Source organism: Streptomyces sp. NPDC004667 (assembly GCF_040609475.1).
Classification (GTDB): Bacteria; Actinomycetota; Actinomycetes; order Streptomycetales; family Streptomycetaceae; genus Streptomyces.
Window position 1 is genome coordinate 1 of sequence record NZ_JBEXKC010000030.1, and the last position, 56,848, is coordinate 56,848.

At 71.5% G+C, this 56,848-nt stretch carries 48 protein-coding genes and 2 tRNA genes (1 of these 50 cut by a window edge); 16 read left to right on the forward strand and 34 right to left on the reverse strand.

Annotated elements, in window-relative coordinates:
• From ABZW32_RS18670 to ABZW32_RS18730, 13 genes are all read right to left on the reverse strand, one after another.
• Positions 1-372: hypothetical protein (locus tag ABZW32_RS18670; protein WP_356217219.1), on the reverse strand; the 372-nt coding region annotated here is incomplete at its 3' end.
• Positions 373-605: 233 nt separating this feature from the next.
• Positions 606-1,385, reverse strand: coding sequence for a TIGR03936 family radical SAM-associated protein (locus tag ABZW32_RS18675; protein ID WP_356217220.1), 780 nt, complete (start codon positions 1,383-1,385; stop codon positions 606-608).
• Positions 1,386-1,512: 127 nt separating this feature from the next.
• Positions 1,513-2,658, reverse strand: a complete 1,146-nt coding sequence (locus ABZW32_RS18680) for a hypothetical protein (protein WP_356217221.1) — start codon at positions 2,656-2,658, stop codon at positions 1,513-1,515.
• 103 nt (positions 2,659-2,761) lie between these two features.
• Complete coding sequence (locus ABZW32_RS18685; protein ID WP_356217222.1) at positions 2,762-4,687, reverse strand: TIGR03960 family B12-binding radical SAM protein; 1,926 nt, start codon at positions 4,685-4,687, stop codon at positions 2,762-2,764.
• A 73-nt stretch (positions 4,688-4,760) separates the two neighbouring features.
• A complete protein-coding gene (locus tag ABZW32_RS18690; RefSeq protein WP_356217224.1) occupies positions 4,761-6,311 on the reverse strand; it encodes a CYTH and CHAD domain-containing protein in 1,551 nt (516 codons plus the stop codon).
• Between the two features lie 80 nt (positions 6,312-6,391).
• Positions 6,392-7,591: a rod shape-determining protein RodA gene (rodA, locus tag ABZW32_RS18695; protein WP_356217226.1), complete on the reverse strand. Its 1,200-nt coding sequence runs from the start codon at positions 7,589-7,591 to the stop codon at positions 6,392-6,394.
• Between the two features lie 7 nt (positions 7,592-7,598).
• Positions 7,599-9,776, reverse strand: coding sequence for a penicillin-binding protein 2 (gene mrdA / locus ABZW32_RS18700; RefSeq protein ID WP_356217227.1), 2,178 nt, complete (start codon positions 9,774-9,776; stop codon positions 7,599-7,601).
• Between the two features lie 13 nt (positions 9,777-9,789).
• Positions 9,790-10,512, reverse strand: coding sequence for a rod shape-determining protein MreD (mreD, locus tag ABZW32_RS18705; RefSeq protein WP_356217229.1), 723 nt, complete (start codon positions 10,510-10,512; stop codon positions 9,790-9,792).
• A gap of 12 nt (positions 10,513-10,524) precedes the next feature.
• On the reverse strand, positions 10,525-11,466 hold the full coding sequence (gene mreC, locus ABZW32_RS18710; protein ID WP_356217230.1) for a rod shape-determining protein MreC: 942 nt from the start codon (positions 11,464-11,466) through the stop codon (positions 10,525-10,527).
• Between the two features lie 167 nt (positions 11,467-11,633).
• Positions 11,634-12,653, reverse strand: a complete 1,020-nt coding sequence (locus ABZW32_RS18715; protein ID WP_008738981.1) for a rod shape-determining protein — start codon at positions 12,651-12,653, stop codon at positions 11,634-11,636.
• Positions 12,654-12,972: 319 nt separating this feature from the next.
• Positions 12,973-13,383, reverse strand: a complete 411-nt coding sequence (gene ndk, locus ABZW32_RS18720; RefSeq protein WP_356217232.1) for a nucleoside-diphosphate kinase — start codon at positions 13,381-13,383, stop codon at positions 12,973-12,975.
• 64 nt (positions 13,384-13,447) lie between these two features.
• Complete coding sequence (locus ABZW32_RS18725) at positions 13,448-13,804, reverse strand: DUF4233 domain-containing protein (RefSeq protein WP_356217233.1); 357 nt, start codon at positions 13,802-13,804, stop codon at positions 13,448-13,450.
• Positions 13,805-13,811: 7 nt separating this feature from the next.
• Positions 13,812-15,269, reverse strand: coding sequence for a folylpolyglutamate synthase/dihydrofolate synthase family protein (locus tag ABZW32_RS18730; RefSeq protein ID WP_356217323.1), 1,458 nt, complete (start codon positions 15,267-15,269; stop codon positions 13,812-13,814).
• A gap of 198 nt (positions 15,270-15,467) precedes the next feature.
• On the opposite strand from ABZW32_RS18730, the gene ABZW32_RS18735 reads away from it, so the two are divergent.
• The gene (locus ABZW32_RS18735) at positions 15,468-16,508 is read left to right on the forward strand and encodes a rod shape-determining protein (protein WP_356217235.1); all 1,041 of its coding nucleotides are present in this window, start codon (positions 15,468-15,470) and stop codon (positions 16,506-16,508) included.
• Between the two features lie 24 nt (positions 16,509-16,532).
• Here the strand turns inward: ABZW32_RS18735 and ABZW32_RS18740 are convergent, their stop codons facing one another.
• Positions 16,533-17,681 (reverse strand): histidine kinase, encoded by a 1,149-nt coding sequence (locus tag ABZW32_RS18740; RefSeq protein WP_356217237.1) that lies wholly within the window; start codon positions 17,679-17,681, stop codon positions 16,533-16,535.
• Between the two features lie 196 nt (positions 17,682-17,877).
• A complete protein-coding gene (locus ABZW32_RS18745; RefSeq protein WP_356217239.1) occupies positions 17,878-20,499 on the reverse strand; it encodes a valine--tRNA ligase in 2,622 nt (873 codons plus the stop codon).
• Between the two features lie 99 nt (positions 20,500-20,598).
• Here ABZW32_RS18745 and ABZW32_RS18750 point away from each other — a divergent pair, with 99 nt between their 5' ends.
• Both ABZW32_RS18750 and ABZW32_RS18755 read left to right on the forward strand, forming a co-directional pair.
• Positions 20,599-21,222: a hypothetical protein gene (locus tag ABZW32_RS18750; protein WP_356217241.1), complete on the forward strand. Its 624-nt coding sequence runs from the start codon at positions 20,599-20,601 to the stop codon at positions 21,220-21,222.
• Positions 21,223-21,318: 96 nt separating this feature from the next.
• Entirely contained in the window at positions 21,319-22,299 is a 981-nt protein-coding gene (locus tag ABZW32_RS18755; RefSeq protein ID WP_356217243.1) for a hypothetical protein, read from the forward strand.
• A gap of 54 nt (positions 22,300-22,353) precedes the next feature.
• On the opposite strand, the gene ABZW32_RS18760 is transcribed toward ABZW32_RS18755, so the two are convergent.
• The 6 genes from ABZW32_RS18760 to ABZW32_RS18785 all read right to left on the reverse strand — a co-directional run bounded on the left by ABZW32_RS18760 (position 22,354) and on the right by ABZW32_RS18785 (position 27,542).
• The gene (locus tag ABZW32_RS18760) at positions 22,354-22,626 is read right to left on the reverse strand and encodes a hypothetical protein (protein ID WP_356217245.1); all 273 of its coding nucleotides are present in this window, start codon (positions 22,624-22,626) and stop codon (positions 22,354-22,356) included.
• A 167-nt stretch (positions 22,627-22,793) separates the two neighbouring features.
• Positions 22,794-24,080: an ATP-dependent Clp protease ATP-binding subunit ClpX gene (gene clpX, locus ABZW32_RS18765; RefSeq protein ID WP_030229634.1), complete on the reverse strand. Its 1,287-nt coding sequence runs from the start codon at positions 24,078-24,080 to the stop codon at positions 22,794-22,796.
• Between the two features lie 154 nt (positions 24,081-24,234).
• Positions 24,235-24,915, reverse strand: a complete 681-nt coding sequence (locus ABZW32_RS18770) for an ATP-dependent Clp protease proteolytic subunit (protein WP_030229633.1) — start codon at positions 24,913-24,915, stop codon at positions 24,235-24,237.
• A 74-nt stretch (positions 24,916-24,989) separates the two neighbouring features.
• The gene (locus ABZW32_RS18775) at positions 24,990-25,607 is read right to left on the reverse strand and encodes an ATP-dependent Clp protease proteolytic subunit (protein ID WP_030229632.1); all 618 of its coding nucleotides are present in this window, start codon (positions 25,605-25,607) and stop codon (positions 24,990-24,992) included.
• 288 nt (positions 25,608-25,895) lie between these two features.
• A complete protein-coding gene (tig, locus tag ABZW32_RS18780) occupies positions 25,896-27,287 on the reverse strand; it encodes a trigger factor (RefSeq protein ID WP_356217248.1) in 1,392 nt (463 codons plus the stop codon).
• Between the two features lie 178 nt (positions 27,288-27,465).
• Positions 27,466-27,542: transfer RNA gene (locus ABZW32_RS18785), tRNA-Pro, on the reverse strand.
• Positions 27,543-27,721: 179 nt separating this feature from the next.
• Between ABZW32_RS18785 and ABZW32_RS18790 the strand changes: the two genes are divergently transcribed.
• A tRNA-Gly gene (locus ABZW32_RS18790) sits at positions 27,722-27,792 on the forward strand.
• A gap of 419 nt (positions 27,793-28,211) precedes the next feature.
• On the opposite strand, the gene ABZW32_RS18795 is transcribed toward ABZW32_RS18790, so the two are convergent.
• From ABZW32_RS18795 to ABZW32_RS18805, 3 genes are all read right to left on the reverse strand, one after another.
• Positions 28,212-28,406 (reverse strand): hypothetical protein, encoded by a 195-nt coding sequence (locus tag ABZW32_RS18795; RefSeq protein ID WP_079426944.1) that lies wholly within the window; start codon positions 28,404-28,406, stop codon positions 28,212-28,214.
• A gap of 176 nt (positions 28,407-28,582) precedes the next feature.
• Positions 28,583-29,038 (reverse strand): HD domain-containing protein, encoded by a 456-nt coding sequence (locus tag ABZW32_RS18800; RefSeq protein ID WP_356217250.1) that lies wholly within the window; start codon positions 29,036-29,038, stop codon positions 28,583-28,585.
• Complete coding sequence (locus tag ABZW32_RS18805) at positions 29,035-30,429, reverse strand: pyridoxal-dependent decarboxylase (RefSeq protein ID WP_356217251.1); 1,395 nt, start codon at positions 30,427-30,429, stop codon at positions 29,035-29,037. The genes ABZW32_RS18800 and ABZW32_RS18805 overlap by 4 nt, the downstream gene beginning before the upstream one ends.
• Before the next feature lie 369 nt (positions 30,430-30,798).
• On the opposite strand from ABZW32_RS18805, the gene ABZW32_RS18810 reads away from it, so the two are divergent.
• Positions 30,799-31,401 (forward strand): DUF4232 domain-containing protein, encoded by a 603-nt coding sequence (locus tag ABZW32_RS18810; protein ID WP_356217253.1) that lies wholly within the window; start codon positions 30,799-30,801, stop codon positions 31,399-31,401.
• Between the two features lie 95 nt (positions 31,402-31,496).
• Here the strand turns inward: ABZW32_RS18810 and ABZW32_RS18815 are convergent, their stop codons facing one another.
• Positions 31,497-32,639, reverse strand: coding sequence for a PP2C family protein-serine/threonine phosphatase (locus ABZW32_RS18815; protein WP_356217255.1), 1,143 nt, complete (start codon positions 32,637-32,639; stop codon positions 31,497-31,499).
• A gap of 117 nt (positions 32,640-32,756) precedes the next feature.
• Between ABZW32_RS18815 and ABZW32_RS18820 the strand changes: the two genes are divergently transcribed.
• Positions 32,757-33,995: a GNAT family N-acetyltransferase gene (locus ABZW32_RS18820; protein WP_356217256.1), complete on the forward strand. Its 1,239-nt coding sequence runs from the start codon at positions 32,757-32,759 to the stop codon at positions 33,993-33,995.
• Positions 33,996-34,020: 25 nt separating this feature from the next.
• Here the strand turns inward: ABZW32_RS18820 and ABZW32_RS18825 are convergent, their stop codons facing one another.
• A complete protein-coding gene (locus tag ABZW32_RS18825) occupies positions 34,021-34,827 on the reverse strand; it encodes a DNA-formamidopyrimidine glycosylase family protein (protein WP_356217258.1) in 807 nt (268 codons plus the stop codon).
• 76 nt (positions 34,828-34,903) lie between these two features.
• Entirely contained in the window at positions 34,904-35,392 is a 489-nt protein-coding gene (locus ABZW32_RS18830; RefSeq protein WP_266839030.1) for a ribose-5-phosphate isomerase, read from the reverse strand.
• Positions 35,393-35,610: 218 nt separating this feature from the next.
• On the opposite strand from ABZW32_RS18830, the gene ABZW32_RS18835 reads away from it, so the two are divergent.
• On the forward strand, positions 35,611-37,071 hold the full coding sequence (locus ABZW32_RS18835; RefSeq protein ID WP_356217260.1) for an amino acid permease: 1,461 nt from the start codon (positions 35,611-35,613) through the stop codon (positions 37,069-37,071).
• An 80-nt stretch (positions 37,072-37,151) separates the two neighbouring features.
• Here the strand turns inward: ABZW32_RS18835 and ABZW32_RS18840 are convergent, their stop codons facing one another.
• Positions 37,152-37,736 carry a biotin transporter BioY gene (locus ABZW32_RS18840; protein ID WP_356217262.1) on the reverse strand — a complete coding sequence of 195 codons (585 nt, stop codon included), beginning with the start codon at positions 37,734-37,736 and terminating at the stop codon, positions 37,152-37,154.
• Between the two features lie 284 nt (positions 37,737-38,020).
• Between ABZW32_RS18840 and ABZW32_RS18845 the strand changes: the two genes are divergently transcribed.
• Positions 38,021-39,442, forward strand: coding sequence for an amino acid permease (locus tag ABZW32_RS18845; protein ID WP_356217264.1), 1,422 nt, complete (start codon positions 38,021-38,023; stop codon positions 39,440-39,442).
• 82 nt (positions 39,443-39,524) lie between these two features.
• Here the strand turns inward: ABZW32_RS18845 and ABZW32_RS18850 are convergent, their stop codons facing one another.
• Positions 39,525-40,307, reverse strand: a complete 783-nt coding sequence (locus ABZW32_RS18850) for an SDR family oxidoreductase (protein WP_356217266.1) — start codon at positions 40,305-40,307, stop codon at positions 39,525-39,527.
• 190 nt (positions 40,308-40,497) lie between these two features.
• Between ABZW32_RS18850 and ABZW32_RS18855 the strand changes: the two genes are divergently transcribed.
• Positions 40,498-41,928, forward strand: a complete 1,431-nt coding sequence (locus tag ABZW32_RS18855; RefSeq protein WP_356217268.1) for an amino acid permease — start codon at positions 40,498-40,500, stop codon at positions 41,926-41,928.
• A 184-nt stretch (positions 41,929-42,112) separates the two neighbouring features.
• Complete coding sequence (locus ABZW32_RS18860; RefSeq protein ID WP_030229612.1) at positions 42,113-42,769, forward strand: superoxide dismutase; 657 nt, start codon at positions 42,113-42,115, stop codon at positions 42,767-42,769.
• 128 nt (positions 42,770-42,897) lie between these two features.
• Here the strand turns inward: ABZW32_RS18860 and ABZW32_RS18865 are convergent, their stop codons facing one another.
• Positions 42,898-43,545 (reverse strand): DsbA family protein, encoded by a 648-nt coding sequence (locus ABZW32_RS18865; protein WP_356217270.1) that lies wholly within the window; start codon positions 43,543-43,545, stop codon positions 42,898-42,900.
• A 127-nt stretch (positions 43,546-43,672) separates the two neighbouring features.
• On the opposite strand from ABZW32_RS18865, the gene pepN (ABZW32_RS18870) reads away from it, so the two are divergent.
• Both pepN (ABZW32_RS18870) and ABZW32_RS18875 read left to right on the forward strand, forming a co-directional pair.
• On the forward strand, positions 43,673-46,219 hold the full coding sequence (pepN, locus tag ABZW32_RS18870; protein ID WP_356217272.1) for an aminopeptidase N: 2,547 nt from the start codon (positions 43,673-43,675) through the stop codon (positions 46,217-46,219).
• 213 nt (positions 46,220-46,432) lie between these two features.
• The gene (locus ABZW32_RS18875; protein ID WP_356217273.1) at positions 46,433-47,392 is read left to right on the forward strand and encodes a hypothetical protein; all 960 of its coding nucleotides are present in this window, start codon (positions 46,433-46,435) and stop codon (positions 47,390-47,392) included.
• On the opposite strand, the gene ABZW32_RS18880 is transcribed toward ABZW32_RS18875, so the two are convergent.
• Positions 47,368-48,267 (reverse strand): pyridoxamine 5'-phosphate oxidase family protein, encoded by a 900-nt coding sequence (locus tag ABZW32_RS18880; protein ID WP_356217275.1) that lies wholly within the window; start codon positions 48,265-48,267, stop codon positions 47,368-47,370. The genes ABZW32_RS18875 and ABZW32_RS18880 overlap by 25 nt on opposite strands.
• Before the next feature lie 23 nt (positions 48,268-48,290).
• Positions 48,291-48,752 (reverse strand): VOC family protein, encoded by a 462-nt coding sequence (locus tag ABZW32_RS18885; protein ID WP_356217276.1) that lies wholly within the window; start codon positions 48,750-48,752, stop codon positions 48,291-48,293.
• A gap of 109 nt (positions 48,753-48,861) precedes the next feature.
• Between ABZW32_RS18885 and ABZW32_RS18890 the strand changes: the two genes are divergently transcribed.
• Both ABZW32_RS18890 and ABZW32_RS18895 read left to right on the forward strand, forming a co-directional pair.
• The gene (locus tag ABZW32_RS18890) at positions 48,862-49,431 is read left to right on the forward strand and encodes a CGNR zinc finger domain-containing protein (protein ID WP_356217278.1); all 570 of its coding nucleotides are present in this window, start codon (positions 48,862-48,864) and stop codon (positions 49,429-49,431) included.
• A gap of 274 nt (positions 49,432-49,705) precedes the next feature.
• The gene (locus ABZW32_RS18895) at positions 49,706-53,038 is read left to right on the forward strand and encodes a S8 family serine peptidase (protein ID WP_356217280.1); all 3,333 of its coding nucleotides are present in this window, start codon (positions 49,706-49,708) and stop codon (positions 53,036-53,038) included.
• A gap of 93 nt (positions 53,039-53,131) precedes the next feature.
• Here ABZW32_RS18895 and ABZW32_RS18900 read toward each other — a convergent pair whose 3' ends face one another.
• Positions 53,132-54,631, reverse strand: coding sequence for a M28 family metallopeptidase (locus ABZW32_RS18900; RefSeq protein WP_356217282.1), 1,500 nt, complete (start codon positions 54,629-54,631; stop codon positions 53,132-53,134).
• Positions 54,632-54,890: 259 nt separating this feature from the next.
• On the opposite strand from ABZW32_RS18900, the gene ABZW32_RS18905 reads away from it, so the two are divergent.
• Positions 54,891-55,922: an aspartate-semialdehyde dehydrogenase gene (locus ABZW32_RS18905; protein WP_356217284.1), complete on the forward strand. Its 1,032-nt coding sequence runs from the start codon at positions 54,891-54,893 to the stop codon at positions 55,920-55,922.
• 56 nt (positions 55,923-55,978) lie between these two features.
• Here ABZW32_RS18905 and ABZW32_RS18910 read toward each other — a convergent pair whose 3' ends face one another.
• On the reverse strand, positions 55,979-56,509 hold the full coding sequence (locus ABZW32_RS18910; protein ID WP_356217286.1) for a DUF1203 domain-containing protein: 531 nt from the start codon (positions 56,507-56,509) through the stop codon (positions 55,979-55,981).
• Positions 56,510-56,648: 139 nt separating this feature from the next.
• On the opposite strand from ABZW32_RS18910, the gene pepN (ABZW32_RS18915) reads away from it, so the two are divergent.
• Positions 56,649-56,848 carry the 5' end (the start) of an aminopeptidase N gene (gene pepN, locus ABZW32_RS18915; protein WP_356217287.1) on the forward strand. The gene runs 2,380 nt beyond the window's last position, so 200 of the gene's 2,580 nt are visible here — the first part of the coding sequence; its start codon is at positions 56,649-56,651; its stop codon lies beyond the right edge, outside the window.

Genomic DNA, 56,848 nt, shown 5'->3' on the forward strand with positions numbered 1-56,848 from the left:
GGTGACGGCGCGGGTGGCACGGCGACGGGCACGCGGCGCGGGAGCGGCGGCCGGAGCCTCCTCCACCACGGGAGCGGCCTCGACGGCGGGGGCCTCCACGACGACCGGCTCGGCGGCCGGGGCGGCGGCGGGCGTGGCCGGAGCGGCGACGGCGCGGGTGGCACGACGACGGGCACGCGGCGCGGGAGCGGCGGCCGGAGCCTCCTCCACCACGGGAGCGGCCTCGGCGGCGGGAGCCTCCGGGGCGGCGGCAGCGCCGCCGGGCGGGCCGGCCGGCCGGGAGGCGGCGCGGCGGCGCCTGCGCGGGGGCAGGTTGTCGCTCGGGCTGCCATTGTCGGCGGCGGGGGTGTTCTCGTTTTCGGTGTTGAGCATGCGGGCGGTTCTCCCGTCACGCTCCCGGGCGCCGCGGCTGACATCCGGTCCGGCACGGCTCCGCGCGGAAGCGCGGAGCCGGCCTCCGGGGCGCGTTCGCCACACGGGAGCTGTAGTCCATGGCCGCCGGTTCCGTACGTCTTGTCCGTACGGCCTGGCGGAAGTCTTCAGGTCAGTGCGCTGCCCGACCCAGGTGGCTCCCGAGTGCCAGGGCGGCGCGACGACGACGATCCCTACGCGGCGGGACCTTCCGGCGCCTTCGCGTCGGCGGGCACGGCGGCCGTGGGTGGGGCGGCCGTGACAGCCTCGCGGTCGGGCGCGAGCGGGTCGGTCACCGTGCCGGACTCCTCGTCGAAGAGCCCCTGCGCCAGCCTGGTCACCGCAGCGGGGACCGGCGGCGCCAGGTCGGCCACAGCTCGGAGACCGGACAGGACGTCGTCGGGTCGCACGGCAGGTGTCAAATGCCGAACAACCAGCCGCAGTATCGCACAGGCATTGTCCAGCGGCCTATCAGCCCGGAGGGGAAGAGCTTCCAGGCTGACGACAGCGGCGCGGGTGTCGAAGGTGCGCACGCCGTTCTTGGTGCGGCGCTGCACCTCCACGGTCTCGGCGGTGAGGAACGTCTCCACCGCCCGCTCGGCGTCGGCGGGGTCCACGCCCTCCAGGCGCAGCTCCCACACGGAGGCGGTCAGCCGGTCCGCGAGCCCGGAGGTACGGGCTTCGACGGCGTCGATGATGTCGAGCCCGACCGGCATCGACTCGTCGAGGAGCTCACGGAGCTTCTCGGGGTCGCGGGGCGCGGCGAGCCCGATCTCCAGGTACTCGGCCTCGCTGCCGGTGCCGGTGGGCGCGGCGTTCGCGTACGAGACCCGGGGGTGCGGGGTGAAGCCCGCCGAGTACGCCATGGGCACCTCGGCGCGGCGCAGGGCGCGCTCGAAGGCGCGCTGGAAGTCTCGGTGGCTGGTGAACCGGAGGCGGCCACGCTTGGTGTAGCGCAGTCGGATGCGCTGCACCACCGGTGCGGGAGGCGGGCCTTCGGGCTGTCGCTTGCCCAGTGGTTCTTCTCCTTGTGCGGGGCGTCGCGGCTCGCGCGTCGCCCTGAGTGTCCGTGGGGCCGGGCGGTCACGCCCCGCCTCCGGCTCACCCCTGTCGTTCGTGCAGGGAGATCTCGGGAGCAGGCGCGCTGCCTACGGCTGTCGTACTACCCAGAGTACGCGCCCGTGACCTCACCGGTTCCCGGGGCGGGGCCCCGAACAGGGCGCGCCGCACCTCGGCGCGGGCTTCACGGACGGCGGCGCGGGCGGTGCGCCAGATCTCGCGGGCGGCGTGCCCGACGGGGGTGGCGACCTGGCGGTAGGCCCAGGCGCAGGGCCGCGCGACGCACCCGCGCCACAGCCGCACCAGTCCGCGCCCGAGAGCCCGGCTGATCCGGCCGGCGAGGTGCCACGCGCCGACGAGCAGCCGGCCGAGGGGGGCGAGCAGGTACGCGTACGCTCCCCGGCCGAGCGGTGCCAGCAGGTACCGGTACGCGGCGCCCGCGACCGGCACGAGGACGTACCGCCACAACCAGGCCCACGGCCACACCAGCAGCGCCCTGGACAGCCACGCCACCGCGACCCCGGTGGTACGCGCCAGCCGGGCGCTCCCCCGGCCGGCGGGCACGAGTGCGTACCTCCACAGCCCGACGCACGGCCACACGAACAGCGCCGTCCCCAGCGCCCGGCCGGCCAGGGCGATCCCCCTGGCCAGCGGCGCGAGCAGCCGTCGGTCCACCGTGCGCAGGGCCCGGCGCAGCCCGTCCCCGAGCGGCCGCAGCAGGTGCGTCAGCAGCGCGCCGCCGGCGGGAGCCAGCAGGTGGCGCCACAGCGCCGCCCAGGGCCATACGAACAGCGCCCACCCGGCCAGGGCGAGGCCGCGGCCCAGCGGGCGGAGCACGTACGCGGCCACCGCGCTCCCCAGCCGGGCCAGGCCCCGCCCGGCGGGACCGAGCACGTAGCGCCACAGCCCCGTCCACGGCCAGACGAAGACCAGCATCAGCAGGGTCTTCGCGACCCGGCCGAGCCCGCGCAGCACCGGCCGCACCACGGCGTCGCGGAACCGGCGCCACTCCCGCCCGGCCGGACCGAGGACGTGCCGGTGCAGCAGCCGGGCGACGGCGGCGAGCAGGTCCCAGACCACCCTCACGGGCAGCACCACCAGGACGGCCACGATCTTGACCGGGACCCGCAGGACCCCCACCAGACACCCCTCGCCGGCATACGCGGGCCGGGGCTTGTCCATTTCCATGCCGCTAAGGACACCAGACGGGCCGGACCCGTTGCGCCGCGCGCACATGCGTGTGCCCCCGCCGTTGACGGCGGGGGCACACGGACGCGGCCTCAGGCCGGGGTCACTTCACGACCGACAGCGGCAGCAGCTTCTTGCCGGTGGGGCCGATCTGGATGGACGTGTCCATCTGGGGGCAGACGCCGCAGTCGAAGCACGGGGTCCAGCGGCAGTCCTCGACCTCGGTCTCGTCGAGGGCGTCCTGCCAGTCCTCCCAGAGCCAGTCCTTGTCGAGGCCGGAGTCCAGGTGGTCCCAGGGCAGGACCTCCTCGTAGGTGCGCTCGCGGGTGGTGTACCAGGCGACGTCGACGCCGTAGGAGGGCAGCGTCTCCTCCGCGGCCCGCATCCAGCGGTCGTACGAGAAGTGCTCGCGCCAGCCGTCGAAGCGGCCGCCGGACTCGTACACGGCGCGGATGACGTCGCCGACGCGGCGGTCGCCGCGCGAGAGGAGGCCCTCGACGATGCCGGGCTTGCCGTCGTGGTAGCGGAAGCCGATGGAGCGGCCGTACTTCTTGTCGCCGCGGATCTTGTCGCGGAGCTTGCCGAGACGGGCGTCCGTCTCCTCCGCCGACAGCTGCGGCGCCCACTGGAAGGGGGTGTGCGGCTTCGGCACGAACCCGCCGATGGAGACCGTGCAGCGGATGTCGTTCTGGCCGGAGACCTCGCGGCCCTTGGCGATCACGTTGACCGCCATGTCACCGATCTGGAGGACGTCCTCGTCGGTCTCGGTGGGCAGGCCGCACATGAAGTACAGCTTCACCTGGCGCCAGCCGTTGCCGTAGGCGGTGGAGACCGTGCGGATCAGGTCCTCTTCCGAGACCATCTTGTTGATGACCTTGCGCATGCGCTCGGAGCCGCCCTCGGGGGCGAAGGTCAGGCCGGAGCGGCGACCGTTGCGGGTCAGCTCGTTGGCCAGGTCCACGTTGAAGGCGTCGACGCGGGTCGACGGCAGGGACAGGCCCACCTTGTCGTCCGAGTAGCGGTCGGCGAGGCCCTTGGCGATGTCGGCGATCTCGGTGTGGTCCGCCGAGGAGAGGGAGAGGAGGCCGACCTCCTCGAAGCCGGTCGCCTTGAGGCCCTTCTCCACCATTTCGCCGATGCCGGTGATGCTTCGCTCCCGCACGGGGCGCGTGATCATGCCGGCCTGGCAGAAACGGCAGCCGCGGGTGCAGCCGCGGAAGATCTCCACGGACATGCGCTCGTGGACGGTCTCGGCGAGCGGGACCAGGGGCTGCTTGGGGTAGGGCCACTCGTCGAGGTCCATGACGGTGTGCTTGGACACGCGCCACGGCACGCCGGAGCGGTTCGGCACGACACGGCCGATGCGGCCGTCCTCCAGGTACTCCACGTCGTAGAAGCCCGGCACGTAGACGTTGCCGGTCTTCGCGAGGCGCAGCAGCACTTCCTCGCGTCCGCCCGGACGGCCTTCGGCCTTCCAGGTGCGGATGATCTCGGTCATGTCGAGGACGGCCTGCTCGCCGTCGCCGATGACGGCGCAGTCGATGAACTCCGCGATCGGCTCGGGGTTGAAGGCCGCGTGGCCGCCCGCGAGCACGATGGGGTGGTCGACCGTACGGTTCTTCGACTCCAGCGGGATGCCCGCCAGGTCGAGGGCCGTGAGCATGTTGGTGTAGCCCAGCTCCGTGGAGAAGGACAGGCCGAACACGTCGAAGGCACCGACCGGGCGGTGGCTGTCGACGGTGAACTGCGGCACCTTGTGCTCGCGCATCAGTTCTTCGAGGTCGGGCCAGACCGAGTACGTGCGCTCGGCGAGGACGCCCTCGCGCTCGTTCAGCACCTCGTAGAGGATCATGACGCCCTGGTTGGGCAGCCCCACCTCGTACGCGTCCGGGTACATGAGCGCCCAGCGGACGTCGCACGACTCCCAGGGCTTCACCGTGGAATTGAGCTCACCACCGACGTACTGGATGGGCTTCTGCACATGCGGGAGCAGAGCTTCGAGCTGTGGGAAGACCGACTCGGACATCACGCGACTTTCGTGAAGCGGGCAGGGGGCGACTCTCAAGCGTACCCCGAGGGCCGGACCGCCCCCGCCCACGTGATCACGTCAGGGCGGCTCGCAGCGCGGGGTCGGCGGCCTCGGCCCAGACGGCCGGGAGCTCGCGTTCGCAGCGGGCGGTCACGCCTTCCTCGCGGCCGTACAGGACGCCCCAGGTGAAGGCGGACTCGCCGGCGCCGGCCGCCTGGAGGGCCAGCCGGTGCAGGGCCTCGCGGGCGACTACGCCGTCGCGGTGCTCGCCGAGCAGGGTCTGCACGGTCTTGGCGGCCCTGGCCAGGCGCTGGGCCGGCTTGCCGAGGGCGGGAGCGGCCGCCTCGGCCGCGTAGCGGGCGCGCTTGGCCGCCTTGCGGGCTTCGTGCAGGGCGATGTCGCGTTCCTCACCCGGCTCCAGCTCCAGGGCCGCGCCGACCCGGCGGGCGAGGCGGTCCCAGTCGCGGAGCACGGCCTTCGGCAGGACGCGCGCGGCCGGGCGGGTGGCGCGGGCGCGCAGGGGCGGGTCGGCCAGCAGGGCGTCGAGGGCGTCGAGGAGGGCCAGGTGGCGCGGGCTGTCGAGGGCCGCGACGGCGTGGCGGCGGGTGGCGGAGCGGCGGGCGGCGTTCCAGGTGCGCAGCCGGGACCGGACCGGACCGTGGACCAGGGTGCGCGGGAGCTCCCCGAGGCGGGTGCGCAGCCGTTCCAGCAGGACCTCGCGGTCGCGGTCGGCGCCGAGTTCGGCGGCGAGGTGGCGCAGTTCCCCGCGGAGGGGGTCGGTGGCGGTGCGGTCGACGATCCGGCGGTAGCTGGCGAGCGCGCTGCGCAGCCGGCGGGTGGCGACGCGCATCTGGTGGACGGAGTCGGGCAGGTCGAGGCGGACGGCGGGGTCGAGGGCGACCAGGACGTCGCGCTGTTCGCGCAGGTACGCCAGCAGGTGCGCGCCCGCCGTGCCCTCGGGGGGGCCTTCGGGGGCAGCGGCGGGCTCCGGGGCGGCGCCGGTCTCGGCGAGGGCGCGGGCGAGCTTGGAGGGGGCGTCGCTGACGCGGAGTCCGGCCTTGCGGAAGCGCTTCTCGACGGCGTCGAGGAGGGCGGGGTCCACGCCGTCGGCGAGTTCCACCTCGACCTCGGTCCAGGTGGCGACGGCCGTGCCCCGCTCGGCGCGCACGGTGTCGGTGCTCAGCTCGGCGAGGAGGTCGCCCCGGGCGTCGAGGAGGTGGCTCACGGCGCGTTCGGAGCCCAGCCTGACCTGCGGTTCGAGCCCGAGGCCGCGGACGCGGGAGCGGACGAGGGCGGTGAGGGCCCGGGGCGGGGCGTCGGCGAGGGGGGCGCGGATCTCGTCGCGGACTCCGGGGGCGACGGGCAGTTTCAGGTGCCAGCCGGCGTCCTGGCCGCCGGTGCGGCGCCGCAGGGTGAGCCCGGCTGCGGCGAGGCGCCGGTCGGGGGTGTCGTAGTAGACGGCGTCGAGGCGGACGGTGCCCTCGGCGCGGACCGCGGTGATCCCGGCGGTTCCGGTCAGGTCGGGGACGCGCCCGCGGTGTCCGGCGCCGGCTTCGCCGTCCTGCGCGCCGTCGCCGTGCGTGAACTCGAATTTCCGCTCGATCTCGCGCTTGGTTTCCGCCATGAACCGAATCTAATGCGGAACGGGGTGCGGTGGGGGGCCGCCGTCCGCCGCGGCGGAAAGCGGCCCCCCGTACGGCGCGATCAGGCCGACATGGGGCGTTGGACCCGGATGGACTGGAGTAGTCCGATCGCCACCCAGACGGCGAACATCGACGATCCTCCGTAGGACACGAAGGGCAGCGGGAGCCCGGCCACCGGCATGATGCCGAGGGTCATCCCGATGTTCTCGAAGGCCTGGAAGGCGAACCAGGCGATGATCCCGGCGCACACGACGGTGCCGTAGAGCTCGGTGGTCTCGCGGGCGATGACGCAGGCCCGCCAGAGCACGACGCCGAGCAGGACCAGGATCAGTCCGGCGCCGAGGAACCCGAGCTCCTCCCCCGCCACGGTGAAGACGAAGTCGGTCTGCTGTTCCGGGACGAACTGGCCGGTGGTCTGCGAGCCCTTGAAGAGCCCGGAGCCGGTCAGCCCGCCGGAGCCGATCGCGATGCGCGCCTGGTTGGTGTTGTAGCCGACGCCGGCGGGGTCGAGCTCGGGGTTGGCGAAGGCCGCGAAGCGGTTGATCTGGTATTCGTCGAGGACGCCGAGCTGCCAGATCAGGACGGCCCCGGCGGCGCCGGAGGCCAGCAGGCCGACCACCCAGCGGTTGGAGGCGCCGGAGGCGAGCAGCACGCCGAGCACGATGACGACCATGACCATGACGGAGCCGAGGTCGGGCATCAGCATGACGATGCCCATGGGGGCGGCGGCCAGGCACAGGGCCTTCATCACGGTGCGGTGGTCGGGGTGGGCGAGGTCTCCCGCGTCCACCCGGGCGGCGAGCAGCATGGCCATGCCGAGGATGATCGTGATCTTCACGAACTCGGAGGGCTGGAGCGAGAAGCCGCCGCCGATCACGATCCACGCGTGGGCGCCGTTGATGGTGGCGCCGAGCGGGGTGAGCACGGCGATGATCAGGACCAGGGAGAGCCCGTACAGGATGGGCACGACTCCGCGCAGGGTGCGGTGCCCCAGGGCGATGGTGCCGATCATCAGGACCAGGCCGATGCCGGTGTTCATGGCGTGGCGCAGGAGGAAGTAGTACGGGTCCCCCTGGTTCAGGGTGGTGCGGTTGCGGGTCGCGGACCACACCAGCAGGGCGCCCAGGGTGGACAGGGCGAGCGCGGACAGCAGTATCGGCCAGTCGAGCCGGCGCAGGACGGAGTCCCGGGCGGTCAGCTTGGCCACGGGGCCGCGCTGGGGTGCGTACCGGGAGACGGAGAACTTGTTGGCGGTCTGCATCGGGGCCTCAGTCCTGCCGGTGGGCGGGCGGGGCCGGGGGTCCGGCGAGCGCGGGCGGGGCGGATTCCTCCGGGGACGGCGGCACGTACGGCCGGACCTCGGGGGCGTCGATGGAGCCGTCGGGCTGCACCTTGGGCAGCTCGGCCTCGGGCTTGAGCAGCAGGGCCTTCTTGGGGTCCTGCTTGCCGGCCATGTCGAGGCCGTAGAGGGCGTTGTAGACGTTGCGCACGGCGGGACCGGAGGCACCGGAGCCGGTGCCGCCCTGGGAGATCGTCATCACGATCGTGTAGTCGTCGGTGTACGTGGCGAACCAGGAGGTCGTCTGCTTGCCGTAGACCTCGGCGGTGCCGGTCTTGGCGTGCATCGGGATCTCCTTCTGCGGCCAGCCGCCGAAGCGCCAGGCGGCGGTGCCGCGGGTGGCGACGCCCTCCAGCGCTTCTCCTATCTTCGACCGGGTCTCCTCGGTCATGGGGAGCTTGCCGTGGGCCTTGGGCTGGATCTCCTCGACCTTCTTGCCGTCGGCGCTGACGATCGCCTTGCCGATGGTCGGGTTCCACAGGGTGCCGCCGTTGGAGATGGCGGCGTAGATGGTGGCCATCTGGATCGGGGTGACGAGCGTGTCGCCCTGTCCGATGGAGTAGTTGACGGCGTCACCGGCGCGCATGAGGTTGCCTTCGAGGCAGTTCTCGTAGGAGAGCAGCTCGACGTAGGTGCCGCCCTTCTTGCCGGTCTTGCACCACTGGTCCTTGTTGGCCTCCCAGAACTTCTGCTTCCACTCGCGGTCGGGGACCCGGCCCTTCTCCTCGCCCGGCAGGTCCACGCCGGTCTCGGCGCCGAGACCGAACTGGTGGGCGGTCTTGTAAAAAATCTGCGCCGGGTTCTTGATCGGGTGGAGTCCGCCGTCCTTGAGCCACTGCTGGTGGCCGAGGGCGTAGAAGACGGTGTCGCAGGAGACCTCCAGGGCCCGCCCGAGCGTGATGTTGCCGTGGCCCTGGGACTCGAAGTTCTTGAAGACCTGGCCGCCGATGGAGTACGAGCTGGGGCAGGGGTAGTCGCCGTCGAACTTGTACCCGGCGTTGACCGCGGCCGCGGTCGGGATGACCTTGAAGATGGAGCCCGGGGCGGCCTGGCCCTGGATCGCCCGGTTCATCAGCGGGACGTTGGACTCCTTGGCGGTGAGCTTGGCGTAGTCCTTGCCGGAGATGCCGCCGACCCACACGTTGGGGTCGTACGTCGGGTTGGAGGCCATCGCCACGACCCGGCCGGTCTTGGACTCCAGGACGACGATGGCGCCCGCGTCGGCCTTGTAGGGGACGCCGGTGTTGCGGTCGATCTGCTTGCGCGCCTCGACCATGGCCGCGTTGAGCTCGTACTCGGCGACCCCTTGGACGCGGGCGTCGATGCTGGTCACCAGGTTGGCGCCGGGGACGGCAGGGTCGTTGGCGGCCTGTCCGATGACCCGTCCGAGGTTGTCGACCTCGTAGCGGGTGACGCCGGACTTGCCGCGCAGTGCCTTGTCGTAGGTGCGCTCCAGGCCGAAGCGGCCGACCTGGTCGGAGCGCAGGAACGGCGAGTTGGTGTTCTTCGCCTTGACGATCTCGTCGTCGGTGACCGGGGAGAGGTAGCCGAGGACCTGGCCGGTGTTGGCGCCGCCGGGGGCCGGGTAGCGGCGTACGGCGGTGGGTTCGGCGGTGATGCCGGGGAAGTCCTCGGGGCGTTCGCGGATCTGGAGGGCCTGCTGGGTGGTGGCCTCCAGGGTCACCGGGATGGGCTGGTAGGGGGAACCGTTCCAGCACGGCTGGGGGGTCTTGGAGTCGCAGAGGCGGACCTTGTCCATGACGTCCTGCGGCTTCATGTCGAGCACCCCGGCGAGGCGGGTCAGGACGCCCTTGCCCTTGTCCTTTATCTTCATCAGCTCGGTGCGGCTGGCGGAGACGACCAGACGGGTCTCGTTGTCGGCCAGCGGTACGCCGCGCGCGTCCAGGATGGAGCCGCGCACGGCCGGCTGGACCACCTGCTGGACGTGGTTGTTCTTGGCCTCGTCGGAGTACTCCTGGCCGTTGCGGATCTGGAGGTACCAGAGCCGGCCGCCCAGCGTGAGCAGCAGGGAGAAGACGAGCACCTGAAGGATGACGAGCCGGATCTGCACCCGGTGGGTGCGTCCGGTCTCCGGAATGTTGGTCACGACTGCTCCCCCGTCACAGCTTCTTGACGCTCTTCACGCTCTTCACGCCCTTGACGCTCTTCACGCCCTTGACACCCTTTATGCGCCCGGCCCGGTTGGCGCGGCCGCGCGCGGTCTTCAGCCGCAGGCCGCCGCGCTGGCTGCCGATGCGCAGCCCCGTGCCGCCGGCCAGCCAGCCGGAGGCGACGTCCTTGCCCTGCGGCGGGCCCCCGTTGGCCTCGACGGCCATCGGGTCGTTCTCGGCACGGCGGGCGAGCGCCATGAGGAACGGCACCGTGAAGGGTGCGAGCAGCAGGTCGTACAGGGTGGCGGTGAACAGCAGGCCGGCCAGGCCGACGTGCCGGGCGGCGGTGTCTCCGACGAGGGCGCCGACGCCCGCGTAGAGCAGGGTGGAGGACATCGCGGCGGCGACGACGGTGAGCATCGGGCCCCAGGCGGAGCGGAACCGCCCGGTGTCGGGGCGGACGAGGCCCACGAGGTAGCCGATGAGGCACAGGACGAGGGCGTAGCGGCCGGCGGCGTGGTCGGCCGGCGGGGCCAGGTCGGCGAGCAGGCCGGCGCCGAAGCCGATGAGGGCTCCGCCGACGGGCCCGTAGACCAGGGCGAGGGCGACCACGGTCAGCAGGACGAGGTCGGGGACGGCCCCGGGCAGCTGGAGCCGCCCGAGGACGCTGACCTGGATGACGAGGGCCACGGCGACGAGCGTGCCCGAGAGCAGGATCCGGTTGAAGCGCATGGTGATCGGCTCCTACTCGTCGGCCGGCTTGACGGACGCGCCGGCGGACGGGGTGACCGTGACCGTGACCGTCGGGGTGGGCTTGGGGGCCTCGGGCTTGGGGGGCAGGACGGTGTCGCGGGGGTCCTCGCGCGGGGGCATGACGACGACGCCGACGATGTCCAGGCGGGAGAAGCCGACGAACGGCCTCACCCACACGGTGCGGGTCAGGTCCCCGCGGGAGGGGTCGACCTTGACGACCTCTCCGATGGGGACGCCGGGTACGAAGGGCTTGTTGCCCCGGGAGCCGAAGGTGACGAGCCGGTCGCCCGGGTTCACCTTGGCCTTGCCGTTGAGCATCTGGACGGAGAGGGCGCGGTCGCCCTGACCGGTGGCGAAGCCGAGCTCTCCGGTCTTCTCCAGCCGGGTGCCGACGGTGAAGTCGGGGTCGTTGGCGAGCACCACGGTGGCGGTGTCGGGGCCGACGGTGGTGACGCGGCCGACGAGTCCGTCCCCGTTCAGGACGGTCATGTCGCGCTCGATGCCGTCCTTGCTGCCCGCGTCGATGGTGACGGTCCAGGAGAAGCCCTGGGCCGCTCCTATGGCGATGACCTCGGCGCCCTTGATGCCGTACTGTCCGGCGCCGGCCCGCTTGAGCATCTGGTCGAGCTCGTGGATGCGGCTGCGGGTCTGGTCGTCACTGCCCAGCTTGGCCTTCAGCGCGGTGTTCTCGCGCTCCAGCGTCGCGATGCGGCTGTGGCGCTGGTCGGAGTCGCGTACGGCTCCTATGGCGTTGGCGACCGGATCCACCGCGGTCGCCATACCCTCTTCGACGGGGCCGAAGACCGCTGCGGCGGCCTGCCGGGCCCCGTCGACCGGCGACTCCTCTCCCGCCCTGATGTCCACCGTGATCAAAGCGAACGCGATGGCGATCAGCAGCACCAGGAGCAGCCGGCTCTCTCGTGTGTCCCTCACGTGCGGAGGCCGTGCCTTCCTCGTAGAAACCCATGCGGCGGAGCCGCTCCGGTGGAGCCGGGGCATCCACCGGACTGTGCCTGTATATCAACGATCCGCCGCACCGGCGCGGTAGCACCCGTACGGCGGATCCTTGTGTTCCGCATGCCCCGTTCGCGGGGATTCGATCACCGCCGGGGCTGGGCGTCCAGAACCTGCTGGAGGGCCTCGAACTCCTCGACGCACTTGCCGGAGCCCAGCGCCACGGAGTCGAGCGGGTCCTCGGCGATGTGGATCGGCATGCCCGTCTCGCGGCGCAGGCGCTCGTCGAGCCCGCGCAGCAGGGCTCCTCCGCCGGTGAGGACGATGCCGCGGTCCATGATGTCGCCGGAGAGCTCCGGCGGACACTTGTCGAGGGTGGTCTTGACGGCGTCGACGATCGCGTTGACCGGCTCCTCGATGGCCTTGCGCACCTCCGCGGCCGAGATGACCACGGTCTTGGGCAGGCCCGAGACGAGGTCGCGGCCGCGGATCTCGGTGTGCTCGTCCTTGTCGAGGTCGTACGCCGACCCGATGGTGATCTTGATCTGCTCGGCGGTGCGCTCGCCGAGGAGGAGGGAGTACTCCTTCTTGATGTGCTGGATGATCGCGTTGTCCAGCTCGTCGCCGGCCACCCGGATGGACTGCGCGGTGACGATTCCGCCGAGGGAGATGACGGCGACCTCCGTGGTGCCGCCGCCGATGTCCACGACCATGTTGCCGGTGGCCTCGTGGACGGGCAGGCCCGAGCCGATGGCGGCGGCCATGGGCTCTTCGATGATGTGCACCTGGCGGGCGCCGGCCTGCGTGGACGCCTCGATGACGGCGCGGCGCTCCACTCCGGTGATGCCGGAGGGCACGCAGACCACCACGCGCGGGCGCGCCAGGTACCGGCGCTTGTGGATCTTGAGGATGAAGTACCGGAGCATCCGCTCGGTGATCTCGAAGTCGGCGATCACGCCGTCCTTGAGGGGCCGTACGGCGACGATGTTGCCGGGCGTCCGGCCGATCATCTTCTTCGCCTCGGAGCCGACCGCCAGGATGCCACCGGTGTTCGTGTTGATGGCGACCACGGACGGCTCGTTCAGAACGATTCCCCGGCCCCTCACGTACACCAGCGTGTTGGCGGTCCCGAGGTCGATCGCCATGTCACGGCCGATGAACGACATGTTGTTCCCCTTGTTCCCCATGAGGAGCGTCTGGCCTTCCAGTTGATAGCGGCTGCTGTCAGGGTCGGCGAGGTGGGTGTGTGGGTGGAGGCCCCATCGTAGTGCCGCAAGTGCGGAGTCCGCGCGACGGGACTCCGGCAATCCCGCCGGAACGGATACCCGCCCCCTTAGTGGTGACGTCGTGTCCTGTCCAGGCGTTCCCGGTTGCCACCCGCAATACCGAAGGGCGACCGAAATTACTTCGGTCGCCCCAGGTCATGAGCGCTATTTGGCTGATGTCTCGTCAGGAAAGAGTGCCCCGGAAGGCCCCCCGCGGCCCTCAGAGGGAGGGGAAGAAGAGCTTCAGCTCGCGCTCCGCGGACTCCTCGGAATCCGAGGCGTGGACCAGGTTCTCCCGGGTGACGGTGCCGAAGTCGCCCCGGATGGAACCGGGCGCCGCGGCGATCGGGTCGGTGGGTCCGGCCAGCTGCCGGACACCCTCGATCACGCGTTCCCCTTCGACCACGAGGACGACGACCGGGCCGCTCTCCATGAAGCCCATCAGGGGCTCGTAGAACGGGCGCCCCACGTGCTCGGCGTAGTGCGTCTCCAGCGTCTGACGGTCCAGCGTGCGCAGCTCCAGCGCGGGAACGGTCCAGCCGGCCTTCCGCTCGATCCGGCCGATGATCTCGCCGATCAGGCCGCGACGGACGGCGTCCGGCTTGAGGATGACGAGCGTGCGCTGGGTCATGGTCTAACTCCTTGCGGCATACGGGTGCGGTAGGGCGAATCTACAGGGCCGTTGCGGTGACCCGTCACGCAGCGTCAGGGGCGGCGGCTTCGGCCTGCGCGGCCCAGCGCGCCTTGATCGCGTCGATGCGTCGGCCGTAGTGCACCGAGCACCACCACAGGCCCGCGAAGACCGCGCCCAGGAAGAACATCGTCGGGACCACGAAACCGCTCGCGATCAGCCCGATCTGCAGCGCCCAGCCCAGCTGGACGGCGCCGGGACGCGACAGCATCCCGCACAGCAGCACCGACAGCAGCATGGTCACGCCGCAGACCGTCCACACCTGGGCCTGCGTCAGGTCCGGGTTCTTCATGGCCACCAGGCCCGCGAAGCCGACGATGAAGAATTCACCGATCAGCGTGCTCGCGCAGAGCGTGCGCATCGATCCCTCAGCCCCTCTTGAACAGCAGGCGGGCCTCGCCCACCGTGATCACGGAACCGGTCACCAGAACGCCGGCCCCACCGTATTCGGCCTCTTCCTCCGCCAGGGTGACGGCCGCCTCCAGGGCGTCGTCCAGCCGCGGCTCCACCTGCACCCGGTCCGCTCCGAAGACCTCGACCGCGATGGCCGCCAGCTCGTCCGCGCCCATCGCCCGGTGGCTGGTGTTCTCGGTGACGACGACCTCCGCGAAGATCGGCTCGAAGGCCTCGAAGACGCCCCTGACGTCCTTGCCCTCGCTCGCCGCCACCACACCGATCAGCCGGCTGAAGCCGAAGGCCTCGGTGACCGCCTCCGCGGTCACCTGCGCGCCCGCCGGGTTGTGCGCGGCGTCCAGGATCACCGTGGGGCTGCGGCGCACGACCTCCATGCGGCCCGGCGAGGTCACCGAGGCGAAGGCGCGGCGCACCGTGTCGCCGTCCAGCTCCCGCGCGTGCTCCCCGCCGACCCCGAAGAAGGCCTCGACGGCGGCCAGCGCCACCGCCGCGTTGTGCGCCATGTGGGCGCCGTACAGCGGCAGGAAGATGCCGTCGTACTCGCCGCCCACCCCGCGCAGGGTCAGCATCTGGCCGCCGACCGCCACCTCGCGGGCGACGACACCGAACTCCATGCCCTCGCGCGCCACGGTCGCGTCGACCTCGACGGCCTTCTTCAGCAGCACCTGCGCCGCGTCCACCGGCTGCTGGGCCAGGATCACGGTGGCGTCCTGCTTGATGATGCCGCCCTTCTCCTGGGCGATCTCGCCGGGCGTGGAGCCGAGCCGGTCCGTGTGGTCGAGGCTGATCGGGGTGATCACGGCGACCGTGCCGTCGATCACGTTGGTGGCGTCCCAGCTGCCGCCCATCCCGACCTCGACGACCGCCACGTCCACGGGCGCGTCCGCGAAGGCCGCGTACGCCATGCCCGTGAGCACCTCGAAGAAGGACAGCCGGTACTCCTCGGCCGCGTCGACCATCTCCACGTACGGCTTGATGTCGTGGTACGTCTCGATGAAGCGCTCGGCGCCGATCGGCGCCCCGTCCAGGCTGATCCGCTCCGTGACCGACTGCACGTGCGGGCTCGTGTAGCGGCCGGTGCGCAGCTCGAAGGCGTTCAGCAGGGCCTCGATCATCCGGGCCGTGCTGGTCTTGCCGTTCGTGCCGGTCACGTGGATCGACGGGTACGCGCGCTGCGGTTCGCCCAGGACGTCCATCAGCGCGGCGATCCGGCTGACCGACGGCTCCAGCTTGGTCTCGCCCCAGCGCGTGGCGAGCTCCTGCTCCACCTCCAGGAGCGCCTTCGCCACCTCCGGGTCCTCGGGGCGGGAGGGGACCGGGTCACCGGTGGGCGGCCCGGCCTGGGCGCGCAGGGTGCGGCTGCCGGCCTCGATCACCGCCAGGTCGGGGTCGCGGTCGGACTCTTCCGCCACTATCTGGTCGAACTCGTCGAAGGACTCGTCGAGGTGGTCGACGCCGTCACGGTCGTGGCTCTCGGGCTGCTGCTCACTCACGCACCCAGTCTACGGACGAGGACCCCCGGGACTTTCGGCCCGGCCGTTTCGGGACCTTCGGCTACGAAAGCGACCGGATCGTTATGCAAGCCTTGCGGACAGGAGATTGGGGAACAAATGCCGCAGGCCAGCGCCAACAAGACAGCTTCCAGCCGCGACATAGGGATGGACCTGGGGACCGCCAACACCCTCGTCTACGCGCGCGGGCACGGAATCGTCCTCAATGAGCCGTCCGTGGTCGCGGTCAAGGCGGGCACGACCACGGCCCTCGCCGTCGGCGCCGAGGCCAAGGAGACCATCGGCCGCACCCCGGGCTCCATCACCGCGATCCGGCCCCTCAAGGACGGGGTGATCTGCGACTACGAGGTAGCCGAGGAGATGATCCGGCACTTCGTCCGCAAGGCGGTCCCCGGCCGCCGCCCCCGCACCCGGATGGTCATCTGCGTCCCGTCCGGGGTGACCCCGGTCGAGCGGCGGGCCATCATCCACGCCTCCACCCGGGCCGGCGCCAGGAAGGTCCACCTGATCGAGGAGCCGATGGCGGCCGCGATCGGCGCCGGACTGCCCGTCGCCGAGGCCCGCGGCTCCATGGTCGTGGACATCGGCGGCGGCACCTCCGAGGTGGCCGTCATCTCGCTCGGCGGCATCGTCACCTCCCGGTCCCTGCGCGTCGGCGGGGACCGGCTGGACACGGCGATCATCGACTACGTCCGCAAGGAGCACGCGCTGCTCATCGGCGAGCGCACCGCCGAGGACATCAAGATCGGCATCGGCTCGGCCTGGCCCGTCCCGGACCGGCCCGAGCTGGAGACCCGCACCTTCACCGTGCGCGGCCGCGAGAAGGTCGGCGGGATGCCCAAGACCCTGGAGCTGGACGCCGCGGACGTGCGCTCCGCCCTCGACGAGCCCATCGAGGCGATCATCGCCGCCGTCCGCGGCACCCTGGAGGAGTGCCCGCCCGAGCTCTCCGGCGACGTGATGCAGCACGGCATCGTCCTCACCGGCGGCGGCGCCCTCCTGCCCGGCCTCGACCTGCGCATCGCCTCCGCCACGGGCATCCCGGTCTTCGTCGCGGACGCCCCGCTGGACTGCGTGGCCCTCGGCTCGGGGAAGTGCGTCGAGGAGCTGGACACCCTCGGCAGCCTCTTCGCCGACTAGGACCGCCGGCAGGGCCCAGGCGGCCTAGCCGCGCGGGAGCGTCGCCACGACCTCGTACGCGTCCTCGCCGCGGGTCGCCGTCAGGGTTCCGCCCAGGCTGCGGACGCGCTCGGACATGCTGGCCGTGCCCGAACCCGCCGAGACCGGGGCCCTGCCCGGGATGCGGGCCGGGAGGCCGTTGCTGACCGCGATCCGCAGCTGCGGCCCGTCCACCCGGATCACCACCTCGATGGTCTCGCCGTGCGCGTGCTTGGCCGCGTTCGTCAGGCACTCCTGCACCACCCGGTAGACCGCAGCCTGGCGCAGCGGCGACAGCGCGTGCGCGTCCGGGTCCATGGCCAGACGCACCGGCGAACCGGCCCGGCCGCTCTCCCGCGCCAGCTCCTCCAAGCCGTCCACACCGGGCGTCGCGGCCCGCTCCCCGCGCTGCACGATGATCTCGTTGAGCACCAGGTGGGCCCGCCGCGCGGTGTCCGCGAGCTCCTCGAAGTCCTTCGCGTACGAGGTCTCGCGCGCCCGCATCGACAGCACCTCGGAGCGCACCGTCAGCAGGGTCAGCTCCCGGCCGACGAAGTCGTGGACGTCCCGGGCGACGGAGGTGCGCTCCTGCTCGACGGCGCCCTGCACCGCCGCCTCCGCCCGGCGGGCCTGGAGCTCGTTCACCAGGTCGTGCCGGTACGCGGCGATGCCCACCGCCGAGGCGAGGACCCCGATCGGCACCACCAGGCTGAGGAAGGCGCTCAGGGTCTCCGCCCTCGGCTCGGGCCAGCCCGGAAGGCTGAACACCGCGAGCGCGAAGGCGACGTAGCCGAGGGTGGCCAGGATCCCGGCCCGCCGTCCCCGGTAGCGGCCGACGGAGTACAGCGCGAACTGGATCAGCGTCAGCTCGTGCAGCCAGCCGATGAACAGCAGCGCGGTGACGTACGACGCCCACGGCAGCCGGCGCCGCACCAGCAGCGTCGCGCAGCCCGCGGTGAGCACGACGGCGGCCTGCGGCCCGGTGAGGGAGTTGTCGGCGGCGGCCAGGCCCGGCAGGTCCAGCACCATCAGGGCCAGACAGCCCAGGGCCGTCAGGACGTCCTGTGCCCGTAGGGAAGCGGCCCAGCCCTCGGTGAGCCGGCGGCAGGAGGCCGCGACCCGTTGGAACGCCGAGGCGGCGGGCTTGACGTGCATGTCCCCCATCATCCGTGGTCCACGCCCCGGATCGGATCCACGAGACGGACATATGAAGTGATATACGGCACTGTAGGCGCCTTCGGACAGGGTCGGACGGCCCGTCCGCCCGTGACCTTTCGCCCCGGTCCCGGCGCTCCCCGGAAACACGGGAAGGCCCCCGCACCGATGGTGCGGGGGCCTTCCTGTTCCGTGCCTACGCGGCGGGCAGCGCGTCCAGCTGCGCCTGGATCCGGGCGATGTCGGCCTCGGCCTTGGCCAGCCGGCCCTTGATCTTGTCCACGACGTTGTCCGGGGCCTTGGCCAGGAAGGCCTCGTTCCCGAGCTTCGCCTCGGCCTGCTGCTTCTCCTTCTCGGCGGCGCCCAGGTCCTTGCTCAGGCGCTTGCGCTCGGCCGCCACGTCGATGGTGCCGGACAGGTCCAGCGCGACGGTGGCACCGGCGACCGGGAGGGTCGCGGTGGCGTTGAAGTCCTCGCCCTCCGGCTGGAGGCGCAGCAGCTGCCGGATCGCGGCCTCGTGCGCCGCCAGCGCCGTACCGGCCAGGTCCAGGCGGGCCGGGACCTTCTGGCCCGGCTGCAGGCCCTGGTCGGCGCGGAAGCGGCGGACCTCGGTGACGACGGCCTGGAGGTTCTCGATCTCCGTCTCGGCGGCCTCGTCGCGGAAGCCACTGTCCTTGGGCCAGTCGGCGACGACGAGGGACTCGCCGCCGGTCAGCGTGGTCCACAGGGTCTCGGTGACGAAGGGGACCACCGGGTGCAGGAGCCGCAGGGTGGTGTCCAGGACCTCGCCGAGCACCCGGCCGGAGACCTCGGCGCCCTCGCCGCCCGCGAAGAAGGTCGTCTTCGACAGCTCGACGTACCAGTCGAAGACCTCGTCCCACGCGAAGTGGTAGAGGGCCTCGCTGAGCTTCGAGAACTGGAAGTCCTCGTAGTACGCGTCGACCTGCGCGACCGTCTTGTTCAGGCGGGACAGGATCCAGCGGTCGGTCGCCGACATCTTCTCGACCGGGGGCAGGTCACCCTCGACCGTGGCGCCGTTCATGAGCGCGAAGCGGGTGGCGTTCCAGATCTTGTTGGCGAAGTTGCGGGAGGCCTGGACCCAGTCCTCGCCGATCGGGACGTCGGTGCCGGGGTTGGCGCCCTTGGCCAGGGTGAAGCGGACGGCGTCGGAGCCGTACTTGTCCATCCAGTCCAGCGGGTCGACGACGTTGCCGAAGGACTTCGACATCTTCTTGCCGCGCTCGTCGCGGACGAGGCCGGTCAGGGCGATCGTCTTGAAGGGGACCTCGCCGTCCATGGCGTAGAGGCCGAACATCATCATCCGGGCGACCCAGAAGAAGATGATGTCGTGGCCGGTGACCAGGACGTCGGTGGAGTAGAACTTCTCCAGGTCCGGGGTCTTCTCCGGCCAGCCGAGCGTGGAGAACGGCCACAGGCCGGAGGAGAACCAGGTGTCGAGGACGTCGGTGTCCTGGGTCCAGCCCTCGCCGGTCGGCACCGCGTCGTCGGGTCCGACGCAGACGACCTCGCCGTCCGGGCCGTACCAGACGGGGATGCGGTGGCCCCACCACAGCTGGCGCGAGATGCACCAGTCGTTGAGGTTGTCGACCCAGTCGAAGTAGCGCTTCTCCATCTCCTTCGGGTGGATCGTGACCCGGTCGTCGCGGACCGCGTCACCGGCGGCCTTGGCGAGGGTCTCGACCTTGACCCACCACTGGAGGGACAGGCGCGGCTCGACGGTGGTGGAGCAGCGCGAGCAGTGCCCGACGGAGTGCAGGTAGGGGCGCTTCTCGGCGACGATCCGGCCCTGCTCGCGCAGGGCGCCGACGACCGCGGAACGCGCCTCGAAGCGGTCCAGGCCGAGGAAGGGGCCGTGGACGGTGATGACGCCGTGCTCGTCCATGATCGTCATGTTCGGCAGGCCGTGGCGCTGCCCGATGGCGAAGTCGTTCGGGTCGTGGGCGGGCGTCACCTTGACGCAGCCGGTGCCGAACTCCGGGTCGACGTGCGTGTCCGCGACGACCGGGATGGAGCGGTCGGTGAGCGGCAGCTTGATGAGCTTGCCGACCAGGTGCTTGTAGCGCTCGTCGTCCGGGTGGACGGCGATGGCCGTGTCGCCGAGCATCGTCTCGGCGCGGGTGGTCGCGACGACGAGGGTGTCCTCGCCCTCCCCGTACTTGATGGAGACGAGCTCGCCCGCGTCCTCCTGGTACTCCACCTCGATGTCGGAGATGGCCGTCAGGCAGCGGGGGCACCAGTTGATGATGCGCTCGGCGCGGTAGATGAGCCCGTCGTCGAAGAGCTTCTTGAAGATCGTCTGGACGGCCTTGGACAGCCCCTCGTCCATGGTGAACCGCTCACGGGACCAGTCGACGCCGTCGCCGAGGCGCCGCATCTGGCCGAGGATCTTGCCGCCGTACTCTTCCTTCCACTGCCAGACCCGCTCGACGAACTCCTCGCGGCCCAGGTCGTGGCGGGACTTGCCCTCCTCGGCGAGCTGCTGCTCGACCTTGTTCTGGGTGGCGATGCCGGCGTGGTCCATGCCGGGCAGCCACAGCGACTCGTAGCCCTGCATCCGCTTGCGGCGGGTCAGGGCGTCCATCAGCGTGTGCTGGAAGGCGTGGCCCAGGTGGAGGGAGCCGGTGACGTTCGGCGGCGGGATGACGATGGTGTACGCGGGCTTCTCGCTCGCGGGATCGGCCGTGAAGTAGCCACGCTCCACCCAGCGCTCGTAGAGCTTCCCCTCTACCTCGGCCGGCGCGTACTGGGTCGGCAGTTCGGAGTTGGGGGCACTGGGTGTCTGCGTGTTCTCGGTCACGGGGCACAGGATACGGCGGGTGCCGCCCGCGTCACGAATCCATTCCACCGCGGGCTCCCCCGTTGACCTCGATGGCAGCGGGGCCGTCTGATGCCCCCCATGAACGAGATCATCCAGCCACCCCTCCCCTATCAGCCGGTACCGCAGGCACCGCGCAAGCGCAGGCTCGTCCTGCGGACGGTGGTGACCGTGCTCGCCGTCGGCGCGGGGGTGTTCTTCGGCAGGACGGCCGTGAACGCGGTCCTCGGCGCCCCCGACGACGCGGGCCGCTACCGGCTGACCCCGCCCGCCGCCTTCCAGGGCCTGATCCTGCAGGACTCCGGGCCGCGCGTGGACGCCATCAAGGAGGGACAGGGGGCCCGCAAGCCGGGCACCGAGCCGGTGGCCGTGGTCTACGCCGATCAGAGCGGCACCGCGCAGCTGGTGGTCAGCGGGGCGTCCGGCACCTTCACGGACGGGGACCCCGGGGCCGAACTCACCAAGAGCCTCCCCGCCATGGGCGTCAACGGGGCCACCACCCAGGATGCCGGCACGCCCGCGGGCGGGGCGATGCGCTGCGGCACCTTCACGACGGGGGCGGGACCTCTGACGCTGTGCATGTGGGCCGACCACAGTTCCCTGGTGACGGTCACCGTCCCGGTGGAGCACGCGCCGGTCACCCTCGAGACACTGGCCGGGCAGACCCGCGCCCTGCGGGCGGCGATGGAGGTCCCGAAGGCGTAGTGGTTCCGTAACGGCCGGGACCCCGATGCCCTGGGCGAACGATCCTTCCGCAAGGATGTGTGAATCAGATAAGCACACCTCACAGGGGGACGCGGGATGAGTTACAACCAGCCAGGTCCGTACGGGCAGCAGCCGCAGCAGCCGGGTCCCTACGGGCAGCAGCCCCCGCCGCCGCCCGGCCCGTACGGCCAGCCCGCCCCCCAGCCGGGCTACGGCTACCCCCAGCAGACCCCGCCGCCCCCGCCGGCCTACCCCCAGCAGACCCCGCCGCCCCCGCCGCCGGCCTTCCCCCAGCAGGGCGGCTACCAGCAGCCGCCGCAGCCGCCGCAGCCCGCGTACGGCTACCAGCAGCAGCCTCCGCAGCAGGGCTACATGCCCCCGCCGACGCCCCCGAAGAAGTCCAAGGCGGGCCCGGTCATCGCGGTGGTCGCCGTCGTGGCCGTGATCGGCGGCGCCGGCTGGTGGTTCCTGGGCGGCGGCTCGGGCGGCTCGGTCTCGGACGCGACGAAGGGCTACAAGCTGGTCGCCCCGGAGTCGGTGGGCGAGTTCCAGAAGAACCCGAAGTACCAAGAGCAGCCCATCAGCGACAAGGACAAGCAGGAGGCCGAGGCCGCCGGCATCAAGAACCCCACTCAGGTGGGCATGAGCTACCAGTCCGGCGACCCCAAGAACCCGCTGACCGCCAAGGGCCTCAGCTTCAGCGGTCTCTATGGTGAACTCGCCGACCCGGAGAAGTCGGTGGACGCCTACTTCGCCTTGTTCAAGATGAACGCCGCCAAGAAGAACGACAAGATGACGGTCGAGCTCGTCGGCAGCCCCAAGTCGATCGCCCCGGCCGGCTTCAAGGGCGCCATCCTCAAGTGCCAGGAGATCAAGTCCGTCCCGAAGGACCCGACGACGACCAAGGGGATCAAGGAATTCACGCTGCCCGTCTGCATCTGGGGTGACTACAGCACCCTGAGCGCCGTCAGCGCCAACGACGCTGCCTCGCTCCTCGCCGGCAAGCCCGGCTACACCCTGGAGCAGACTGCGGACCTCGCCGCGAAGCTGTACAACACGGCCCGCGTCAAGGCCTGATCAACTCGGCGGCCGGCCGCGCGCAGATCACCGCGCTGGCCGGCCTCAGCCGCATCAGCTTTGTGCTGCGTAACACGCATCACCTGCAGCACCGAGCCTGACCCCGATGTTGACCAGGGCCCAATAGCAACCGGGGTAGGCTGCCGGGTTGAAGTCGGCGCCGAGTTTGCACGCAGCCTCCACCTTCGGGCCGATGTTGTAGCCCGCTTGGTGCAGGGAGTACTGACAATCGCCCTGATCGGCCGAGGCGGGCGAAGCCACCACCATCGGCAGGGCAGCGGCGACGAACATCGCCGACAGGACTCCTACTACTCGCTTCTTCTTCATGCCCGTTCCTCTCCATGTATGGCCATGTCGAGATGCAGTCGATCAAGGAAGCGGCACTCACGCCAGGCCGAATGGAATCCTTGTCCGATTAACGGTGAAGGCAGACTTGAAACGAAGAGGGGCGCCCCGGAAGTTCAGGGCGCCCCTCTTCGTCAACTAGCGACCGGCTACGCCGACTTCTCGTGCGGGCCCTGGTCCTTCGGGACGATGCGGGGGACCAGCGTCGGGTTGACGTTGGAGCGGACCACGTCGGCGGTGATGACCACGCGGGCCACGTCCTTGCGGGACGGGACCTCGTACATCACCGACATGAGGACCTCCTCCATGATGGCGCGCAGGCCGCGCGCGCCCGTCTGGCGGAGGATCGCCTGGTCCGCGATGGCTTCGAGGGCCTCGCGCTCGAAGTCCAGCTCCACGCCGTCGAGTTCGAACAGGCGCTGGTACTGCTTCACCAGCGCGTTGCGCGGCTCCACCAGGATCTGGAGGAGCGCCTCGCGGTCCAGGTTGTGCACCGAGGTCAGGACGGGCAGGCGGCCGATGAACTCGGGGATCATCCCGAACTTCACCAGGTCCTCCGGCATGACCTCCTGGAACTGGTCGCTCGCCTCGATCTCGCGCTTCGAGCGGATCGTGGCCCCGAAGCCGATGCCCTTGGCACCCGCGCGCGACTCGATGATCTTCTCCAGGCCGGCGAAGGCGCCGCCCACGATGAAGAGCACGTTCGTCGTGTCGATCTGGATGAACTCCTGGTGCGGGTGCTTGCGTCCGCCCTGCGGCGGGACGGAGGCCGTCGTGCCTTCCAGGATCTTCAGGAGGGCCTGCTGCACGCCCTCGCCCGAGACGTCGCGCGTGATCGACGGGTTCTCGCTCTTGCGGGCGACCTTGTCGATCTCGTCGATGTAGATGATCCCGGTCTCGGCCTTCTTGACGTCGTAGTCCGCCGCCTGGATCAGCTTCAGCAGGATGTTCTCGACGTCCTCGCCGACGTACCCCGCCTCCGTCAGCGCCGTCGCGTCCGCGATGGCGAACGGGACGTTGAGCATGCGGGCGAGCGTCTGCGCGAGCAGGGTCTTGCCCGAGCCGGTGGGGCCGAGCAGCAGGATGTTGGACTTCGCGAGTTCGATCGCGTCGTCACGGCCCTGCGCGCCGCCGTTCTCGCCGGCCTGGACCCGCTTGTAGTGGTTGTAGACCGCTACCGAGAGCGCCTTCTTCGCCGGCTCCTGGCCGACGACGTAGCTCTCCAGGAACTCGTAGATCTCACGGGGCTTGGGGAGTTCCTCCCACCGGACCTCGGAGGTTTCCGCGAGTTCCTCTTCGATGATCTCGTTGCAGAGGTCGATGCACTCGTCGCAGATGTACACACCGGGTCCTGCGATGAGCTTCTTCACCTGCTTCTGGCTCTTTCCGCAGAACGAGCACTTGAGCAGATCGCCGCCGTCACCGATGCGTGCCACGAGGTGCTTCCCCTTCGCCTGGGAGACGCTTGGTTCAGCGACTCCTGGTGCCTCATATCCGACGGTACCTTGCCGGGGGCCCCGAGCGGGGCCCCCTTGACGTGGTTCACATCGCCCAATGCGGCGACGCGCCCACGTCAACTGACGGCAAGGATCAGACCGCGCTGCTCTTGCGGGTGGAGACGATCTGGTCGATCAGGCCGTACGCGAGCGCGTCCTCGGCCGTCAGGATCTTGTCGCGCTCGATGTCCTCGCGGATCTTCTCGATCGGCGTGGTCGAGTGCTTGGCCAGCATGGTCTCCAGCTGGTCGCGCATGCGCAGGATCTCGTTGGCCGCGATCTCCAGGTCGGAGAGCTGCTCACGGCCGGTGCCGCCCGAGGGCTGGTGGATCAGCACGCGGGCGTTCGGCAGCGCCATGCGCTTGCCGGGGGTGCCGGCGGCCAGCAGGACGGCGGCGGCGGACGCCGCCTGGCCCATGCAGACCGTCTGGATGTCCGGCTTCACGAACTGCATCGTGTCGTAGATCGCCGTCAGCGCGGTGAAGGAACCACCGGGGCTGTTGATGTAGATCGAGATGTCGCGGTCCGGGTCCATCGACTCCAGGCACAGCAGCTGCGCCATGACGTCGTTGGCGGAGGCGTCGTCGATCTGCACGCCGAGGAAGATCACGCGCTCCTCGAAGAGCTTCGCGTACGGGTCGTACTCGCGCACGCCCTGCGAAGTGCGCTCGACGAAGCGCGGGATGACGTAGCGGTTGTCCACCTGCGGGCCGGAGTAGAGGCCGCTCGCGGAGAAGTTCGCGGAGAAGTTGTTCTGCATCTGGGTGTTCACCATCCTGGTGGCGTTCTGCGGGCTGAGGGTGCCTGTGCGGGCGTGGCGGTACGGCGGACCGTACGCCGGGGCCGGGATCAGGCCCCGGTGCCGCCGCCGCCGGGAACCAGGGAGGCGGCCGAGATGATCTCGTCGATCAGGCCGTACGCCTTGGCCTCCTCCGCCGTGAACCAGCGGTCGCGGTCGCCGTCGCGGATGATCGCCTCCACGGTCTGGCCCGAGTGGTGCGCGGTGATCTCAGCCATGCGCTGCTTGGTGCGCAGCAGGTACTGGGCCTGGATCTTGATGTCCGAGGCGGTGCCACCGATGCCGGCGGAGCCCTGGTGCATCAGGATGTCGGTGTTCGGCAGGGAGAAGCGCTTGCCGGCGGTGCCGCCGGTGAGCAGGAACTGGCCCATGGAGGCCGCCATTCCCATGCCGATGGTGACGACGTCGTTCGGGATGTACTGCATGGTGTCGTAGACCGCCATGCCCGCCGTCACGGAGCCACCGGGGCTGTTGATGTACAGGTAGATGTCCTTCTCCGGCTCGGCGGCCAGGAGGAGGAGCTGCGCCGTGATCTTGTTCGCGATGTCGTCGTCGACCTGCTGGCCGAGGAAGATGATGCGCTCGCCGAGCAGCCGGTTGTAGACATGGTCGCCGAGGCCGCCACCGATGGACGGCTCACCCGCGGCGTAAGGCTTCAGATTCGTCACGTATCCACCTGCTCGTCTCCGACGGCCACATGCCGTCTCAGCGTCTCGTTCTGGGGCGCGGACCTACCGGTGGGGCGATGCCCGCCGGCTTCGGGTACTCCCGTGCCCTCGTATTCATGGACCCTAACGCGCAGGTAGGACAACGCCATCCCGCTTCCCGAACTGTTCGCTCGGAGCGCAAGGTGACCGGGCCCCACGAGGAGGGTCACGAAGGGACGGCGAAGGGTCCGGACGCGACCGCGTCCGGACCCTTGCCACTACTGCTCCACGGGCTCGGCCCGGGGGGTGTTACTTGGCCTCTTCGGCCTTCACCTCGGTGTCACCGTCGACGGCGTCCTCGACGACCTCGGCGGCGGCCTCGGTCTCGTCCTCGTCGGAGAGGTCGATGACCTCACCGTTGGTGTCGACGACCTTGGCCTTCTCGACGACGACCGCGAGGGCCTTGCCGCGGGCGACCTCGCCGACGAGCATCGGGACCTGGCCACCCTCGACGACGGCCTGGGCGAACTGGTCCGGGGACATGCCCGAGGACTGCGCGCGGCGCATGAGGTGCTCGGTGAGCTCCTCCTGGTTGACGCCCAGCTTCTCCTTGTTGACCAGGGCGTCCAGCAGGAACTGGGTCTTGATGCCCTTGACGGCCTGCTCGGCGGTCTCGGCGTCGAACTCCTCGACCGTCTTGCCCTGGATCTCCAGGAACTTCTCCAGGTCAAGGCCCATCTGGCCGAGCTGGTGGTGCTCCAGGTTGTGCTTGCGGGTCTGGACCTCGTCCGCGAGCAGCTTCTCGGGGACGGGGATCTCCGCGAGCTCCAGGAACTTCTCCAGCACGCGCTCCTGGGCCTGGGTGGCCTGGTCGTACTGCTTCATGTTCTCCAGGCGCTTGCGGCTGTCCGCCTTGAGCTCCTCGAGGGTGTCGAACTCGCTCGCCATCTGGGCGAACTCGTCGTCCAGCTCCGGCAGCTCACGGGCGGAGACCTTGGTGACCTTGACGGTGACCTCGGCGTCCTTGCCCTCGGCGGAGCCGCCCTTCAGCTGGGAGGTGAAGGTGGCCTCGCCACCGGCCTCCAGGCCCTTGACGGCCTCGTCGATGCCGTCGAGGAGCTCGCCCGAGCCGATGGTGTAGGAGACGTCGCTGGCGACACCGTCCTCCAGCACCTCTCCGTCGACCTTGGCCTCCAGGTCGATGGTGACGACGTCGCCGTCCTGGGCGGCGCGCTCGACGTCCTTGGTGGACGCGAAGCGGCCGCGCAGCTGCTCGACCGACTTCTCGACGTCCTCGTCGGAGACCTCGATGGCGTCGACCTCGACCTCGATGCCGGAGTAGTCCGGGATCTCGATCTCGGGGCGCACGTCGACCTCGGCGGTGAAGGCGAGCAGCTCGCCGTCCTTCAGCTCCGTGATGTCGACCTCGGGCTGGCCCAGCGGGTTCAGGTCGGCCTCGTTGACCGCCTCGGTGTAGAACTTCGGGAGGGCGTCGTTGACGGCCTCCTCCAGCACCGCACCGCGGCCGAAGCGCTGGTCGATGACGCGCGCGGGGATCTTGCCCTTGCGGAAGCCCTTCACCGTGACCTGCTGGTTGATCTTCTTGTACGCCGCGTCGAGGCTGTCCTTGAGCTCCTCGAAGGGCACCTCAACAGTGAGCCGAACCCGAGTCGGGTTCAGGGTCTCCACGGCGCTCTTCACGGTTCGGTCTCCTTGTGGCTGACTGCTTGGGGTTCTGCCGGAACGCTGCGATTCAGCGGTTCGACGGATTCGGCCCGGTACATCAGACACACGGGCACGCAGCTTGCATAGTAACCGCAAGCGGCAATCAGCCCACAACGCGATCTTCGATACGTGATCTTGGTGCAGGCGGTACTGGTGGTCGGGGTGGCCGGATTCGAACCGACGACCTTCCGCTCCCAAAGCGGACGCGCTACCAAGCTGCGCCACACCCCGTCGGTGCGACACGTAGGGTACATGCCCGGAGACCCTCTGATGCGCGCGGTTTTCCGGCGGCCGCACGCGCGCGCGGCTCCGACGCCGGACGGGGCGACGGGAAAGGGGTGTGCGCTCCCCCTGTACGACCCGCTAGGATGCTGTCCGTGCCGAGGTCCCGGACCTGCGGCGCGCGTGTTGCGGGTGTAGCTCAATGGTAGAGCCCTAGTCTTCCAAACTAGCTACGCGGGTTCGATTCCCGTCACCCGCTCTGAAGCCGAAAGGGCCAGGTCAGAGGAGTTCTCCTCGACCTGGCCCTTCGCCGTTCCAGGGGCCCCGATCAGCCCGCCGCGCCCCCCGCGTGCCCGATCGGCCGGTGCGTGGTGGGGGCTCGGGGAATGGTGGGTTGGCGCGCGGCCGGCGCTGGCGGGTCGTCCGCTGGCCATCGACGTAGCCCGACCGTCGGTTGGGTATCGGACGGGTCTCCGATCCGCCCCCGGACAGGTCGGGGATGCAACCATTCACTTCGGAGCTGGAACCCCCGGAAGCCGGCCGCGCGCTGGAGACCATAGGCGGCGGCACCGACAACGGGCCGGGGCGGCCTAGGGTTCTCGCCATGCGTGACCGACCCGTCCTGCTACAGCCGGCCGTGAGGGTCGCGTGCGCGCCCGGGGCGCGCGGCGGGTCCCGTTAGAGCTTGATCCCCGCGATGGTGTCGGCGAGGGAGTTCAGGAAGCGGTTGACGTCCGGGGCGATGGAGCTGGACGCGAGGAAGAAGCCGAAGAGGACCGCGACGATCGCCGGGCCGGCCTTCATGTGCTTGCCGCGGATCAGGATCACCAGGATGATCGCCAACAGAACCACCACTGACAGCGAAATGGCCACTACTGATCACACCTTCGGTCGTCCCCTGGCCGGCCCGGGGCGCACGGCCGCGCACACCCCCACATGCACCATCCTCCCACCAACCGGGCCCGGCTACCCGTCCCGTGACGAATCGCCACTGCCTCTTTCCCGCCAAGCGGACCCGCACTCGGCGCATTTCGGGCATGGGGTACGGGTCACGGGGTGGTGATGCCGAGGAGGGAACGCACGTACGCGTACTTCGCGGTGAGCCGGTCCCGGGTGGGGGCGTCCAGTACGGAGAGGCGTACGGGGTCGGCGTTGTGCGCGAGGTCGGCCTCCTTGACGAGGGCCGCGCCGGGGGTGGCGAGGATGCGGGCGGCGTACTCCTCCACCGGCTCCCCGGGGCGCTTGGTCAGGGCCAGCACCATGGCCTTGACCTCCTGCGGGACGGGCGTCGCGGCGAGCTCGTCGGGGGTGAGGGCGTCGTCCTCGACGGAGTCGTGGAGCCAGGCCGCCGCCTGCTGCGCCGGGGTGCCGCCGCGCAGGCGGACGCCCTCGGCCACGGCGGCGAGGTGCTCGGCGTAGGGCCTGCCGGCCTTGTCGGTCTGTCCCTCGTGCGCCCCGCGGGCGAGGGCTTCGACCTCGAGGAGGGTCAGCGGTTGCTGCGTCATGCGATTCCCTTCGCTGCCGTTCGGAGGGCCTGGGCGGCCCGGCGCACATCCGCCTGCGTGGTACGCCAGTTGGAGAACGCCGCGCGCAGGGCGGGGGTTCCCCCGTAGACGGTGGGGGTGACGAAGACCTCGGCGCCGGCGGCCTCGCGCAGGGCGGCCAGGCGTTCGGGGGTGGGGGCGGTGGCCAGGGTGAAGCAGACGACGTTGAGGCGGACCGGGGCGAGCAGGCGCAGGGCCGGTTCCCGTTCCAGTTCCTCGGCGAGGGCGTGGGCGCAGTCGACGTCGCGTTCGACGATCTCGCGGTGGCCCGCACGGCCGTAGGCGCGGAGCGTGAACCAGGCGGCCAGCGCCCGCAGCCGGTGGGAGTTCTCGGGGGTGAGGTGGACGAGGTCGGGGTCGTCGCCGAGGGGGCCGAGGTAGGCCGCGGAGTTCTGGAAGACGCGGGTCTGCAGGTCGCGGCGGCGGGTGAACTGGACGGCGCTGTCGTAGGGGACGTTGAGCCACTTGTGCAGGTCGACGCAGACGGAGTCGGAGGCGTCGAGGCCGGCGGTGAGGTGGGCGTGGCGCGGGGAGAGGGCGGCGAAGGCGCCGAAGGCGGCGTCGGTGTGCAGCCAGAAGTCGTGGCGGGGGCGCAGGGCGTCGAGGGCGGTGAGGTCGTCGAAGTCGACGGTGTTGACGGTGCCGGCGTTGGCGACGACCACGGCCGGGCCGGAGCCGTCGGCGAGCGCGCGGTCGAGCGCGGCGGGGTCGACGGCCTCCCGGCCGGGGAGCGTGGGCACCCGTACGAGGCTCGCGCGGCCGAGGCCGAGGACGGAGAGGGCCTTGGCGATGGAGGAGTGCGGGGCGCCGGACAGGACGCGGACGGGTCCGAGGGCCGCCGCGCCGTCCTCGGCCGGGGAGACGCCGAGGCGTTCGCCGAGCCATTCGCGGGCGATGGCCAGGCCGACGGTGTTGGACATGGTGGCGCCGCTGACGAAGGTGCCGGTGTGGGCGTCGGAGAGGCCGAAGAGGCCGCGCAGCCAGCCGGTGGTCTCGCGTTCGAGGTGCTGGCCCGCGCCGTCGAAGGCGGAGTTGGAGTTCTGGTCGTGGGCGGCGGTCAGCCAGTCGCCGGCTAGGGCGGCGGGGGTGGCTCCGCCGGTGACGAAGCCGAGGTAGCGGGGGCCTGCGGAGGCGGAGAACCGGGGGGCCCAGCGGGACCGGAAGGCCTCCAGGGCCGCTTCGGTGCCGCTGCCGTGCTCGGGGAGCGGCTCGGGGGCGGGCGGGGCGGCGGCCCCCGCGTCCGGTACGACGGGCCGCGCGTCGAGCGTGGCGAGGGCCTCGGCGGCGGCGCGGCGGGTGGCGTCGAGGAGGTCGGGCAGACGGGCCAGATCGGCGGCGAGGGTGCGGTCCATGGCGGCACGGTAGGCCTCCGGCGGTCGCGGGGAACGGGCCAATCCCCATCGATTGGCCCGCCCGGCCGAGCGGTACCGCCCGGGGGGCGGGAGACGGGTCCGGCGGGGCGGGCGGGTCCGGTGGGGCGGGCGGTGGCGGGCGGCACGGGCGGCGGCGGGCGGAGCGGGGGCGGGCGGCACGGGCGGGGGCGAGCGGGCGGGCGGCACGGGCGGGGGCAGGCGGCGGCGGGCGGCCGGAACGGCGGGCGGCGGCGGGCGGCCGGAACGGCGGGCGGCGGCGGGCGGCCGGAGTGGCGACGGGCGGCACGGGCGGCGGGGAGAGTGACCGATCGCCGGTCGGTGACCCGGTGGGCGGCCTACGCTCCACGGATGAGCGGACCTGGGTGGGGCAGACGTGTGGGCGCTGTGGCGGGAGCGTGGGCCCTGGCGGGGGCGCTGGCGGGGTGCGGTGACCTCGCCGAGCGGCTCGGGGAGTCGCCGCCGCGGGCGGAGCCGGTGCCGTGCCCCGAGGGCGGGGTGCGGCTGATGGAGGGCGAGGGGAACGCCGCGATGGGGCTGCGGGTCTCCGACGTCAGGCTCCTGAACTGCGGTACGGCGGTCTACGAGCTGGAGGGCTACCCGGAGGTCCGGCTGCTGGACCGGGGCGGGAGGCCCGTCGAGGTGTCGGTGGCACCGGGCGGGAACGGGGTCGTGGCGGCGGGCGAAGGCGACGGCGAAGCCGCGCGCAAGGTGGTGCTGCGGCCGGGCGAGGCGGCGTCGACGAGCCTGCTCTGGCGCAACCTGGTGACGGACGGGGCCGGTGATGCCGCCGAGGGCTGGCTGCTGGAGGTCGTCCCGAAGCCGGGGGCGCCCCGGGGGAGGCTGGAGCTGGAGCACGCGGTGGACCTCGGGAACACGGACCGCATGGGGCTGGGCCCGTGGCGACTCCCCGGGGCACCCCCCACCGCCCCGGGCCCCTCCCCCCTGCCCTGACCACGATCGGCCCGACGACGGCCCCGGGGACCGGGCGGGCACCCTCGGGGCAGGGCCGTCCAGCGGGCTCCCCGCAGGTGTGGGCCCGGGGCTCGTCAGGGGGAGCGGCGGATGAGGAGGAGGGCTCGGTCGTCGTTGACGTCCTTGGCCACCTTCTCGATCAGGTGCCACGCCGCGCCCTCCCACCCCGCCGCCACGTAGCGGTCCGCCTCGCCGGTGAGGCGGTCGATGCCCTCGCTGATCTCCCGCTCCGCGGTCTCGACGAGCCCGTCGGTGAACAGCATCAGGACGTCGCCGCGCCGCAGGTTGCCCCGGGCCGGGGTGAACTCCGCGCCGTCGTAGACGCCGAGCAGCGGTCCCTCCCCGGTGACCTCCCGCCAGCGGCCGGTGCCGGCGGAGAGCTGGAGGGCGGGGAGGTGGCCGGCGGAGAGCAGTTCGTAGTCGCCGGTCTCCAGGTCCAGGACGAGGTGGATGGAGGTGGCGAAGCCCTCGTCCCAGTCCTGGCGCAGCAGGTAGCCGTTGGCGGCGGGGAGGAAGTCCCGGTGCGGGAGGGCGCCGAGGAGGCCGCCGAAGGCTCCGCTCAGCAGGAGGGCGCGCGAGCCCGCCTCCATGCCCTTGCCGGAGACGTCGGTGAGGACGATCTCCAGGGTGCGGCCGCCGTCGGTGCGGGCGGCGACCACGAAGTCGCCGGAGAAGGACTGGCCCCCGGCCGGCCGCAGCGCCATCTCGCGGTGCCAGCCGCGCGGCAGGGCGGGCAGCTTGCTCTGGACCCGGATCCGTTCGCGCAGGTCGAAGAGCATGGTGCCGCCGCGCCGCCAGGGCACGCCGACGCGGCTGCGGAACTGGGCGATGACCAGCCCGAAGAAGCCGCAGGCGGCGACCACCAGGACGGTTCCCGGGGTGACCCGGGCGGGCCCTTCGGTGTACGGGCCGAGCACCAGGGCCTCGACGATCAGGGCGGTCGCGGAGGCGGCGTAGAGGGCGAGCAGGCTCGCGGGCCGCAGCAGCAGGCCACCGGCCACGATGGGCAGGACCAGGGCCGACGGGGAGAACCAGACGGGCAGCATCAGGGTGCCGCAGGCGATGGCGGGGACGGTCAGCAGGAGCCCGGCGAAGGCGAGCCAGTCGGAGGCGTCGCCGCGGAAGTAGTCGACGGCGGATTTGCGCAGCGCGGTGCGGGCCCGGTGCCACAGCATGCGCGTCCGGGCCCTGAGCGTCTCCACACGTGCTCCGGCCATTGCATCGGGACCCTATCCATCCTGGCTGTGCCCGCGCAGGGGTACCCCCGTACCGCGGGCCCCTCGGCGCTCGAAAACACGTCGACCGCGACGGAACGCCCTGGTAAGGATGACCACATGGCTCTGGAGATGCGTGTTTTGTCAATGGATGAGTGGGACGTCTGGTTCGATCATCTGGAACTGGCGTTCGGTGGCGTGCCCGAATCCCCGCAGCACCGGAAGACCTTCCGGTCCCTGACCGAGCCGGAACGTTCACTCGGTGTCTGGGACGGCGAGGACTGCGTCGGCTCGGCCTCGGCCTTCAGCTTCAAGCTCTCGGTACCGGGCGGCGGCGAGCCGGTTCCGGCGGCCGGCGTGACGATGGTGGGCGTCGCCCCGACGCACCGCCGCCGCGGAGTGCTCACGTCGCTGATGCGGCGCCAATTGGACGATGTCCGTGCGGGTGGCGAGCCGATCGCCGTGCTGACGGCCTCGGATCCGGCGATCTACGGACGCTTCGGCTACGGCACCGCCGCCTACGCCCTCTCCGTGAACGTCGACACGACCCGGGTGCGGCTCTCCGTGCCCCCGGGGACGGACGACGTACGGCTGCGCCTGGTCGACCCGGAGAAGGCCCTGCCCGACTGCGAGCGGGTCTACGCCCGGCTGGTCGCCCGGCGTCCCGGCATGCCGGCGCGGCAGCCCGGCTGGGGCCTCAAGACGCTGCTCGACCCGGAGGGGCAGCGGGGCGGGGCCTCGCCGCTGAAGTGCGTGGTGGCCGAGGGAGCGGACGGCGAGGTCGTCGGGTACGCCCGCTACCGGGTCGCGCCGGACTGGGAGCAGAGCGGCTCGGACGGCAAGGTCCAGGTCCAGGACGTGGACGCGCTGCACCCGGCGGCGTACGCGGCGCTGTGGCGCTACCTCTTCGGGATCGACCTCACCTGGAGCGTGCGCGCGTTCGGGCGGCCGGTGGACGATCCGCTGCTGCACCTGGTCAGCGACGTCCGGCGGGCCCGGACGCGGCAGCGGGACGCGCTGCACGTGCGGCTGGTGGACCTGCCGGCGGCGCTCGGTGCGCGGGCCTACGGGGCCCCGCTGGACGTGGTCCTGGACGTCGAGGACGCCTTCTGTCCGTGGAACGCGGGCCGGTGGCGCCTGACGGCGGACGCGGACGGTGCGGCGCGGTGCGAGCGGACCGAGGAGGGGGCGGACCTGGCGCTGTCGGTACGGGAGCTGGGCTCGGCGTACCTCGGCGGGATCACCCTGGCCTCGCTGGCGGCGGCGGGCCTGGTGCGCGAGCTGCGTCCGGGCGCCCTGACGCGGGCTTCCCGCGCCTTCGCCGGGGACGTCGCGCCGTGGCTCCCGCACGGCTTCTAGGCCCTGGCGGGACGGGCCCCGGCGGTCAGCGGGACTGGCAGCCGGGGCACCAGAAGAGGTTGCGGGCGGCGAGACCGGCGGTGCGGATCTCGCTCCCGCAGACGTGGCAGGGCATGGCGGCGCGCCGGTAGACGTACACCTCGCCGCCGTGGTCGTCCACGCGCGGCGGGCGGCCCATCGCCTCGGGCAGGTGCTCGTCGCGCACGGTGTCGATCCGGTTGTTCCGCACGCCCTCGCGCATCAGTGCCACCAGGTCGGTCCAGATCGCGTCCCACTCGCCGCGCGAGAGGTCCTTGCCGAGCCGGTACGGGTCGATGCCGAGCCGGAAGAGGACCTCGGCGCGGTAGACGTTGCCGACGCCCGCGACCACCTTCTGGTCCATGAGCAGGGCGGCGACGGTGGTGCGGGAGCGGGAGATCCGTCTCCAGGCACGGTCCGGGTCGTCGGCCGGGCGCAGCGGGTCGGGGCCGAGCCGGTCGTGTATCGCCTTCTTCTCGCCCTCGTCGACGAGGGCGCACGCGGTGGGGCCGCGCAGGTCGGCGTAGTGGTCCTCGTTGAGCAGCCGCAGCCGGACCGTGTCGGTGGCCGGCGGGGCGGGGGCGGGGCCGAAGCCGAGCTTGCCGAAGAGGCCGAGGTGGATGTGGATCCAGGCGTCGCCGAGTTCCAGGAAGAGGTGCTTGCCGTGGGCTTCGGCGCCCTCCAGCTCGCGTCCGTCGAGGAGGGCCGCGCTCTCGGCGAACCGGCCCTGGGGGCTGCTGACCCGGACGGGCCGGGCGGCGAAGCGCTCGGTGTGGTCCTGGGCGAGGCGGTGGATCGTATGCCCCTCGGGCACGGCACTGCTCCTACGTCCGGGTGGGTCGCGCCGCCGGACGGGGTCCGGCGGCGCGGCGTCTCACCGGTGAACCCGACTACTGGTCCTGCGGGTGGTGGGCGGGGATGGGGGGGAGCTCGCCGGTCTGCTCGTAGGCGGTAAGCATGTCGATGCGGCGGGTGTGGCGCTCCGCCCCGGAGTACGGGGTCTTCAGGAAGGCGTCGATGAAGGCGACGACCTCGTCCTGGGTGTGCATGCGGCCGCCGACGGAGATGACGTTGGCGTTGTTGTGCTCGCGGCCCAGCTCGGCCGTCTGGACGCTCCAGGCCAGGATGGCGCGGATGCCCTTGACCTTGTTGGCGGCGATCTGCTCGCCGTTGCCGGAGCCGCCGATCACGATGCCGAGGCTGTCCTCGTCCGCGGCGGTCCGCTCGGCGGCGCGGAGGCAGAAGGGCGGGTAGTCGTCCACCTCGTCGTAGATGTGGGGCCCGCAGTCGACGGGCTCGTGGCCGTTGTTCTTGAGCCAGTCCACCAGGTGGTTCTTGAGCTCAAAGCCGGCATGGTCGGATCCGAGATACACGCGCATGGGTCGAGTGTGGCATGCGGGCGCCTGAAGATCGGCAGAGGGTGTCGCGTATGTCACTTCTAAACCTCAAGTAAACCCAAAGAACCCAGACGGGGCGGGTCGGGACCTTGATCGCGACTTCCGGGCCTCAGGCAACTATCGGAAGAAGGTCTTCCGAACTGGCCGGAAATCGGGTTTGAATGCCGCAACTCGAAACCCGAGAACCTAAGGAACCGTCCATGAGCACCACGACGACCCTTCAGAAGGCAGGCGACCCGACCGGTGAACCCGGATCCGCCAAGCCCTCCGACGGTCTGAAGGCCGGCCTCAAGAACCGCCACCTGTCCATGATCGCCATTGGCGGCGTCATCGGCGCCGGCCTCTTCGTCGGCTCCGGCGGAGGCATCGCCAAGGCCGGTCCGGCCATCCTCCTGTCCTACCTGCTCGTCGGCGCCATGGTCGTCTTCGTCATGCGGATGCTGGGCGAGATGGCCGCCGCGAGCCCGAACTCGGGCTCCTTCTCCGCCTACGCCGACCGGGCGCTGGGCCGCTGGGCCGGCTTCTCCATCGGCTGGCTCTACTGGTTCTTCTGGGTCGTCGTGCTGGCCGTCGAGGCCACCGCGGGCGCGAAGATCCTCGAAGGCTGGGTCCCGGCCGTCCCGCAGTGGGGCTGGGCCCTGATCGTCATGGCGGTCCTGACCGTCACGAACCTCGGCTCGGTCGCCTCCTACGGCGAGTTCGAGTTCTGGTTCGCGGGCATCAAGGTCGTCGCCATCGGCGCCTTCGTGATCGTCGGCCTGCTCGCCGTCTTCGGCGTGCTGCCGGGCTCGGACAACCCGGGCGCGGGCTTCGCGCACCTGACCGACGCCGGCGGGTTCATGCCGAACGGCTGGGGCTCGGTCCTCACCGGTGTGCTGATGGTCGTCTTCTCCTTCATGGGCAGCGAGATCGTCACCCTGGCCGCCGGCGAGTCCGAGGACCCGCGCCGCGCCGTGACGAAGGCCACCAACTCGGTGATCTGGCGCATCGGCGTCTTCTACCTGGGCTCGATCTTCATCGTCCTCACGCTGCTGCCGTGGAACGACAAGTCGATCGTCGACAAGGGCTCCTACGTCGCCGCCCTGGACTCGATCGGCATCGCGCACGCCGGTCAGATCATGAACGTGATCGTCCTGACGGCCGTCCTGTCCTGCCTGAACTCGGGCCTGTACACCGCCTCCCGCATGGCCTTCTCGCTCGGTGAGCGCGGCGACGCGCCCAAGGCCTTCGCAAAGGTCAGCAAGCGGGGCGTGCCGGTGGCCGCGATCCTCGGATCGGTCGTCTTCGGCTTCGCCGCGGTCTACTTCAACTACACCTCCCCCGACACGGTCTTCAGCTTCCTGCTGAACTCCTCGGGTGCGATCGCGCTCTTCGTGTGGCTGGTGATCTGCCTGACCCAGCTGCGGATGCGCGGGATCCTGATGCGCGAGGCGCCGGAGAAGGTGACGGTGAAGATGTGGCTCTTCCCGTACCTGACCTGGGCCACCGCCGCGATGATCACCTTCGTCCTCGGCTACATGGTCTACGACAAGGACAACCGCGAGACCGTCCTGCTCTCGCTGCTGGTCGCCGCCGTGGTCGTGGTGATCGGCGTGCTCCGCTCGGCGCTGCGCCGCAAGGACGCCGTCGAGGCCGTCGCCGACGCCTCCGTCGACGCCTAGCCCTCCCGGCCGCCCACGCACAGCAGCCCCGGACCGCGCTCGCGGTCCGGGGCTGCTGTGCAGCGGATCGGGTACGGGGCTCAGCCCCGGCGGCCCGCCAGCTTCCAGGCGGCCGGCAGGGCGCCCATGGCGAGCGCGGCCTTGAGGGCGTCCCCGATCAGGAACGGGACCAGGCCCGCCGCGACGGCGGCGCTCAGGGACATGCCGGTGGCGGCCATCAGGTACGGCACGCCGACCGCGTAGATGACGGCCGAGCCCAGCAGCATGGTGCCCGCCGTGCGTGGCACCGAGCGGTCGGCCCCGCGCCGCGCGAGCGCGCCGACGACGGTGGCGGCGAGCAGCATGCCGAGCACGTAGCCGAAGGAGGCGCCGCCCGCACCGGAGGTGCCGCCGGCGAACCACGGCACGCCGGCCATGCCGACCAGGGCGTACAGGGCCAGCGAGAGGAAGCCGCGGCGGGCGCCGAAGGCGGCGCCCACGAGCAGGGCGGCGAAGGTCTGGCCGGTGACCGGGACGGGCGAGCCGGGAACGGGAACCGAGATCTGCGCGGCGAGGCCGGTGAGCGCGGCTCCGCCGACGACGAGCGCGATGTCGCGGACGCGGCTCGCGGGCAGCAGGTCGGCGAGGACGGCGCCGGGCCGGAAGGAGACGGAAGCAGTGCTCATCGGGGGGCTCCGCGAGGTGGTGATCGACAGGACACCGTGAGGCTACGGCGGGCCGTGGCGCCGCCCCACCGCCGGGCGGGACAAAGGCGTACTCCCCGGTTTGGTGGAGACCGTACAAAGACCCGCCCTTACACCCGAGTCGGAGTGATCCTCGTCACGGGCCACATTCGACCACACGTCCTTTTTGCTCCTGCGGGTGTCCTGCGGCCAGACTGTAGGTTCCCGCCAATCCCCCGTGCAGCCGCCAGCGCCGCTTGGCCGACCGAGAGTACGAGCATCTCCTCATGCGCGACCACCTGCCCGACCCGAACGTCACCGCGGGCGACCTGCCCCCGGAACCCCTCAGCCACAGCCTCAAGCAGCGCCACCTGACCATGCTGGGCCTCGGCGGCGTGATCGGCGCCGGGCTCTTCGTCGGCTCCGGCGCCGGCATCGGCATCGCCGGACCCGCGATCATCTGCTCCTACCTGCTCGCGGGCGTCCTCGCGATGCTGGTGATGCGGGCGCTCGGCGAGATGTCGGCCGCGATGCCCGCCTCCGGTTCCTTCTCCGTGTACGCGGAGAAGGCCCTGGGACGCTGGGCCGGTTTCTCGGCCGGCTGGCTCTACTGGTTCCTGCTGGTCGTCGTGCTCGCCGTGGAGGCGACCGGCGCCGCGAAGATCGCGAACGGCTGGGTGCCCTCGGTCGACCAGTGGGTGTGGGTGCTGATCTTCATGGTGGTCTTCACCGTGAGCAACCTGGCGGCCGTGAAGAACTTCGGCGAGTTCGAGTTCTGGTTCGCGGCCCTCAAGGTCGGGGCCATCGTCCTGTTCCTGGTCCTGGGCACCCTGGCGATCTTCGGCCTGCTCCCCGACACGGACCCCGTGGGCGCGGCCAACCTGACCGGTCACGGCGGCTTCTTCCCGGCCGGCTTCGGCGGGGTGGTCGCCGGCATGCTCGCGGTGATCTTCGCCTTCGGCGGCCTGGAGGTCGTCACGATCGCGGCCGCCGAGTCGGACGACCCGGCCCGCTCGGTGGCCCGCGCGGTGCGCAGCGCGGTGTGGCGCATCCTCTTCTTCTACGTCGGCTCGATGCTGGTCATCGTGACCCTGCTGCCGTGGGACTCGCTGAAGCCGGGCCAGAGCCCGTACGTCGCGGTGCTGGACTCCATCGGGATCCCGGCCGCCGGGCAGATCATGAACATCGTGGTGTTCGTGGCGCTGCTGTCGGCGCTGAACGCCAACCTCTACGGCTCCTCGCGCATGGTGTTCTCCCTGGCCGAGCGCGGCGAGGCGCCCGGGGCCCTGCTGAAGGTGTCCGGCGGCGGGGTGCCGCGCCGAGCGGTGTTCGCCTCGGTGGCCTTCGGGTTCGTGTCCGTCGTGCTGAACCTGCTGTGGCCGGACACGGTGTTCCTCTACATGCTCAACGCGGTCGGCGCGGTGCTGCTGTTCGTGTGGGCGCTGATCGCGGTCTCGCAGCTGCGGCTGCGCCGGATCCTGGAGCGGGAGATGCCGGAGCGGCTGACGCTGCGGATGTGGCTGTTCCCGTACCTGACGTGGGCGGCGCTGCTGGGAATGGCGGCGGTGCTGGTGCTGATGCTGTTCGACGACTCGGCGCGACCGCAGCTGCTGTGGTCCTCGGGCGCGGCGGCCGTGGTGCTGCTGGTGGCGTGGCTGCGGGAGGTGCGCGAGCGCCGGGCCGGGACGGTGGCGGCCGACAGGGCGTAGCCGTGCGCGCGTACGCCCGTACGCGCGCGGGACGAGCGGATACCGGGACCCCCGCGCCGTGGCGCGGGGGTCCTCGCCGTCCTCAGGTGCGCAGGTAGGAGGCCCCGTTGACGTCGAGGACGGTGCCGGAGCTCCAGAGCGCCGCCGGAGAGGCCAGGTAGAGCACGGCGGAGGCGATCTCGGCGGGGTCCGCGACCCGGCCGAAGGGGCTCTGGGCACGGATCGCCTCGCCCTCGGGCCCCTCCAGGCGGCCGGCGACCCGTTCGGTGGCGACGAACCCGGGGGCGACGGAGGCCACCGCGATGCCGTGCGGGGCCAGGGAGACGGCCAGGGACTGGCCCAGCGCGTGGAGGGCGGCCTTGGTGGCTCCGTAGGCAGGGTGGTCGGGTTCGCCGCGGAACGCGCCGCGGGAGCCGACGTTGACGATGCGGCCGCTGCGGCCGGCTCCGATCATGCGGTGGGCGATGCGGTGGCTCAGGTGGGCCGCGCCGAGGAGGTTCACGTCGACGGTGCGCCGCCAGGCCTCCTGCCAGTCCTCCCAGGAGGTGTCGGCCAGGGGGTGGCCGACCATCACGGCGGCGTTGTTGACCAGTACGTCCACCCCGCCCAGCGCGGCGTCGGCGGCGTCCGCCAGCTCCGCGACGCGGGCCGGGTCCGCGAGGTCGGCGGCCAGCAGCGCGTGCCCCTCCCCCTCCAGTGCGGCGAGGGTCTCCTCGGCGTCCGCCCCGCGGGCGGAGCAGTGCACGGCGACCCGGTCGCCCTGCGCGGCGAACGCGGCGGCGATCGCCCGGCCGATGCCCCGGGAGGCGCCGGTGACGAGGACGCCCCGGCCGGTGGCCGGCAGTGGTGTGGCGGTCCGGTCCATGGTGCGGCCCCTCTCGGCGCGTCGCCGGGCGCGGCCCGCCCGGTCTGCCGCGAGCGTACGGACGTGATCACGATCCGTGAATCGCCCGTCCGTATAACGGACAAGGAACGTCCGGTGAGCGGACACTCGGCACACTGGGGCCCTTCGCACCAACCCCCGCACACTCCGCACACCGGACAGGCACACCCCCATGAGCCAGAGCAGCAGCACCCTCGCGCCGCCCCCCGGGCAGCAGGCCCCCGCCGGATCCCCCCTGGGCAACGGCCTCAAGCAGCGCCACCTCTCGATGATCGCCCTCGGCGGGGTCATCGGCGCCGGGCTCTTCGTGGGCTCGGGCGCCGGGATCGCGGCGGCGGGGCCCTCGATCGTGCTCGCGTACGCCGTCTCCGGGCTGCTGGTGATGTTCGTGATGCGGATGCTCGGCGAGATGTCCGCCGCCAACCCCGCCTCCGGCTCCTTCTCGGTGCACGCCGACCGGGCGATCGGCCCGTGGGCCGGCTTCACGGCCGGCTGGATGTTCTGGATCCTGCTGTGCGTGGGCGTGGCCATCGAGGCGATCGGCGCGGCGCACATCATGACGGGCTGGTTCCCCGGCACCCCTTCGTGGATGTGGGTGCTCGTCTTCATGGCCGTCTTCTGCGGCAGCAACCTGGGCGCCGTCTCGCGCTTCGGCGAGTTCGAGTTCTGGTTCGCCGCCCTGAAGATCGGGGCCATCGCCCTCTTCCTGGGCCTGGGCACCCTCGCCGTCCTGGGCCTGCTGCCCGGCACCTCCTCCCCGGGGGCCGCCAACCTGGTCCACGACGGCGGCCTGCTGCCCAACGGGGTCGACGGCCTGCTGGTCGGCCTGCTCGCCTCGGTCGTCGCGTACGGCGGCCTGGAGACGGTGACCATCGCCGCCGCCGAGTCCGACGACCCGGTCAGGGGCGTGGCCAAGGCCGTGAAGACCACCATGTGGCGGATCGCGGTCGTCTACGTCGGCTCGATGCTGGTGATCGTGACCCTGCTGCCCTGGAACGACCCCGCCGTCACCGAGGTCGGCCCCTACGCCGCCACCCTGGACCACCTGGGCATCCCGGCCGCCGGCGAGATCATGAACGTGGTCATCCTGATCGCCCTGCTCTCCGCGATGAACGCCAACATCTACGGCTCCTCGCGCATGGCCCACTCCCTCGTCGCCCGGGGCCAGGGCCCCCGGGCCCTGGGCAAGGCCACCGGCGGCGTGCCGCGCCGGGCGGTGCTCGCCTCCTGCGGCTTCGGGTTCGTCACCGTCCTGCTCTCGTACTGGTACCCGGACACCCTGTTCGCCTGGCTGCTGAACATGGTCGGCGGGGTCGTCCTCATCGTCTGGGGCTTCATCGCGGTCTCCCAGTTCGTGCTGCGCCGGCGCCTGGAGCGGGAGGCTCCCGAGCGGCTGGCCGTGAAGATGTGGGGCTTCCCGTACCTGACCTGGGTGGCGCTGGCCGGTGTCGCCGGGGTGCTGGTGCTGATGGCCCTGGGCGAGGACACCCGGGTGCAGGTCCTGTTCACCGGCGGGCTGACCGTGGCCCTGGCCGCGACCGGGTACGCCGTGCAGCGCCGGACCGCCGCCCGCGAGGGCTCCACGGGCTCCGTTCCGATGTAACACCCCCGTCGGACGGCACGTCAGAGGCCGGGTTCATGCGATCGCATGAGCCCGGCCTCCGGCGTTCCGGAGGTCCGCTCAAGAGAGGCGACCCTTACTCGAAGCGCGGAATAGATACTGCTAGCGTGCAGTTGCGCATTAATTGCAATTAGCGATTGGCACGCTGAGGGGACCGGACACACGCATGGCCATCTACACGCTTCCTGAGCTTCCTTACGACTACGCGGCGCTGGAGCCGGTGATCAATCCGCAGATCATCGAACTGCACCACGACAAGCACCACGCGGCCTACGTCGCGGGCGCCAACACCACGCTGGAGCAGCTGGAGGAGGCGCGCGACAAGGAGAACTGGGGCGCGCTCAACGGCCTGGAGAAGAACCTCGCGTTCCACCTCTCCGGCCACATCCTGCACAGCATCTACTGGCACAACATGGCCAGCCCGAAGACCGGCGAGGGCGGCGGCGAGCCCACCGCCGCCGACGGCCTGGGCGACCTGGCGGACGCGATCACCGAGTCCTTCGGCTCCTTCGCCAAGTTCAAGAAGCAGCTGACCTTCGCGTCCTCCGCGACGCAGGGTTCCGGCTGGGGCGTGCTCGCGTACGAGCCCATCAGCGGCCGTCTGATCGTCGAGCAGATCTACGACCACCAGGGCAACGTCGGCCAGGCCTCCGTGCCGGTCCTCGTCTTCGACGCCTGGGAGCACGCCTTCTACCTGCAGTACAAGAACCAGAAGGTGGACTTCATCGAGGCCATGTGGAACGTCGTCAACTGGCAGGACGTGGCCAAGCGCTACGCCGACGCCAAGGCGAACACCCCGCTGCTGATCCCCGTCAAGGGCTGATCGCCGCTTCCCCGAACCCGTCCGCCTCGTGATCGTCTTCTCAGCCTTCACCGGCGGGCGTGTACAGCGGAGGACCCCCGTGAGGACGTGACTCACGGGGGTCCTTTGCGTCGTGCGGGCCCGGCGGACTACTCGAAGCTGGGGCCCTTGTCGCGGGTGCGCTTGATCTCGAAGAAGCCCGGGACGGAGGCCACGAGCAGGGTGCCGTCCCACAGCCGGGCGGCGTCCTCGCCGCGCGGTGCCGGGGTGACGACCGGCCCGAAGAAGGCGACGTCCCTGCCGTCGGCGCCGGGCACGGAGATCACCGGGGTGCCGACCTCCTGGCCGACCCGGTCGATGCCGTCCTCGTGGGAGGCGCGCAGCTCCGCGTCGAAGGTGTCCTTCAGCCCGAACGCGGCGAGCTCCGCCGGCAGACCGACCTCGGCCAGCGCCTCGGCGATCACCTCGGGGGTGTTGCCGCGGCCCTCGTTGTGGATGCGGGTACCGAGCGCCGTGTAGAGCTTGCCGGTGATCTCCTTGCCGAACTTCTGCTCGGCGGCGGTCACCACGCGCACCGGGATCCAGGCCTGCGGGCCGAGCATCTCCCTATAGGCCTCGGGCAGCTCGTCGAGCTTGTTCTCGTTGAGCACGCCCAGGCTCATCACGTGCCAGCGGACCTCGATGTCGCGGAGCTTCTCGACCTCCAGCACCCAGCGCGACGTCATCCACGCCCAGGGGCACAGCGGGTCGAACCAGAAGTCGACGGGGGTCTTCTCGCGCACCTGCGTGTCGGCCATGTCTCTCCTCAAGTCAGCCAAAGCCGTGCTCACCGGCCATCCCCCTGGCCAACCGGTCCGGGCCCGCGCTCATTCCCCCGTGCGAGGATTCGAACCGACGACCACGATCACGCACGAAGGAGTGCACGTGCCCGGAGAGAACCTGTCCCGAGACGAGGCCCGCGAGCGGGCCGGACTGCTGTCCGTCGACGGGTACGAGGTGGCCCTCGACCTCAGGTCCGCCGTCGACGAGGCCGAACCGGCCGAAGGACCCAGGACCTTCCGCTCGGTGACCACCATCCGCTTCCGGGCCGCGACGCCGGGCGCCGCCTCCTTCGCGGACCTGATCGCCCCCTCGGTCAACTCCGTCACGCTCAACGGCCGCGCCCTCGACCCGGCCGCCGTCTTCGACGGGGCCCGGATCGCCCTGGAGGGGCTCGCCTCCGAGAACGTCCTGGTCGTGGACGCGAACTGCGCGTACAGCCGGACCGGCGAGGGCATGCACCGCTTCGTGGACCCGGAGGACGGCGAGGTCTACCTCTACACGCAGTACGAGCCGGCGGACGCCCGCCGGGTGTACGCCAACTTCGAGCAGCCCGACCTGAAGGCCCCCTACCGCTTCGAGGTCGCCGCGCCCGAGGGCTGGCGGGTGTGGAGCAACGGCGCGGAGGAGTCCCGTGAGGGGCAGGTCCGGCGCTTCGCCGAGACGGCGCCCATCTCCACGTACATCACCTGCGTGGTCGCCGGGCCGTACCACTACGTGACGGACACCTACACCCGCGGGGACCTGACGATCCCGCTCGGCGCCATGTGCCGCAAGGGGCTGGCCAAGCACTTCGACGCGGACGACGTCTTCCTGGTCACCAAGCAGGGCTTCGACCTCTTCCACGAGATCTTCGACTACCCGTACCCCTTCGGGAAGTACGACCAGGCCTTCGTCCCGGAGTACAACCTGGGCGCGATGGAGAACCCGGGGATGGTGACCTTCCGCGAGGAGTACATCTTCCGCGGGAAGGTCACCCAGGCGTCCTACGAGCGGCGCGCGAACGTCATCCTGCACGAGATGGCGCACATGTGGTTCGGCGACCTGGTCACCATGAAGTGGTGGGACGACCTGTGGCTGAAGGAGTCCTTCGCGGACTTCATGGGCTCCTTCGGGCTCGTCGAGGCCACCCGCTTCGACCAGGCCTGGGTCACCTTCGCCAACAGCCGCAAGGCGTGGGCGTACCGGGCCGACCAGCTGCCCTCCACCCACCCGATCACGGCCGACATCCGTGACCTGGAGGACGCCAAGCTGAACTTCGACGGGATCACGTACGCCAAGGGCGCCGCGGTCCTCAAGCAGCTCGTGGCGTACGTGGGCCGGGAGGCGTTCCTGGACGGCGCGCGGCGCTACTTCAAGGCCCACGCCTACGGCAACACCACCCTGGACGACCTGCTGTCGGTGCTCGGGGAGGTCTCCGGGCGGGACATGGCCGAGTGGTCGCGGGCCTGGCTCCAGACGGCCGGCGTGAACGCGCTCACCCCGGTGGTCACCACGGACGCGGACGGCCGGATCACCGAACTCGCGGTGCTCCAGGAGGGCGACGAGCTGCGCCCGCACCGGGTCTGCGTGGGTCTGTACCGGATCGAGGCGGGCGCGCTGGTGCGCTACGCGCGGGCCGAGGCGGACGTGGCCGGGGCGCGGACGGCGGTCGCGGATCTGGCCGGGCTGGACCGTCCCGACCTGGTCCTGGTCAACGACGAGGACCTCACCTACTGCAAGATCCGCTTCGACGGGGCCTCCCTGGAGACGCTCCGCGGTCACCTCGGCGACCTCACGGACCCCCTCGCCCGGGCCCTGTGTTGGTCGGCGCTGTGGAACCTGACGCGCGACGCGCTGATGCCGGCCCGGGACTTCCTCGCGCTGTTCCTCGCCCACGCCGGCCGGGAGACCGACGTCGGCGTGCTCCAGATGCTGCACGGGCAGGCGCTGAGCGCGGTCACCCACTACGCGGCGGACGGGCGGCGCGAGCAGAGCGGCCGGGACCTGGCGGCGGGAGCCCTGCGCGAGCTGCGGCTGGCCGAGCCGGGGTCGGAGCACCAGCTGACCTGGGCCCGGTTCTTCGCGGCGAGCGCGACGACCGAGGGCGACTTCCAGCTGCTGCTGGGCCTGCTCGACGGGACGGCCCGGATCGACGGGCTGGACGTCGACCAGGAACTGCGCTGGGACTTCCTGCTGCCGCTGGCGGCGCACGGTTCGGTGGACGAGGGCGTGCTCGGCGCGGAACTCTCCCGCGACGACACGGCATCGGGCAAGCGGCACCAGGTGCGGTGCCTGGCGGCGCGGCCGTCGGCGGCCGTCAAGGACCAGGCGTGGGCGGCGGTCGTCGAATCGGACGCACTGTCGAACGCGCTGGTCGAGGCCACCATCGACGGCATGCAGCAGCCCTCGCGGCGCGACCTGCTCGCCCCGTACGCCGACCGGTACTTCGAGGTGATCGAGCGGATCTGGGCGCAGCGTTCGATCCAGATCGCGATCCACGTGGTGAAGGGGCTCTACCCCATGCTCCAGGACTCCCCGGCCACGGTCGAGGCGACCGACGCCTGGCTGGCCGGTCACCCGGAGGCGGCGCCCGCGCTGCGGCGGCTGGTCCTGGAGTCCCGCGACGACCTGGCCCGCGCCCTGCGCGCCCAGGCCCGCGACGGCGCCTGACCCCGGCCGTCGGCGGGGCCGGGCTTCCGGCCCCGCCGACGGGGCGAGGGCACGCGAGCGGAACCGACGGGCGACCGGCGACCGGAACCGGCGACGGGCGAGGGCACGTCATCGGCAGTCGAACGCCCGTACTTTAGCCCCGTCTTGTCCTGATTTGCCGACGAACGTGTAACAGGCGTTAGCGAGGCCATGGCCTGAGGGAATCACCGCGTCATGAACCAGAACGCACCCCTCCCCCTGGCCCACCTCACCGCCAGCCGCCCCCGCGTGCTGACCCTCGCGCAGCTGCGGGAGCACGGCGTCAGCGCCGCCGAGGCCGCCGGGCGTCCCTGGCAGCAGGTGCTGCCCGGGGTGTTCCTCCTGCACTCCGGCCCCGCGACGAGCGAGGAGCGGCTGCACGCCGCCCTGCTCTACGCGGGCCGGCGCGGGGGCGAGGTCATGATCACCGGCCTGGCGGCGCTCGCGCTCTACCGGTTCTCCGCCGCCCCGGCCCTGCCCGGCCTCGCGCACATCGACGTCCTCGTGCCCGGGACGCGCCGGCTGCGTTCCACCGGCGACGTCCGGATCGTGCGCGCCCACACCCCGCCCCGGCCGCTGGAGGTGACGGGCCTGCCCGTGGCCCCGGTGGCGCGGGCCGTCGCCGACGCCGTCGCCCAGCTCTCCGACGCCGACGCCGTACGCCGCCTGCTGAGCGAGGCCGTCCGCGCCGGCCACTGCGAACCGGCGGCCGTCGTACGGGAGCTGACGGTCGCCCGGCTGCTGAACCGGCCGCACGTGGTGGACGCCGTGGAGGCCCTGCTCGCCGAGGGCCGGGCCATCGCCGAGGACCGGCTGTACCAGCTCGTACGGGGCTACGAACTCCCCGAGCCCGTCTGGAACGTGGACCTGCGCCTGCCCGGCGGCCCGCACCTCGGCGGGGTGGACGCCTACTGGCCCGAGCAGGCCGTCGCCATCGAGATCGACACCCGCGCACCCCGCCAGGGCGAGGACGAGGACTGGGCCGAGGCCGTCCGCAAGCGGGAGACCCTGGAGCGCCTCGGGGTGACCGTGCTGCACCTGACCCCGCGCAAGCTGCGCGACTGGCCCGAGCAGCAGGCCGCCGTCGTCCGGACCGCCCTGACGGCCTCCGCCGACCGTGAACCCGCCGCCTACCTGGTCGTACTGCCCCGGTGAACGGGCGGGTTGGCCGGGGAGTACTCCGGGGCGCTCCAGCGCAGCCGCCCCGGATGCAGGGCCTCCACCACCGCTTCGACCGTGAAGCGCACCCGCCGCTCCCCGTCGCCGCCGAACTCGGTCCGGGCCCGCCCGCTCAGCTGGAGCAGCGCGCCGCTCTCCCAGTGGGGGAAGAGCAGCCCGGCCCGGTCGTCGGTGACGAGGTTGCCCAGGGTCAGGAACATCGCGTTCCCCGGATAGTCCGGCCAGGCCAGCTCGGTCGGCGAGAGCACCTCCACGAAGCCCGGCATACCGCCCCGGTGGCTCGCGTCGGTCCCCTGCGCCCCCGCCGCGGTGGCGATGAAGAAGGTGTCCGCCGCGCGGACCGCCCGCTCCTGGCCGGGGGTGAGCGCCGGTCCGCGCCACAGGACTCCCGGCCCTTCGGCCACCAGCTCCAGCGGCTGTCGCTTCTGGAGGTACTTCGGGCAGTTGGAGAAGACCTCCTCGGCCGCCACCGCGAAGCCGCCCGGGGTCGCGGCGAGGGTGCCGTTGAGCCGCATCCTGCGCCGGGTGCGCGGGTCGAGGGCGATCGTGCCGACCCGGGTGCCGTCGGCGGCCAGCGCCCCGGCGAGGGGGTCCCCGTCCGGCAGGCCGCCACGGACCGCGATCCGGTCCGGTCCGGTGGCCCGCGCGAATCCGGGCGCGCCGGTGAGCAGCGAGGCCCACAGCCGCCCCGCGCCGTCGGCGGCGCCGACGACGAGGTGGGGCTGGAGGGCGAGGAAGGCGGCCGCCACGTCCCGGATGCCCGGACTGATGGAGCGGCCGACGTGCTCGGCGAGCTCGCGGACGCCGACCCGTTCCTGGACGGCCAGCGAGCCCTGGTGGTACCGGCCCATGACGGTTCCCCTTCCTTGAGGGCCTAGAAGAACCCGCAGGTCGGAGCATCTGCGGTCGGGGCGGGAGCACCCTCGGCGCCGGTCGGCACGGAGATCTCCAGCCGGGTGCCGTCCGGGTCGTGGAAGAAGATCCCGCCGGAGGCGGCGCCCTCGCGGTGGGCGACGACGCCCTCGTGGGCGAAGTCGACGCCCAGGCCGCGCAGCCGGTCCTCGTACGCCCGGACCTCCTCGATCGCGCCGGCGGAGAAGGCGAGGTGGTGCAGTCCGGCCGCCCGCGGGGCGTACCGGTCGTCCGCCTGCTGCCAGAGGGTGAGGACGAGCTCCCCGTCGCGGCCCAGGAAGGCGAAGCGGCGGCCGTCCTCCTTGCCCTCGCCGAGGAGCTCGAAGTCCAGGGCGTCGCGGTAGAAGGCGAGCGAACGGTCCAGGTCGGTGACGTTGAGGCCCACGTGGCCCGTGCGGAGCGTGCCGACGGTGGTGGCGGTCATGAGGGTTCCCTTCAGCAGTTCTAACCTTCTAAATCGAGATTAGAGGTTAGAGATCCGGGCGTCAACCGGTCACGTACCCTTGAGGGGTTAGCGGAGCGAGGAGGCGGACATGACGGCGGTACCGACGACGGACCCCCGTCCGCTCACCGGGGAGCCGCTCGCGCTCGACCTGATGAACACGCGCTGGATGCCGGAGGGCGTGCCCACCGACCTGTTCGCCGGGGCCTTCGGTCTGAGCCGGCTGGAGGGGCTGACCCTCTGGCTGCGCAGCACGGGGCTGGACGGCCGCTTCCGCGCCGACAAGTCGACCCTGGTCCACCTGCTGACCGCGCGCGAGGCCCTCGCCCGCGCCGTCACGGACCCGGCCGACGCCGGCGCCCGCGAGCTGATCGACGCCGTACTGGAGCACGGCCGCATCCGGGCCACCCTCACGGCCGAAGGCCCGGGCGAGCGGGCGGAGTTCGACGACCCTTCCTGGGGACCCGCCTGGACCGCGGCCCGCAACTACCTGGAACTGCTGCGGTCGGCGCCCGACCGGATCCGCAAGTGCGCCTCGGAGACGTGCGTCCTGCACTTCCACGACACCTCGCGCAACGGCACCCGGCGCTGGTGCTCCATGGCCGTCTGCGGCAACCGCGCCAAGGCCTCGCGGCACTACGCGCGCACGCGCGAGCGCTGAACGGTCGGAATCTGTCACACCGGTCATGAGACGGAGGCCCGCGCCGCACTCGATGCGAGGCTGGTAAGTCGATAAATCAACTCGTATACCGCTGCGAGTCGCCCCGCCTTGCCCCGGCATGTCCCTACTGGCGGGTAGTACGCGTTGGCGAGAGTCCGCCATGTCAGGTCTCGGTCAATGTCAACCCTCCCCAAACAGCTGTCACTTGCGCAAAGCTGACCGGTCATCCGGCACCGAAATCCGGACCGTATCTTTCACTTAGCCAGGGATGCTGATGACCCTCGACTCCCCCAGCTCCACCACCGGGTCCATACCCGGCGCGCGGCGTGCCGCCCGCGTCGCGGCGGCCGCGGGCCTGGTGGCCGCCCTCTGCGCCACCGGCGCCGTCCCCGCCTTCGCGGCGGCCGGCGACGACCCGCGGAACACCCCGCCGGTCAAGTCCGCCGACCAGAAGCTCGGTTCGGTCGACGCCGAGCTGCTCCAGGAGGCCAAGGCCAAGGGTGACGCGACCGTCACCGTCATGGTCGCCACCGCCCCCGGGCAGACCAAGCAGGTGGCCGACCAGCTCGACGCCGTCCACGGCGCCTCGGTGGGCCAGACGTACGACAAGCTCGGCTACGTCCGCGCGACCCTGCCGACCGACAAGGCCGAGGCCGCGCTCAAGGCCGCCGCCAAGCTCGAATCCGTACACGGCATGGACCTGCGGCAGGAGATCCAGCTGCCGGACCCGCGCCCCGACGCGGGCAAGGACGCCGGCTCGGCCAAGAAGACCGCCGACGCGTCCTTCCCCGGGCCGGACAAGAACACCCCGGCGAAGAACCCGTACAACCCGTCCTTCGAGACCGGCGCGGTGGACTTCGTCCAGAAGAACCCGCAGGCCGACGGCCGCGGCGTGACCATCGGCATCCTGGACTCGGGCGTCGACGTCGCGCACCCGGCCCTCCAGAAGACCACCACCGGCGAGCGCAAGATCGTCGACTGGGTCACCGCGACCGACCCGATCCTGGACAACGACGCCACCTGGCGCCCCCAGGTCACCCCGGTCACCGCCACCGGCGGCACCTTCGCCGCGGGCGGCCAGAGCTGGAAGGCGCCCGAGGGCAACTACCAGTGGAGCCGCTTCAGCGAGTCGATCACCGCCACCGGTGACATGAAGGGCGACGTCAACCGCGACGGCGACACCACCGACAAGTTCGGCATGCTGTACGACCCGGTGGCCGGCACCGTCCGCGTCGACACCGACCAGGACGGCGACTTCACCAACAACGAGCCGATGAAGCCGTACAAGGACGGCTACCAGATCGGCTACTTCGGCACGGACAACCCGGCGACCGACGTCGCCGAGCGCATCCCGTTCGTGATCCAGATCCGCAAGGACGTCCCGATGGACCCCTTCGGCGGGGACTGGGTGGGCAAGAAGGCCGACTTCGTCAACATCGGCATCATCGAGTCGGAGCACGGCACGCACGTCGCCGGCATCACGGCCGCCAACAGCCTCTTCGGCGGCAAGATGAACGGTGAGGCGCCCGGCGCCAAGCTCGTCTCCTCGCGCGCCTGCTCCTGGTCCGGCGGCTGCACCAACATCGCGCTGACCGAGGGCATGATCGACCTCGTCGTCAACCGCGGCGTGGACATCGTCAACATGTCCATCGGTGGTCTCCCAGCGCTGAACGACGGCAACAACGCCCGTTCGGAGCTGTACAAGAACCTCATCGACACCTACGGCGTCCAGCTCGTCATCTCGGCGGGCAACGAGGGCCCCGGCGTCAACACCATCGGCGACCCCGGCCTCGCGGACAAGGTCATCTCCGTGGGCGCGGCGGTCTCCAAGGACACCTGGGCGGCCAACTACGGCTCCGGCGTGTCGAAGAAGTACAACATGTTCCCCTTCTCCTCGCGCGGTCCGCGTGAGGACGGCGGGTTCACGCCGACCATCACCGCCCCCGGTGCGGCGATCAACACCACCCAGACCTGGCTGCCCGGCAGCCCGGTCAAGGAGGCCGGCTACAACCTGCCGGCCGGCTACTCGATGCTCCAGGGCACCTCGATGTCCTCGCCGCAGGCGACGGGCGCCAGCGCCCTGCTGATCTCGGCCGCCAAGCAGCAGAAGATCGCGCTGACCCCGGCGACCCTGCGCGTGGCGCTGACCAGCACCGCGAAGAAGATCGACGACGTCCCGGCGCACGCCCAGGGTGCCGGTCTCATCAACATCGTCGACGCCTGGAAGTCCATCCAGCGCAATGCGAAGGCCGAAGAGTTCACCGTCAAGGCCCCGGTCGACACCGCGCTCGACCAGTTCCTGAAGACCCCGGGCTTCGGCACCGGCCTGTACGACCGCGAGGGCGGCCTCAAGGTCGGCCAGAAGAAGGTCTACGACGTCGTCGTCACCCGCACCACGGGCGTCAAGTACGGCACCCGGCACAACCTGAGCTGGCGCAACAACGACGGCACCTTCAAGGTCGTCGGCGGCTACGACTACGTCACGCTCCCGCTGAACAAGCCCGTCACCATCAAGGTCGAGGCCAACGTCAAGTCGGCCGGCGTGCACAGCGGCATCCTGCAGCTCGACGACCCGACCACCGAGGGCATCGACAAGCAGATCCTGACCACGGTCGTCGCCTCCACCCCGCTGGCGAAGCCGTCGTTCGCGTTCTCGGACACCTCCTCCGTGCAGCGCAACAGCCACAAGTCGTACTTCGTGACGGTCCCGCAGGGCGCCAAGACCCTCGAGGTCGCGCTCGGCGGTCTCGCCGCGGGCAGCCAGACGCGCTTCATCTCGATCCACCCGTACGGCACGGGCGTCGAGGACAGCGCGACCACCCAGTGCTACCCGAACTACGACAACCCGGCCAACAAGTGCCGCCCCGACCTGCGTTCGTACGAGAACCCGCAGCCGGGCGTCTGGGAGATCGAGGTCGAGTCGCGCCGTACGTCGCCGCTGCTGGACAACCCGTTCAAGCTGGACGTCTCCGTCCTCGGCGCGGGCTTCGACCCGGCGGTCAAGGTCCTCCCCGAGGTCAAGCAGGGCACCCCGGCCCCGGTCCAGTGGACCGTGAACAACGGCGGCGCGGCCATCTCCGGCGGCACGCTCAAGGGCGGCCCGCTCGGTTCCGCGAAGGTCGACAAGCCGACCATCGCCGCCGGCGAGACCAAGACCAGCGAGGTCGTCGTCGGTGAGGGCGTCTCCCGTCTGGACGTGGCCATCAACCACACCTCCGACGCGGGCGCCGACCTCGACCTCGAGGTCTACAAGGACGGCGTGAAGGTCGCCTCCTCGGCCGACGGCGACTCCGACGAGTCCGTGAGCATCGACAAGCCCGCCGCCGGTACCTACACCGTCAAGGTGATCGGCTACGCGGTCCCGTCCGGCTCCACCACGTACGACTACCGCGACGTGTACTTCTCCTCCGCCCTGGGCTCCGTCCAGGTCGACGAGGCCGCCAAGGTGAACCTCGCCACCGGCGCCTCGGCGAACGTCTCGGCGAACGTCCTGGTCTCCAGCGCGGCCCCCGAGGGCCGTCAGTTCTTCGGCCAGGTCCAGCTGCTCAACGCCCGCGGCACCGCCGCCGGCCTCGGCAGCGTGCAGATCGAGAAGGTCCTCCCGTAACTCCCCTGAGGGTGTGACGGCATGACGGAGGGGCGGGCGCCCGCATCGGGCGCCCGCCCCTTCGCCGTACCCGCCCCCCTCGGGCCGGACGTGCTACCTGCCGATCGAGCTCAGGTCCTGCGCGTAGGTGCCCACGGCGTGGGCGATGACGTCCAGGTTGGTGTCGAAGGCCTCCAGGTCCAGGTTCTTCAGGGTGTCGCCCGCACCGTGGTAGTTCGGGTCGTACGGGGCCCCGGCCGTGCCGCCGTAGCGCTTGGCCTGCTCCGCCGTCTTGACGCCCTCGGCGCCGGTGAAGGTGCCGCCCGCCGGGATGCCGTTCGCGATGAAGGGGCCGTAGTCGGAGCGGCCGTCGAAGTCACTGCCCTCGTGCGGCTTGCCCTTCCTGTCGAGGAAGCCGTTGATCAGCGCCTCGATCTGCGCCGAGCCGGCCGGTCCCGCGCCCTCGCCGGTCTTGTCCGAGTCGTCGCCGTCGTAGACGAACTGCGCCGGGTTGGGCGAGGCGATCATGTCGAAGTTCAGGTAGAGGGCGATGTCCTTCTTCTGCCGCGCGGACAGCTGCGCCACGTAGTGCTCGGATCCGAGCAGGCCCAGCTCCTCCGCCGACCACCAGGCGAAGCGCACCTTGTTCGCGGTCCCCCCGCCCTTCTTGTTGGCGCCCTCGTCCGCGAGCTTGAGGGCCACCTCCAGCAGACCGGCCGAGCCCGAGCCGTTGTCGTTGATCCCAGGGCCCTCGGGGACCGAGTCCAGGTGGGAGCCGAGGGCCACCACGCGGTCGGCGCGGCCTCCCTTCGTCTCCGCGATCACGTTGCGGGTGGTCTTCCGCACGTGCTCCTGGTCCAGGTCCAGGCGCACCTCCACCTCGCCCGCGGCGGCGGCCGCGGCCAGCGCCTCGCCGTCGGCCAGGGTGATGCCGGCGCTCGGGATGACCCCCTCGGCCGGGGAGGAGAACCCGCCGCGCACCGGGGTGGTGCCGCTGTGGTTGTAGACGATCACGCCGACGGCGCCGGCCGCGGCGGCCGCCCGCTGCTTCTCCACGAAGGTGCAGGCACCCCGCTTGACCAGGGCGATCTTCCCGGTGAAGGCGCCGGCCGGGTAGTCGTCGGCGGTGCAGCCCGGGGTCTCGTCGACCCGGGCGAGGGCCAGCGGGGCGACGAGACCGCCGGCCGGGGTGGACGGGGTGAAGGTGAAGGCGGCGGTGGCCAGCTCGCGCCCGCCCTCGCCGAGGACGGTGGTCTTCTCCGCCTTGGTGTGCGCCTCGTGGATGTCGAAGTCCTGGTACGCGACCTCGTACCCGGCCTTCTTCAGGGTGTCGTGCACGTAGGCGGCGGAGGCCGCGTGGCCGGGGGTGCCCGCGGCGCGGTTGCCGCCGTTGGCGTCGGCGATCTGCTGGAACCTCGCCAGGTGGCGGTAGGCCCCGCGGACGGTGACCTCCTCCACGAGCTCCTTGGCGAGCCGGGCCCCGCGCCGGCCCTGGTGGTCGGTGTCGTGGGCCGACGCCGGGGCGGCGGCGATCAGGAGGGGCGCGGCGACGGCGGCGGCCGCGAGTGCGGCGAGGGCCGGTATCGACCGGCGGCGGTGGCGGATGTCCCGCACGGTGTTCTCCCCGAGGTGAGCGTTCCGATGTCTGGTACGCCGTGTCCGGATAACGGGCACGACAGACCGGACGCTAACCGGCCTTGACCAGGCAAAACGGATGTCCGGGGGCCCTGAAACAGGCCCGTCACGGACTCGCCACGCAGGTTCACATCCCGGACACCGTCCGCAGCTCGGACAATGGATTGGACAAGCCTCGTGGGGTCGAACGCATGATGGCCCCACGCGCGCCCGCGCCTACGTACCAAGAGGAGTCACCGTGAGGGTCGGAATCGTCGGAGCCACCGGACAGGTCGGCGGAGTCATGCGCGGCATCCTGGCCGAGCGCAAGTTCCCGGTGGACGAGCTGCGGCTGTTCGCCTCGGCCCGTTCGGCGGGCTCGACCCTGGAGTGGGAGGGCCGCGAGATCACCATCGAGGACGCCTCCACGGCCGACTACTCCGGCCTGGACATCGTGCTCTTCTCCGCGGGCGGCGCCACCTCCCGGGCCCTCGCCGAGAAGGTCGCCTCCCAGGGCGCCGTCGTGATCGACAACTCCTCCGCCTGGCGCCGCGACCCCGAGGTGCCCCTCGTCGTCTCCGAGGTCAACCCGCACGCGATCAAGAACCGCCCCAAGGGCATCATCGCGAACCCGAACTGCACCACGATGGCCGCGATGCCCGTGCTGCGCCCGCTGCACGACGAGGCCGGCCTGACCGCGCTGGTCGCCACCACCTACCAGGCCGTCTCCGGCTCGGGCCTGGCCGGCGTGGCCGAGCTCGACGGCCAGGTCAAGGCCGTCGCCGGGGAGGCGACCGGGCTCGTCCACGACGGCGGGGCCGTCGCGTTCCCCGAGCCGGGCGTCTACAAGCGCCCCATCGCCTTCAACGTGCTCCCGCTCGCGGGCTCGATCGTCGACGACGGCTCCTTCGAGACCGACGAGGAGCAGAAGCTCCGCAACGAGTCCCGCAAGATCCTGGAGATCCCGGAGCTCAAGGTCTCCGGCACCTGCGTGCGCGTCCCCGTCTTCTCCGGCCACTCGCTCCAGGTCAACGCCCGCTTCGCCCGCCCGCTGAGCGTCGAGCGCGCCCACGAGCTGCTGAAGGACGCCCCCGGCGTCGAGCTGTCCGAGATCCCGACCCCCCTCCAGGCCGCCGGCAAGGACGCCTCGTACGTGGGCCGCATCCGCGTCGACGAGACGGTGGACAACGGCATCGCGCTGTTCCTGTCGAACGACAACCTGCGCAAGGGCGCCGCGCTGAACGCGGTCCAGATCGCCGAGCTCGTGGCCGAGGAGCTGCGCCAGGGCTGATCCGGGCCCGGGCGCGGGAGGGGCGGGTGCCGTACGGCGCCCGCCCCTCCCCCGTTTCACGGCCGCCGCACCTCGTAGAGGAAGCAGCCGTACTCCACCGCGCGGACGTGCACGAGGGCGACCTCCGGATCGGCGAAGGCCTCGGCCAGCGCCCGCCCGACGACCGCGTCGGGCTCCTCTGCGAGGTCCAGCAGACGGCCGCCGAGGATCCGGCCGCCCGCGTCGTAGCGCCGGGCCACGCGCAGCGCCCCCGGTGTCCCGAAGGGCAATGCGCCGTCCGGCGCCGGGCCCGCGCAGGGGTCGGCGTGCACGAACACGGGCCCCTGCTCGTCGTACGCCCCCGGGTCCGCGCCGGCCCCGGCCGCCCAGCGGCGCAAGGGCGCGTAGGAGACCAGGGCGATGCGCTCGCCCGCCCGGCTGCGGCGCAGGCAGCAGCGCAGCGGGGCCCCGCCCTCCGGGTCCTCGTACGGCAGGCAGGGCCGGCCCGCGTCGTCGCGCCGGCGCAGCTCGGCGAGGACGTCGGGGGTGAGGGGGCGGGGCAGGGCGGGGGAAGGGGTTCCGGCGGCGCGGACGGTGGAGGAGGTCATGACCCCGATCGTGCCCCGCCCGGTCCGCCGGGGCTGGCGGGAATCGGACCTCGCGTTCGCCCGTGGATTACTCCGGCGCGGTGGCGCGGAGCGCGTGGAAGGATGGCGGGGCAACGTCACCATCAAAGGAGATGACCGCGTGCCTGGCACGAATCTCACCCGTGAAGAGGCTCAGCAGCGGGCGAAGCTGCTCACCGTCGACTCGTACGAGGTCGAACTCGATCTCAGCGGTGCGCAGGAGGGCGGCACCTTCCCGTCCGTGACCACCGTGCGCTTCGAGTCGGCCGAGGCCGGCGCCGAGACCTTCATCGACCTGGTCGCGCCGACCGTGCACGAGGT

Bases quoted from the DNA above. Each gene is read 5' to 3' on its own strand.
- ABZW32_RS18680 (WP_356217221.1), bottom strand. From the start codon at position 2,658: ATGGAAATGGACAAGCCCCGGCCCGCGTATGCCGGCGAGGGGTGTCTG.
- ABZW32_RS18690 (WP_356217224.1), bottom strand. From the start codon at position 6,311: ATGGCGGAAACCAAGCGCGAGATCGAGCGGAAATTCGAGTTCACGCAC.
- rodA (WP_356217226.1), bottom strand. From the start codon at position 7,591: ATGCAGACCGCCAACAAGTTCTCCGTCTCCCGGTACGCACCCCAGCGC.
- mreD (WP_356217229.1), bottom strand. From the start codon at position 10,512: ATGCGCTTCAACCGGATCCTGCTCTCGGGCACGCTCGTCGCCGTGGCC.
- ABZW32_RS18715 (WP_008738981.1), bottom strand. From the start codon at position 12,653: ATGTCGTTCATCGGCCGTGACATGGCGATCGACCTCGGGACCGCCAAC.
- ndk (WP_356217232.1), bottom strand. From the start codon at position 13,383: ATGACCCAGCGCACGCTCGTCATCCTCAAGCCGGACGCCGTCCGTCGC.
- ABZW32_RS18725 (WP_356217233.1), bottom strand. From the start codon at position 13,804: ATGCGCACGCTCTGCGCGAGCACGCTGATCGGTGAATTCTTCATCGTC.
- ABZW32_RS18735 (WP_356217235.1), top strand. From the start codon at position 15,468: ATGCCGCAGGCCAGCGCCAACAAGACAGCTTCCAGCCGCGACATAGGG.
- ABZW32_RS18740 (WP_356217237.1), bottom strand. From the start codon at position 17,681: ATGCACGTCAAGCCCGCCGCCTCGGCGTTCCAACGGGTCGCGGCCTCC.
- ABZW32_RS18750 (WP_356217241.1), top strand. From the start codon at position 20,599: ATGAACGAGATCATCCAGCCACCCCTCCCCTATCAGCCGGTACCGCAG.
- ABZW32_RS18755 (WP_356217243.1), top strand. From the start codon at position 21,319: ATGAGTTACAACCAGCCAGGTCCGTACGGGCAGCAGCCGCAGCAGCCG.
- ABZW32_RS18760 (WP_356217245.1), bottom strand. From the start codon at position 22,626: ATGAAGAAGAAGCGAGTAGTAGGAGTCCTGTCGGCGATGTTCGTCGCC.
- ABZW32_RS18770 (WP_030229633.1), bottom strand. From the start codon at position 24,915: ATGGTGAACACCCAGATGCAGAACAACTTCTCCGCGAACTTCTCCGCG.
- ABZW32_RS18800 (WP_356217250.1), bottom strand. From the start codon at position 29,038: ATGACGCAGCAACCGCTGACCCTCCTCGAGGTCGAAGCCCTCGCCCGC.
- ABZW32_RS18805 (WP_356217251.1), bottom strand. From the start codon at position 30,429: ATGGACCGCACCCTCGCCGCCGATCTGGCCCGTCTGCCCGACCTCCTC.
- ABZW32_RS18810 (WP_356217253.1), top strand. From the start codon at position 30,799: ATGAGCGGACCTGGGTGGGGCAGACGTGTGGGCGCTGTGGCGGGAGCG.
- ABZW32_RS18815 (WP_356217255.1), bottom strand. From the start codon at position 32,639: ATGGCCGGAGCACGTGTGGAGACGCTCAGGGCCCGGACGCGCATGCTG.
- ABZW32_RS18820 (WP_356217256.1), top strand. From the start codon at position 32,757: ATGGCTCTGGAGATGCGTGTTTTGTCAATGGATGAGTGGGACGTCTGG.
- ABZW32_RS18830 (WP_266839030.1), bottom strand. From the start codon at position 35,392: ATGCGCGTGTATCTCGGATCCGACCATGCCGGCTTTGAGCTCAAGAAC.
- ABZW32_RS18835 (WP_356217260.1), top strand. From the start codon at position 35,611: ATGAGCACCACGACGACCCTTCAGAAGGCAGGCGACCCGACCGGTGAA.
- ABZW32_RS18840 (WP_356217262.1), bottom strand. From the start codon at position 37,736: ATGAGCACTGCTTCCGTCTCCTTCCGGCCCGGCGCCGTCCTCGCCGAC.
- ABZW32_RS18845 (WP_356217264.1), top strand. From the start codon at position 38,021: ATGCGCGACCACCTGCCCGACCCGAACGTCACCGCGGGCGACCTGCCC.
- ABZW32_RS18850 (WP_356217266.1), bottom strand. From the start codon at position 40,307: ATGGACCGGACCGCCACACCACTGCCGGCCACCGGCCGGGGCGTCCTC.
- ABZW32_RS18855 (WP_356217268.1), top strand. From the start codon at position 40,498: ATGAGCCAGAGCAGCAGCACCCTCGCGCCGCCCCCCGGGCAGCAGGCC.
- ABZW32_RS18860 (WP_030229612.1), top strand. From the start codon at position 42,113: ATGGCCATCTACACGCTTCCTGAGCTTCCTTACGACTACGCGGCGCTG.
- ABZW32_RS18865 (WP_356217270.1), bottom strand. From the start codon at position 43,545: ATGGCCGACACGCAGGTGCGCGAGAAGACCCCCGTCGACTTCTGGTTC.
- ABZW32_RS18875 (WP_356217273.1), top strand. From the start codon at position 46,433: ATGAACCAGAACGCACCCCTCCCCCTGGCCCACCTCACCGCCAGCCGC.
- ABZW32_RS18880 (WP_356217275.1), bottom strand. From the start codon at position 48,267: ATGGGCCGGTACCACCAGGGCTCGCTGGCCGTCCAGGAACGGGTCGGC.
- ABZW32_RS18885 (WP_356217276.1), bottom strand. From the start codon at position 48,752: ATGACCGCCACCACCGTCGGCACGCTCCGCACGGGCCACGTGGGCCTC.
- ABZW32_RS18890 (WP_356217278.1), top strand. From the start codon at position 48,862: ATGACGGCGGTACCGACGACGGACCCCCGTCCGCTCACCGGGGAGCCG.
- ABZW32_RS18895 (WP_356217280.1), top strand. From the start codon at position 49,706: ATGACCCTCGACTCCCCCAGCTCCACCACCGGGTCCATACCCGGCGCG.
- ABZW32_RS18910 (WP_356217286.1), bottom strand. From the start codon at position 56,509: ATGACCTCCTCCACCGTCCGCGCCGCCGGAACCCCTTCCCCCGCCCTG.